This is a genomic window from Ruegeria sp. CDSA221 (assembly GCF_059611825.1).
Genome location: NZ_JBXWPK010000003.1, coordinates 172459 through 228636 on the forward strand (window position 1 = coordinate 172459; position 56178 = coordinate 228636).

At 58.4% G+C, this 56178-nt stretch carries 57 protein-coding genes (2 of these 57 cut by a window edge); 32 read left to right on the forward strand and 25 right to left on the reverse strand.

Annotation, left to right across the window (positions count from 1 at the left end):
• The 3 genes from AC2FJ5_RS05740 to phhA all read right to left on the reverse strand — a co-directional run.
• Positions 1-464: the beginning of a lysine--tRNA ligase gene (locus AC2FJ5_RS05740; RefSeq protein ID WP_496691746.1), read on the reverse strand. The gene continues 1111 nt to the left of window position 1, outside the view; 464 of the gene's 1575 nt are visible here — the first part of the coding sequence; it begins with the start codon at positions 462-464; its stop codon lies beyond the left edge, outside the window.
• A 122-nt stretch (positions 465-586) separates the two neighbouring features.
• Positions 587-940, reverse strand: coding sequence for a 4a-hydroxytetrahydrobiopterin dehydratase (locus tag AC2FJ5_RS05745; RefSeq protein WP_496750051.1), 354 nt, complete (start codon positions 938-940; stop codon positions 587-589).
• 7 nt (positions 941-947) lie between these two features.
• Positions 948-1748 carry a phenylalanine 4-monooxygenase gene (gene phhA, locus AC2FJ5_RS05750; protein ID WP_496792757.1) on the reverse strand — a complete coding sequence of 267 codons (801 nt, stop codon included), beginning with the start codon at positions 1746-1748 and terminating at the stop codon, positions 948-950.
• A 106-nt stretch (positions 1749-1854) separates the two neighbouring features.
• On the opposite strand from phhA, the gene AC2FJ5_RS05755 reads away from it, so the two are divergent.
• Positions 1855-2322: an Lrp/AsnC family transcriptional regulator gene (locus AC2FJ5_RS05755; RefSeq protein WP_496691748.1), complete on the forward strand. Its 468-nt coding sequence runs from the start codon at positions 1855-1857 to the stop codon at positions 2320-2322.
• A gap of 81 nt (positions 2323-2403) precedes the next feature.
• Positions 2404-2826 (forward strand): tellurite resistance TerB family protein, encoded by a 423-nt coding sequence (locus AC2FJ5_RS05760; RefSeq protein WP_142635642.1) that lies wholly within the window; start codon positions 2404-2406, stop codon positions 2824-2826.
• A 2-nt stretch (positions 2827-2828) separates the two neighbouring features.
• Here the strand turns inward: AC2FJ5_RS05760 and dacB are convergent, their stop codons facing one another.
• The 4 genes from dacB to AC2FJ5_RS05780 all read right to left on the reverse strand — a co-directional run bounded on the left by dacB (position 2829) and on the right by AC2FJ5_RS05780 (position 6140).
• Complete coding sequence (dacB, locus tag AC2FJ5_RS05765) at positions 2829-4310, reverse strand: D-alanyl-D-alanine carboxypeptidase/D-alanyl-D-alanine endopeptidase (RefSeq protein WP_496792759.1); 1482 nt, start codon at positions 4308-4310, stop codon at positions 2829-2831.
• Between the two features lie 66 nt (positions 4311-4376).
• Positions 4377-4997: a nicotinate-nucleotide adenylyltransferase gene (locus AC2FJ5_RS05770; RefSeq protein WP_496700825.1), complete on the reverse strand. Its 621-nt coding sequence runs from the start codon at positions 4995-4997 to the stop codon at positions 4377-4379.
• A gap of 32 nt (positions 4998-5029) precedes the next feature.
• Entirely contained in the window at positions 5030-5500 is a 471-nt protein-coding gene (locus AC2FJ5_RS05775) for an MOSC domain-containing protein (protein WP_496700827.1), read from the reverse strand.
• A gap of 109 nt (positions 5501-5609) precedes the next feature.
• Entirely contained in the window at positions 5610-6140 is a 531-nt protein-coding gene (locus AC2FJ5_RS05780) for a YcnI family copper-binding membrane protein (protein ID WP_496700828.1), read from the reverse strand.
• Positions 6141-6733: 593 nt separating this feature from the next.
• Here AC2FJ5_RS05780 and ettA point away from each other — a divergent pair.
• From ettA to AC2FJ5_RS05805, 5 genes are all read left to right on the forward strand, one after another.
• The gene (ettA, locus tag AC2FJ5_RS05785; protein WP_496691753.1) at positions 6734-8389 is read left to right on the forward strand and encodes an energy-dependent translational throttle protein EttA; all 1656 of its coding nucleotides are present in this window, start codon (positions 6734-6736) and stop codon (positions 8387-8389) included.
• On the forward strand, positions 8386-8589 hold the full coding sequence (locus tag AC2FJ5_RS05790; protein ID WP_496792760.1) for a hypothetical protein: 204 nt from the start codon (positions 8386-8388) through the stop codon (positions 8587-8589). The genes ettA and AC2FJ5_RS05790 overlap by 4 nt, the downstream gene beginning before the upstream one ends.
• Positions 8590-8598: 9 nt before the next feature.
• Positions 8599-9132: a hypothetical protein gene (locus AC2FJ5_RS05795; RefSeq protein ID WP_496792761.1), complete on the forward strand. Its 534-nt coding sequence runs from the start codon at positions 8599-8601 to the stop codon at positions 9130-9132.
• Between the two features lie 311 nt (positions 9133-9443).
• Positions 9444-9650 carry a cold-shock protein gene (locus AC2FJ5_RS05800; RefSeq protein WP_496792762.1) on the forward strand — a complete coding sequence of 69 codons (207 nt, stop codon included), beginning with the start codon at positions 9444-9446 and terminating at the stop codon, positions 9648-9650.
• Between the two features lie 179 nt (positions 9651-9829).
• On the forward strand, positions 9830-10387 hold the full coding sequence (locus tag AC2FJ5_RS05805; RefSeq protein ID WP_142635628.1) for a L,D-transpeptidase: 558 nt from the start codon (positions 9830-9832) through the stop codon (positions 10385-10387).
• On the opposite strand, the gene AC2FJ5_RS05810 is transcribed toward AC2FJ5_RS05805, so the two are convergent.
• Positions 10388-11047, reverse strand: a complete 660-nt coding sequence (locus AC2FJ5_RS05810; RefSeq protein WP_496792764.1) for an arylesterase — start codon at positions 11045-11047, stop codon at positions 10388-10390.
• Between the two features lie 26 nt (positions 11048-11073).
• Here AC2FJ5_RS05810 and AC2FJ5_RS05815 point away from each other — a divergent pair, with 26 nt between their 5' ends.
• Together AC2FJ5_RS05815 and AC2FJ5_RS05820 are read left to right on the forward strand one after the other, a co-directional pair.
• Positions 11074-11769: an ABC transporter ATP-binding protein gene (locus tag AC2FJ5_RS05815; RefSeq protein WP_496792765.1), complete on the forward strand. Its 696-nt coding sequence runs from the start codon at positions 11074-11076 to the stop codon at positions 11767-11769.
• On the forward strand, positions 11766-14294 hold the full coding sequence (locus AC2FJ5_RS05820) for an ABC transporter permease (protein ID WP_496792766.1): 2529 nt from the start codon (positions 11766-11768) through the stop codon (positions 14292-14294). The genes AC2FJ5_RS05815 and AC2FJ5_RS05820 overlap by 4 nt, the downstream gene beginning before the upstream one ends.
• Positions 14295-14296: 2 nt before the next feature.
• Here the strand turns inward: AC2FJ5_RS05820 and AC2FJ5_RS05825 are convergent, their stop codons facing one another.
• Complete coding sequence (locus tag AC2FJ5_RS05825) at positions 14297-14743, reverse strand: RrF2 family transcriptional regulator (protein WP_496676481.1); 447 nt, start codon at positions 14741-14743, stop codon at positions 14297-14299.
• 93 nt (positions 14744-14836) lie between these two features.
• Here AC2FJ5_RS05825 and AC2FJ5_RS05830 point away from each other — a divergent pair, with 93 nt between their 5' ends.
• Positions 14837-15406, forward strand: coding sequence for a gamma-glutamylcyclotransferase family protein (locus tag AC2FJ5_RS05830; RefSeq protein WP_496709174.1), 570 nt, complete (start codon positions 14837-14839; stop codon positions 15404-15406).
• Positions 15407-15458: 52 nt separating this feature from the next.
• Here AC2FJ5_RS05830 and gltX read toward each other — a convergent pair whose 3' ends face one another.
• Entirely contained in the window at positions 15459-16784 is a 1326-nt protein-coding gene (gene gltX / locus AC2FJ5_RS05835) for a glutamate--tRNA ligase (RefSeq protein WP_496792767.1), read from the reverse strand.
• A 140-nt stretch (positions 16785-16924) separates the two neighbouring features.
• Between gltX and AC2FJ5_RS05840 the strand changes: the two genes are divergently transcribed.
• Complete coding sequence (locus AC2FJ5_RS05840; RefSeq protein ID WP_496792769.1) at positions 16925-17857, forward strand: MBL fold metallo-hydrolase; 933 nt, start codon at positions 16925-16927, stop codon at positions 17855-17857.
• 3 nt (positions 17858-17860) lie between these two features.
• Here the strand turns inward: AC2FJ5_RS05840 and AC2FJ5_RS05845 are convergent, their stop codons facing one another.
• The 3 genes from AC2FJ5_RS05845 to AC2FJ5_RS05855 form a co-directional block, all read right to left on the reverse strand.
• Positions 17861-19189 carry an NAD(P)/FAD-dependent oxidoreductase gene (locus tag AC2FJ5_RS05845; RefSeq protein WP_496792770.1) on the reverse strand — a complete coding sequence of 443 codons (1329 nt, stop codon included), beginning with the start codon at positions 19187-19189 and terminating at the stop codon, positions 17861-17863.
• 154 nt (positions 19190-19343) lie between these two features.
• Positions 19344-19595, reverse strand: coding sequence for a hypothetical protein (locus AC2FJ5_RS05850; protein ID WP_496691760.1), 252 nt, complete (start codon positions 19593-19595; stop codon positions 19344-19346).
• A gap of 288 nt (positions 19596-19883) precedes the next feature.
• Positions 19884-21542 (reverse strand): NAD+ synthase, encoded by a 1659-nt coding sequence (locus AC2FJ5_RS05855; RefSeq protein WP_496792771.1) that lies wholly within the window; start codon positions 21540-21542, stop codon positions 19884-19886.
• Positions 21543-21688: 146 nt separating this feature from the next.
• Between AC2FJ5_RS05855 and AC2FJ5_RS05860 the strand changes: the two genes are divergently transcribed.
• Positions 21689-23158: an MORN repeat-containing protein gene (locus AC2FJ5_RS05860; RefSeq protein WP_496792773.1), complete on the forward strand. Its 1470-nt coding sequence runs from the start codon at positions 21689-21691 to the stop codon at positions 23156-23158.
• A 6-nt stretch (positions 23159-23164) separates the two neighbouring features.
• Here AC2FJ5_RS05860 and AC2FJ5_RS05865 read toward each other — a convergent pair whose 3' ends face one another.
• The gene (locus AC2FJ5_RS05865) at positions 23165-23830 is read right to left on the reverse strand and encodes an SDR family NAD(P)-dependent oxidoreductase (protein ID WP_496792774.1); all 666 of its coding nucleotides are present in this window, start codon (positions 23828-23830) and stop codon (positions 23165-23167) included.
• Between the two features lie 283 nt (positions 23831-24113).
• On the opposite strand from AC2FJ5_RS05865, the gene AC2FJ5_RS05870 reads away from it, so the two are divergent.
• Positions 24114-25685 (forward strand): 2-isopropylmalate synthase, encoded by a 1572-nt coding sequence (locus tag AC2FJ5_RS05870; protein ID WP_496792775.1) that lies wholly within the window; start codon positions 24114-24116, stop codon positions 25683-25685.
• Positions 25686-25866: 181 nt separating this feature from the next.
• On the opposite strand, the gene rlmJ is transcribed toward AC2FJ5_RS05870, so the two are convergent.
• Entirely contained in the window at positions 25867-26652 is a 786-nt protein-coding gene (rlmJ, locus tag AC2FJ5_RS05875; protein ID WP_496700847.1) for a 23S rRNA (adenine(2030)-N(6))-methyltransferase RlmJ, read from the reverse strand.
• A 154-nt stretch (positions 26653-26806) separates the two neighbouring features.
• Between rlmJ and AC2FJ5_RS05880 the strand changes: the two genes are divergently transcribed.
• From AC2FJ5_RS05880 to AC2FJ5_RS05905, 6 genes are read left to right on the forward strand one after another with little or no spacing between them, the layout of a single operon-like run.
• Positions 26807-27853, forward strand: a complete 1047-nt coding sequence (locus AC2FJ5_RS05880) for a rod shape-determining protein (protein WP_142635599.1) — start codon at positions 26807-26809, stop codon at positions 27851-27853.
• Positions 27854-27908: 55 nt separating this feature from the next.
• The gene (gene mreC, locus AC2FJ5_RS05885) at positions 27909-28811 is read left to right on the forward strand and encodes a rod shape-determining protein MreC (RefSeq protein ID WP_496792777.1); all 903 of its coding nucleotides are present in this window, start codon (positions 27909-27911) and stop codon (positions 28809-28811) included.
• A complete protein-coding gene (locus AC2FJ5_RS05890; RefSeq protein WP_496676512.1) occupies positions 28804-29337 on the forward strand; it encodes a rod shape-determining protein MreD in 534 nt (177 codons plus the stop codon). The genes mreC and AC2FJ5_RS05890 overlap by 8 nt, the downstream gene beginning before the upstream one ends.
• Positions 29337-31286 carry a penicillin-binding protein 2 gene (mrdA, locus tag AC2FJ5_RS05895; RefSeq protein WP_496701714.1) on the forward strand — a complete coding sequence of 650 codons (1950 nt, stop codon included), beginning with the start codon at positions 29337-29339 and terminating at the stop codon, positions 31284-31286. The genes AC2FJ5_RS05890 and mrdA overlap by 1 nt, the downstream gene beginning before the upstream one ends.
• Entirely contained in the window at positions 31283-32422 is a 1140-nt protein-coding gene (rodA, locus tag AC2FJ5_RS05900; RefSeq protein ID WP_281995378.1) for a rod shape-determining protein RodA, read from the forward strand. The genes mrdA and rodA overlap by 4 nt, the downstream gene beginning before the upstream one ends.
• 15 nt (positions 32423-32437) lie before the next feature.
• On the forward strand, positions 32438-33370 hold the full coding sequence (locus AC2FJ5_RS05905) for a 2-hydroxyacid dehydrogenase (protein ID WP_496792778.1): 933 nt from the start codon (positions 32438-32440) through the stop codon (positions 33368-33370).
• On the opposite strand, the gene AC2FJ5_RS05910 is transcribed toward AC2FJ5_RS05905, so the two are convergent.
• The 6 genes from AC2FJ5_RS05910 to AC2FJ5_RS05935 form a co-directional block, all read right to left on the reverse strand.
• Positions 33367-35382, reverse strand: coding sequence for a M3 family metallopeptidase (locus AC2FJ5_RS05910; protein WP_496792779.1), 2016 nt, complete (start codon positions 35380-35382; stop codon positions 33367-33369). The two genes, AC2FJ5_RS05905 and AC2FJ5_RS05910, sit on opposite strands and share 4 nt — an antisense overlap.
• Before the next feature lie 58 nt (positions 35383-35440).
• Positions 35441-36484, reverse strand: a complete 1044-nt coding sequence (locus AC2FJ5_RS05915) for a HesA/MoeB/ThiF family protein (RefSeq protein ID WP_271948361.1) — start codon at positions 36482-36484, stop codon at positions 35441-35443.
• The gene (gene dut, locus AC2FJ5_RS05920; RefSeq protein WP_271948363.1) at positions 36484-36939 is read right to left on the reverse strand and encodes a dUTP diphosphatase; all 456 of its coding nucleotides are present in this window, start codon (positions 36937-36939) and stop codon (positions 36484-36486) included. Before dut ends, AC2FJ5_RS05915 begins: the two co-directional genes overlap by 1 nt.
• 15 nt (positions 36940-36954) lie before the next feature.
• A complete protein-coding gene (gene coaBC / locus AC2FJ5_RS05925; RefSeq protein WP_496792781.1) occupies positions 36955-38151 on the reverse strand; it encodes a bifunctional phosphopantothenoylcysteine decarboxylase/phosphopantothenate--cysteine ligase CoaBC in 1197 nt (398 codons plus the stop codon).
• A 63-nt stretch (positions 38152-38214) separates the two neighbouring features.
• Positions 38215-39030, reverse strand: coding sequence for a ChaN family lipoprotein (locus AC2FJ5_RS05930; protein WP_281995197.1), 816 nt, complete (start codon positions 39028-39030; stop codon positions 38215-38217).
• Positions 39027-39905 carry an RNA polymerase factor sigma-32 gene (locus AC2FJ5_RS05935; RefSeq protein WP_496792782.1) on the reverse strand — a complete coding sequence of 293 codons (879 nt, stop codon included), beginning with the start codon at positions 39903-39905 and terminating at the stop codon, positions 39027-39029. Before AC2FJ5_RS05935 ends, AC2FJ5_RS05930 begins: the two co-directional genes overlap by 4 nt.
• A gap of 100 nt (positions 39906-40005) precedes the next feature.
• On the opposite strand from AC2FJ5_RS05935, the gene cobU reads away from it, so the two are divergent.
• From cobU to AC2FJ5_RS05955, 4 genes are read left to right on the forward strand one after another with little or no spacing between them, the layout of a single operon-like run.
• The gene (gene cobU, locus AC2FJ5_RS05940; RefSeq protein ID WP_496701724.1) at positions 40006-40527 is read left to right on the forward strand and encodes a bifunctional adenosylcobinamide kinase/adenosylcobinamide-phosphate guanylyltransferase; all 522 of its coding nucleotides are present in this window, start codon (positions 40006-40008) and stop codon (positions 40525-40527) included.
• Entirely contained in the window at positions 40524-41102 is a 579-nt protein-coding gene (locus AC2FJ5_RS05945; protein WP_496792783.1) for a histidine phosphatase family protein, read from the forward strand. The genes cobU and AC2FJ5_RS05945 overlap by 4 nt, the downstream gene beginning before the upstream one ends.
• A 58-nt stretch (positions 41103-41160) precedes the next feature.
• A complete protein-coding gene (locus tag AC2FJ5_RS05950; RefSeq protein WP_496792785.1) occupies positions 41161-42045 on the forward strand; it encodes a glutathione S-transferase N-terminal domain-containing protein in 885 nt (294 codons plus the stop codon).
• Positions 42046-42090: 45 nt separating this feature from the next.
• Positions 42091-43602, forward strand: coding sequence for a YifB family Mg chelatase-like AAA ATPase (locus tag AC2FJ5_RS05955; protein ID WP_496792786.1), 1512 nt, complete (start codon positions 42091-42093; stop codon positions 43600-43602).
• On the opposite strand, the gene gshB is transcribed toward AC2FJ5_RS05955, so the two are convergent.
• From gshB to rsmI, 3 genes are read right to left on the reverse strand one after another with little or no spacing between them, the layout of a single operon-like run.
• Positions 43599-44531, reverse strand: a complete 933-nt coding sequence (gshB, locus tag AC2FJ5_RS05960) for a glutathione synthase (RefSeq protein WP_281995201.1) — start codon at positions 44529-44531, stop codon at positions 43599-43601. The two genes, AC2FJ5_RS05955 and gshB, sit on opposite strands and share 4 nt — an antisense overlap.
• A gap of 60 nt (positions 44532-44591) precedes the next feature.
• Entirely contained in the window at positions 44592-44963 is a 372-nt protein-coding gene (locus AC2FJ5_RS05965; RefSeq protein WP_281995202.1) for a YraN family protein, read from the reverse strand.
• Position 44964: 1 nt separating this feature from the next.
• Positions 44965-45822, reverse strand: a complete 858-nt coding sequence (gene rsmI / locus AC2FJ5_RS05970; protein ID WP_496706237.1) for a 16S rRNA (cytidine(1402)-2'-O)-methyltransferase — start codon at positions 45820-45822, stop codon at positions 44965-44967.
• 87 nt (positions 45823-45909) lie between these two features.
• On the opposite strand from rsmI, the gene AC2FJ5_RS05975 reads away from it, so the two are divergent.
• Genes AC2FJ5_RS05975 through murJ form a run of 3 tightly spaced genes read left to right on the forward strand, consistent with a single transcriptional unit; the run spans position 45910 to position 51399 of the window.
• Positions 45910-47082 (forward strand): penicillin-binding protein activator, encoded by a 1173-nt coding sequence (locus tag AC2FJ5_RS05975; RefSeq protein ID WP_496706235.1) that lies wholly within the window; start codon positions 45910-45912, stop codon positions 47080-47082.
• Complete coding sequence (locus AC2FJ5_RS05980) at positions 47042-49861, forward strand: [protein-PII] uridylyltransferase (RefSeq protein WP_496792788.1); 2820 nt, start codon at positions 47042-47044, stop codon at positions 49859-49861. Before AC2FJ5_RS05975 ends, AC2FJ5_RS05980 begins: the two co-directional genes overlap by 41 nt.
• The gene (gene murJ / locus AC2FJ5_RS05985; protein WP_496792789.1) at positions 49858-51399 is read left to right on the forward strand and encodes a murein biosynthesis integral membrane protein MurJ; all 1542 of its coding nucleotides are present in this window, start codon (positions 49858-49860) and stop codon (positions 51397-51399) included. The genes AC2FJ5_RS05980 and murJ overlap by 4 nt, the downstream gene beginning before the upstream one ends.
• On the opposite strand, the gene AC2FJ5_RS05990 is transcribed toward murJ, so the two are convergent.
• Positions 51400-52086 (reverse strand): rhomboid family intramembrane serine protease, encoded by a 687-nt coding sequence (locus tag AC2FJ5_RS05990; protein ID WP_496792790.1) that lies wholly within the window; start codon positions 52084-52086, stop codon positions 51400-51402.
• Positions 52087-52172: 86 nt separating this feature from the next.
• Here AC2FJ5_RS05990 and trpS point away from each other — a divergent pair, with 86 nt between their 5' ends.
• The 6 genes from trpS to tsaB all read left to right on the forward strand — a co-directional run.
• Positions 52173-53201: a tryptophan--tRNA ligase gene (gene trpS / locus AC2FJ5_RS05995; RefSeq protein ID WP_496709185.1), complete on the forward strand. Its 1029-nt coding sequence runs from the start codon at positions 52173-52175 to the stop codon at positions 53199-53201.
• Positions 53202-53261: 60 nt separating this feature from the next.
• Positions 53262-54125, forward strand: a complete 864-nt coding sequence (locus tag AC2FJ5_RS06000; protein WP_496700865.1) for a branched-chain amino acid aminotransferase — start codon at positions 53262-53264, stop codon at positions 54123-54125.
• Between the two features lie 60 nt (positions 54126-54185).
• Positions 54186-54641, forward strand: a complete 456-nt coding sequence (locus AC2FJ5_RS06005; protein WP_142635548.1) for a universal stress protein — start codon at positions 54186-54188, stop codon at positions 54639-54641.
• 10 nt (positions 54642-54651) lie between these two features.
• On the forward strand, positions 54652-55245 hold the full coding sequence (locus AC2FJ5_RS06010; protein WP_496792791.1) for a 2-hydroxychromene-2-carboxylate isomerase: 594 nt from the start codon (positions 54652-54654) through the stop codon (positions 55243-55245).
• A gap of 69 nt (positions 55246-55314) precedes the next feature.
• A complete protein-coding gene (locus AC2FJ5_RS06015; RefSeq protein ID WP_496792793.1) occupies positions 55315-55878 on the forward strand; it encodes a NifU family protein in 564 nt (187 codons plus the stop codon).
• On the forward strand, positions 55868-56178 hold the 5' portion of the coding sequence (gene tsaB, locus AC2FJ5_RS06020; protein ID WP_496785940.1) for a tRNA (adenosine(37)-N6)-threonylcarbamoyltransferase complex dimerization subunit type 1 TsaB. It continues 277 nt past the right edge of the window; 311 of the gene's 588 nt are visible here — the first part of the coding sequence; its start codon is at positions 55868-55870; the stop codon falls past the right edge of the window. The genes AC2FJ5_RS06015 and tsaB overlap by 11 nt, the downstream gene beginning before the upstream one ends.

Sequence of the window (56178 nt, forward strand, 5' to 3'; positions counted from 1 at the left end):
TCGTCAAACTGACCCGAACGATAAAAGTCGCGCGCCGAATAGAAATCATACTCGAACCCAAAAGTGTCGAGGAACCGGCGTAACATTGCGTTGTTGTATTCGCCAAAGCTTGGGTATTCGCCGAACGGATCAGGGACCGAAGTCAGAGGACGCTGCAAATGCTCTTCAAGCGCTTCGGGATTCGGCACGTTGCCGGGAACTTTGCGCATACCGTCCAGATCGTCCGAGAAACAGATCAGCTTAGTCGGAATATCCGACAGCGCCTCAAACGCACGCTTGACCATGGTGGTCCGCGCCACCTCGCCAAATGTCCCGATATGCGGCAAGCCGGACGGGCCATAGCCCGTCTCGAACAACACATACCCCTTGTCCGGGGCCCCTTTCTGATAGCGTTTGAGCAACCGGCGCGCCTCTTCAAAAGGCCAGGCCTTGGACGACATCGCGGTTTCACGCAGTTCAGACATTTTCTTTAAGCTCCATCGGGAAAACAGCGTCGGCTTTCGTTTGCCGCCGACCGACCCCTCCTATTGTGCCGGTGCAGCATGAGTCAATAAAGCACGCTGTTTTTCCTAACGGGAAGCTGACATCAGGCGACCAACTGATCCAACTTGGCCGCCCAGATGAAATCATTCTCGCTGAGGCCACTGATTTCGTGTGTCGTCAGTAGAACGTCCACATATCCCCAACCAAAGCGGATATCGGGATGATGCCCTTGCTGATCGGCCAGCCAGGCGCAAAGGTTCGCCAGATAGGTCGCCTTGGCAAAGCCTTTGAATTTGAAATGACGGCTGAGAGTTTTTGCATCCGCATCCAGCGACCAATCGGAGGTCAACTGGGCCAGATGCGCGCTTGCCGCATCACGGTTCAAAGCTGGAATGCCGCCGGAACAAGGGGCACAGGTCCGATCCGATAGGGTGCGGGTTTGTTCTGATGTGGTCATGTCCAGCTTACTCCGCCGCTGTTGCCTTTTCGGGAAACTTATTCGGCAACAGGCCCAGTGATTGCGCCTTATGCACATCCGCCAGCAAATCCCGATCGGCGGCAGCAAAAAGTTCCTCGGGGTCGTCCAGCACGAAATAGCCCATCTGGTGCATATCAATCCGGTAGGGCGTGCGCAGGATCGTCAGAACGTCAAAGGGATCGCGGTCGGGTATTTCGCTTTCCACCGCGTAGACAAGTTCGGTCGGGGATGAGGCAAGCCCCGATCCCAGCGCCTTGATCACCCCATCCTGACGCCGCAGGCCAAATTCGATCGAGAACCAATACAGCCGGATCAGCCAGGCATAGTCTTTTTCACCGGCCTGCACCCCCGCCAATCCGATAGCGTGGCTGAAGGCGGCAAATCGCGGATCGCTCAGCAGTGGGGTATGGCCGAAAATCTCATGAAAGATGTCAGGCTCTTCGATGTAATCGAAATCCTCGCGGGACCGGATGAACGAGGCCGCCGGGAAAACCCGGTTGGCCAACATGCCAAAGAAGGTCTTGAACCCGATCAGCGCGGGTACAGGCTGCACTTTCCAGCCTGTCATATCCAGAAGCCTCTCAGAAATATCAGCGCATGATGGAACACGGGTTTTCGGAAGCTCCAGCCGGTCCAGCCCCGCAAGATAATCACGCGCCATATAGCGCTGCACGTTCTCTTGCTGAGCGGCATAAAGATCAGCCCAGACAGCATCCTCTTCGTCGGTATATGTGATGTGACCATTGGCATTGGCCACCTTGGCGACGTATTTTGTCGACTTTGGCATGGAAGCTCCTCCTGAAAATAGCATAGCCAGCCATCGTGAAAAATTTCATTTGAATGTTTTTCATAATCATACAATATGAACGAAACATTTCACTAACGCTGAGAATATGACGCATATACTTCAAAACGCGGATATCGCCATCCTGCAAGAGCTTCAAACCGATGGCCGCCTGTCTATGCAAGAGCTCGCGGATCGTACCGGCCTGTCTGCCTCGCAATGTTGGCGGCGGGTTCGCGATCTCGAAGCTGCCGGGGTTGTGGCAGGCTATACCGCTCGTGTGCCCGCCAAATCCGTTGGCCTGAACGCAATAGCCTATGTTCATGTTGCGCTGCGCGATCATCAGGAAGACAGCATCACTTCGTTTTTGCGGCTGGTTGAGACCGAGGCTCAGATTGTCGAGTGCGCCTCAATCACCGGGGATCATGACTTCATTCTGAAAGTCTATTCGAAAACACCCGAAGATCTTGAGGCGTTCATCATGCAAAGGCTGTTGAAATCGGGGTTAGTCCGCGACACTCGCAGCAATTTTGTACTGCGGCAGACGAAAACACGTGGCCCTTTGCCCATTCTTTGATCTATCGCTCCAAAATCCGTTGAACCTATTCCCTGCCCCACCTATCGTGCGGGATCAGAACAGTTCAATCAGGACACCCCTATGACCAACCAAGTGCCACACCCGATGTCTCCTCAAGATTGCCTCGTGGCGATTATGGTTGCGATCTCTGCATCAGATGAGACCATCCGCACCGCCGAGCTGGTCAAAATCGAGGGCGCGGTCAACATGCTGCCTGTCTTTGCAGAATATGACATCGACCGGATGTATCGCGTTTCCCAGATCGTCTTCGATCTGTTTGAACAAGAAGATGGTCTGGATGCCCTGTTTGGACTGATCCGCGACAACCTGCCCGAACGCCTGAACGAAACCTCCTATGCGCTTGCATGTGATGTTGCGGCTGCAGATGGTACGCTGGCAGAATCCGAATTGCGGCTGCTCGAAGAAATCCGTTACGAGTTGGACATCGACCGTTTGCATGCCGCTGCCATCGAGCGCGGCGCGCGGGCACGGCACACGACCTGACGTCAACTGCTGCCGGCCAGCTTCCCCCACCTTTCGATCAGTGCGCGCTGCAATTTGCGCGACCTGTTATTCCAGCTCCGCCCGCCTTCGGGCCGTTCACGATACGCTCGGGGGATCGTTGCGCGATGCTCTATGTCAGCCGTGAATATCGCAAAGGCCAGCTCTGCCCCATCCGGTGAGGTTATGAACCCGCCTAGGCCCGAGACAAAGTTCAGGGTTCCGGTTTTCGCATTCACTCTGATTGGATGATCCTTGACCGGCCGCCCCTGACTGTCGGCAAGGGTAAATTTCTTCAGCAAAGGCCGGAGGTCTCCGGCTTTCTGCGCCGCCAGCAGCGCGACCACCAAATCCTCGGGCGCTACGCGTGAATCGCCCCCAAGCCCTGAATGATCGACCATCGCAACCCCGGTCACACCATAGGTCTCTGTGGCCCATCTGTTCATCTCGGCGGCTGACTCCGCCAAAGTCTGCGGTCGCGTACCGCGCGCCCTCGAGGCAGCGAGCCCTACCATCTCGGCAGTGAGGTTGGTCGAGTATTTCAGCATGCCCTGCAATATGCTCTCGAGCGGGTCGCTTTGATGAATGACCAAAGGGGTTCCATTCGGCATCTGCCGCGTGACCTGCGTCCGCCCCAGCACAATTCCGTTGGATCGGGCCAATGTTCTGAAAACGTCACCTGCATAAAGCGCGGGCTTGCGGACAGGCAGCCACCGCGCCCCATCGCTACCTAACGCGCCTTTGGCAACAGTCCACCGGTCCTGACGGGCGCTGGGTTCGTAGGTATAGATCGGCAGGTTGCGGCCCTCGACCTTCATGGACGCCACTTCCACTGCAGGGGTATAGCGCGTGCTTCGGGCATCCATGGTCACGTCATAGCTGGCGCCCTGCTTTTTCCACTCGAAATGCACGCGATTGAAATTCAGAGAAATGCCGCTGATCGCAGGGCTGTACCCCAAATGATCTGGCTGCCCCGGATCAATGCTGAACACGTAAGGCAACGCGCCATCATAAACTTTGAACGCGCCGCGAACCTCGGTGATTCCGGCCTCGCGCAAGTTTGCCGCCATCGTGGCCAGCGCATCCGTATCCAGCAATGGATCACCACCGCCAACAAGAACAAGATCGCCGTTCAATATGCCGTTTTCTATTGGCCCCTCGGCGACCAATGCAGTCTCAAACCTGTAATCGGCACCCAGCACATTCAGCGCATAGAGCGCGGTCAGAGCCTTGCCAACGCTCGCCGGAGGAAGGCTCCGGTCGCCACCATAGGTCTCAAGCACTACGCCTGTATTGGCGTCCGCTACGGCAAAGGCGACCTCGCCGCGCAGGTTCGCGGCATCGACCAAGCGCTCAACACCTACGATCGGCTCATTACGAAGCTGAGGCCTCAGTGACGTCAGCGGTGCCTCAGCCATAACGGCTACAGGCATCAGGGCCGCGCCCAGCCCAGCAATAAATCCTCGTCGCGAATAACGATCAATCATGGGTCAATTAAAATCCCAGAGATCACAGGCAAACAACCTGAGATCCGAATTATGGGCCCACAGGGGCTATTCAGGCAACACCTTGTTGCCCCAATCCCCCTGAATGCGCAACTGGGTCGAACTGACATCCAGCATCGGCACATTCACAAAACACCACGCCGGGGCCTGTGCCCGGCCGAGTAAATGCCGCGCCTGCCCGTCAATCCGGTAGTCGGCATAGCGACGCGCCGCAGGGGACATACGTGCAGAGATGCGGTCTCCGGGACGGGCAACAACGCCAACCGGTACGGTTTCGATAATCGACTGCCAATCCTGCCACTTATGGAATTGCGCCAGGTTATCCGCGCCCATCAGCCAGACAAACCTGACCTGCGGATAAAGCTTTTTCAGGGCTGCGACAGTATTTGCCGTGGCGCGCGTGCCGGTCTGGGCCTCGATATCCGTCACCTCGACACGTGGATGCTGCATCACAGCTTGCGCTGCCTTCACCCGCCGCGCCAATGGCGCAGGCCCGTGCTCTTTCAACGGATTGCCCGGAGAGACCAGCCACCACACCCGATCCAGCCCAAAGGCCTTCATTGCCTCGAGTGTCACATGCACATGGCCCTTATGCGGCGGATCAAATGACCCCCCGAACAACCCCACGACCTGCCCGGGCCGCACATATGGAATGTCACTGCGTTGCATCCCTTGCTGATGTTCAGAACTGAAGGGCGTTGTCAATCAATCGGCTGTACCGCATCACCAAGCCGCACCCGCCCGGGCCGAACAACCTCGGCACACCACCCGCCATGCCCACGCACGGCAGAATAGCCCCCCTTGCTCAGCGCCTCCTCCATCCGGCTGCAAGGGGCGCAGATGACTGTGAACCGCAAAACAGCCTCCCCCACCTGAACCTCGCGCTCTTTTAGGGCCGCCAGATTGATCCCCGACACCACCAAATTGCGCCGCAGTATTTCAGGCGCAACCGGCCCCTGCCCCAGATAAGACCCAATCGCCGCTAAATGCTCCTGCTGGATCAGCGTCACGGCCCGTTTGCCTGCACGGCTTCGGTCGCCATCGAGACCGTCGGCCGAAATCATCGCAGTTTCAACCAACTGCAACTCATCTCGTCGTGCAGGCCGCAATCCGATCCATTCGACACAACCCGACTGCGCCCAGTCGGAAATCAAGGCCTTCAAATCCGCCATTGCCAGTCTTCCCGCTTTATCCCTGTCCGAGCTACAGGCACCGATCGCGCCATACAAGAGCGGCAGTACCAACGCCTGCCGCTCTTAAGATCAGATCAACATTCCGGGGTCAGTGCGAATGCTTACCCTCCGGTTGCAGATACAAGCCCGGCGCGGGATGATCCAAGTCATGCGGATCCTGACCTTCGGCCGGAATTTCCACCCAATTGTGGCTGCCGTTGGCACATTCCTGAATGGTCGGGAAAAACAGCATCTGCTCTGCCGCAAGCGATCCATCCAGCTTGGCCCGGAATACAAACTCATCGTAATGATCATTCGACAATTCGCCGGTCCAGATAATCTCTTGCACACCCGATGTCAGGGTCGTGCCATAGTAGTCGTAGCTGTTGGCATAATCACCCGCGACGGTTTCGAGCTTCCAGCCGGGTTTGGGCATCGGCTTGACCGAAATCACACCTTCGGGGATGGCGATGCGCAGCTTTAGCGTTGCCTCGCCCTCGCAGCCATGGCCGACCCGCATCACCCCCTTGTAGAAGCTGCCCACCTGAGCTTCCTGCTGCTCCAGAGTTGCGTGCGCTTGCGCAGTCGTCCCTATTGCAGCCACGATCATCGCAGCCGATGTAAGTTTCACCAGTTTCATAAGGTATTTCCTTGTTTGACGTTCTGTTTCGTCCGGGGTCAACCCGGATTGAAGCTTCACACCATCCAAGGGGGTCCACGCGCAAAATATGCCGTTGTTGCGCCACGTGGCACCAACTCCACCCGAACTGGAATAAGAAGCGGCACACCCTCAGGGCACAAGGACGCAAGCACGAGAGGGCCACATAAGGTGACACCACTTTCAGCTAAGGTGCAAACCGGGCACCTGCTTTGATCGCCGTTCGGTTGACCGGTTCCACAAATGTCACCGGGGGCAAAGCCAAGCAGAATCGGTTCGGAATCTGCAGATACGGGACGGGTCAGATGCAGACTTGCCAAAATGACAAAGCCCAACGCTGCGAGCAGCGCCAATCCCGTTTTAAGTCGATCCAGCGTCGTCACTCTGGCTTGCCAATTCATATTTATCTTCCGCGACCGCTTAGTACCCCAGCCAGCTCAACGCAACGCCTTTTGAAAACAGCGCGTCGTATCAGGCAATCAAAATCAAACCCGCGATGCGATCCTGATTGCCCCTGCGCCCACGTTTCGCTATCACACCGCCCAACCCAATTTCCCCGACCCAGAGGACACACCATGGCCGCCTATCAATATGTCTACCACATGCAGGGTGTCTCCAAGACCTATCCCGGTGGCAAGAAGTGCTTTGAAAACATCCACCTGAGCTTCCTGCCCGGCGTGAAAATCGGTGTCGTCGGCGTCAACGGTGCTGGTAAATCGACGCTGATGAAGATCATGGCCGGTCTCGACAAAGACTTCACGGGTGAGGCATGGGCGGCCGAAGGTGCCAAGGTCGGTTATCTGCCGCAGGAGCCGAAACTGGACGAAACCCTCAGCGTGCGCGAAAACGTCATGCTGGGCGTAGCCGAGAAAAAGGCGATCCTCGACCGCTATAACGAATTGGCGATGAACTACTCAGACGAAACCGCGGATGAGATGGCCAAGCTGCAGGACGAGATCGACAGCCAGAACCTTTGGGATCTCGACAGCCAGATCGACGTCAGCATGGAGGCCCTGCGCTGCCCGCCGGATGATGCCAATATCGCCAACCTCTCAGGCGGTGAAAAACGCCGCGTCGCGCTGTGCAAATTGCTGCTCGAAGCGCCCGACATGCTGCTGCTCGACGAGCCGACCAACCACCTGGATGCCGAAACAATCGCCTGGCTGCAACAGCACCTGATAGACTACAAGGGCACCATCCTGATCGTCACTCACGACCGGTATTTCCTCGACAGTATCACCGGCTGGATCCTCGAACTCGACCGGGGTCGTGGTCTGCCGTATGAGGGCAACTATTCCGCCTGGCTGGAACAAAAGGCCAAACGGCTGGAGCAGGAAGCCCGCGAGGACAAGTCTAAGCAAAAGACTCTGCAGCGCGAGTTGGACTGGATGCGCCAAGGCCAGAAGGCCCGTCAGGCCAAATCCAAAGCCCGGATCAACGCCTATAACGATCTGGCGGAACAGTCCGAGCGCGAAAAGCTGACCCGCGCACAGATCGTCATCCCCAACGGCCAGCGCCTTGGCGGTAAGGTGATCGAGGTCGAAGGCCTGTCCAAACACATGGGCGATAAGCAACTGATCGAGAACCTCGACTTTACCCTGCCCCCCGGCGGAATTGTCGGCGTCATCGGGCCCAACGGCGCCGGTAAATCGACCCTGTTCAAGATGCTTACTAGTCAAGAGCAACCCGACGCAGGCACCATCACGCTTGGCGATACGGTTGAACTGTCCTATGTCGACCAATCCCGCGATGACCTGAAGGACAACGACACCGTGTGGGAAGCGATCACCGGCGGCGCCGAGATCATTCAGTTGGGCGATGCGCAGGTCAATTCCCGCGCCTATTGCTCCTCCTTCAACTTCAAGGGCGGCGACCAGCAGAAAAAGGTCTCTCTGCTGTCAGGGGGCGAGCGCAACCGAGTCCACATGGCCCGCCTACTGAAAGAGGGCGGCAACGTCCTGCTGCTCGATGAACCGACCAACGATTTGGACGTCGAAACCCTGCGCGCGCTGGAAGACGCGCTGGTCGATTTCGCCGGCTGCGCCGTGGTCATCAGCCACGACCGCTTCTTCCTCGACCGGATCTGCACGCATATCCTGGCGTTTGAGGGTGATGCCCATGTCGAATGGTTCGAGGGCAACTTCGAGGATTACGAAGAGGACAAGAAACGCCGTCTGGGACCAGACGCGCTGGAGCCGAAGCGGTTGAAGCATAAGAAGTTTGCGCGATGAGACGGAAGCTCAAAAGACGGTTGGAAAAATGGCAACGTAGCGCGCTGAAAATCAGCGCGCCGCTGCGCAAGCGCATCCGGCAAATGTACAAGACAGATTACTGTGTGATCGTCGCAAGCAATGGCCGGTCGGGCAGCACCATGACCTACCATGCGCTGCGCGATGCACTGGAAAGGCTGGACCCAAACCTCTCGGGTTAGGCCAGTTTCGTGTCTCGGTTGGACGACGCCACCTTCCAGGCGCCGTTTCTTTACAAGACGCATGATTTTCCGCAGGTTTTGTCAAACTGGTCAAAAGATACCCGAGTCGTCTTTTGCTTTGGCTCGACAAAGGACTCTACCTTTTCAGTCTACACAGCGATGGAAGGCTATGGCCCTGAGTGGATAAAAAAGCACTTCTACAATCTGCATGCGACGGGCACATATGACGAGTTTTTCGAACGGGATGTGCTGCAACAGGCACGGCAGATCAAGGAATGGGTCACTTATGACGACATCCCGGTATTGTGCGTTCACTACGATGCGTTGTGGGAATATCAGGACGAAATCTCTGAATTTACCGGATTGAAATTTGTACCGGCTCCGCGGCGTGAACGGGCTGAAAAAGATATTCCGGAAGATCTGCGAAAGGCCGCGAGCCAAATCTACGATCCGATTGACGAAGTGATTTCCCAGCTTCCCAGATGTTTTGTGGCCTCGCCAGAAATGAACGAGATCGTGGGCAAATTGCCGCTCGCAAAGTGATCCTCGGACGGTCTGGCGCGTGACGTTCTTCCGGGCGTTCGTGGATCCAAAAAATTCAGTCTAACCACATACATTGTATAGATTGTTTCAGGATATTCTGATGCGTAGATTCTGATGCCTGGCGCTAGTTTCAGCCGTTCAGGATTGCAAATCCGGCTTGTCACATCTCGTCTGAACTGGCATACTCAGAGTGCTACCGTTTTTCTATTTCGACCCACTGTCTCCTTCTACGGCGTTCAGTCTATCGATACAGACGACGACGCCAGGCTGTCGCAACTCCGTGGGCAGCACCAGATAAGGAGAACACGGATATGCCTTCAGGCACCGTAAAATGGTTCAACACCACCAAAGGCTACGGCTTTATTGCACCCGAAGATGGCGGCAAAGACATCTTCGTTCACATCTCGGCCGTCGAACGCTCGGGCCTGACCGGTCTGGCCGACAACCAGAAAGTCACGTACGAGCTGCGCTCGGGTCGTGACGGTCGCGAAAGCGCCGACGACATCCATCTGGCGTAAGCCGCTGTAAGGGCAGGGTTTTCCTCTGCCCTTTTCTATTTGTGCCTGAGCGACCACCTGTAAAAGTGTGTCCCGGCGATTACATCACAATTCAGTTACTCTTCCCCGACGATTGACCGGATCGGATATCATCCGGACACTATGGTCATGATTTTTCTGTTGTATTGAAGAGAGCTGATATGTTGACACGCCGTACATTCCTGACTGCAACAGCAGCAGCAAGCCTTGTTTCGACCGCCGCGTCGGCAAAGAAAGCCGTCGAATACGACCCCACTCCTCAATTTGTTCGAATCAAAAAGCAATTCCTGCCAGGCCAGCTTCTGGTGGTTCCACGCTCGTTCTATCTGTACTTCGTAACAGAACCTCGCAAGGCAATCCGTTACGGGTGCGGGGTGGGCAAAGCCGGGCTGGAGTTCACCGGAACAGCAACCATAGACGTCAAAAAGGAGTGGCCCACCTGGCGCCCCACCAATGAAATGATCGAGCGTGAGCCAATTACATATGCTCGTTTCAAGGATAACGACTATGTGCAGCCTGGCGGTGACGGCAATCCGTTAGGTGCACGGGCGCTTTATCTGTTCCAGAACGGCGTTGACACTTATTTCCGAATTCACGGGACCACTCAGCCGCAGACCATAGGCCGTGCGGCCTCGAACGGATGTATACGCATGCTGAACACGCATGTCATCGACCTGTACCAGCGGGTGCCGATTGGAACAGTTGTGACGGTCGTCTGATCAATCTTCCGCTGATTTCACAAGTTCCAAAACCTTTGGTCCAAGGTCGTCAACGATGAGGGCCACACCACTGGCGTTGGGATGGATGCCATCTGCCTGCATGTGTTCCCGTACTTCTTCGGGGTTTCCTGCCGCAGTCAAACCTGTGAAAAAACTTGGCGCATATCCAGTCTGATATCGATCCGCCAGATCGGGGTAGATCGCATCAAATGCGGCTTTGTAATCTGGGCCGTAATTCCCCGGCGCCTGCATCCCGACTAACAACACGGCGACCTCAGCGCCATCTGCTGCTTTCAGGATCGTCTCAAGATTTGCGCGTGCAACTGCCGGATCAAGCCCTCGCAACAGATCGTTCCCGCCCAATGCGACGATCATCCCATCCACGTCGGGCGTCAGTGTCCAGTCCACACGTGCCGCCCCTCCGGCGGTGGTGTCCCCGGAAACACCCGCATTGATCAGGCGCACATCCGCTCCGTGATCTTTCAACCAACGATCCAGCTGCGGAACAAATCCGTCTTGCTCGGGCAGGCCGTACCCTTGAGTCAAAGAATCCCCGAGAGCGGCAATCACTACGGTTTCTGCTGTGGCCGCAAAGCCGCAACACGTGATAAGCACCGGCATCAAAGCCTTGCGCAACATCTCAACTGCTCCATATCCCATTTGATTACCTCGGTTCGGACCAACCCATGATCGCAACTGCTCTATCGCTTGAAAATGCCGCTTTATCGCTGGATGGCAATGCCGGTCAGGTAGATATCCTGCACGACATCACGCTTTCCGTACACAAGGGCGAGACACTGGGTCTGATTGGGCCGTCCGGGTCAGGAAAATCGTCGTTACTAATGCTGATGGGCGGGCTGGAACAGGCGACGGGCGGCCAGGTAACCGCACTCGGGCAAAGTCTGACCCGCATGAACGAAGACGAGCTCGCGCGGTTCCGACGCAACAGCATGGGCGTTGTATTTCAGAATTTCCACCTGATCCCCACGATGACTGCCCTTGAGAACGTGGCCACACCGCTGGAGTTGGCCGGCCACAAAGATGCCTTTCAACGGGCCGAAGCCGAATTGGAGTCCGTAGGGCTGACGCATCGACGCGACCATTATCCGGCGCAGCTCTCCGGTGGAGAGCAGCAGCGCGTCGCGCTCGCCCGTGCCTCTGCCCCGCGACCACAGATCCTGCTGGCGGATGAGCCTACCGGCAATCTGGACGAAACAAACGGAGCCGCCATCATTGATCTGCTGCTTGGCCTGCGCGACAGGCATGGTGCTACTTTGGTTCTGGTGACCCATAGCCACAGCCTTGCGCGCAGATGTGACCGTGTTGTCCGGCTGCGCGATGGAAGGATTGCCGATGACACAAGGCAAGAGGCTGCCGAATGAGCCTGCGGATGGCCGGGCGGCTGGCGCGGCGGGAACTGCGCGGAGGTCTGCGCGGTTTTCGGGTGTTTCTGGCTTGTCTTGCACTTGGGGTCGCTGCCATTGCCGCTGTGGGTTCGGTCCGCCACGCCATCCAAACCGGACTGACGCAAGAAGGCGCGGCTCTGCTGGGCGGGGATGCACAGCTGGAATTCACCTATCGCTTTGCGGATGAGGCTGAGCGTGCATGGATGAACGACGCGGCCTTAGCCATCTCCGAAGTCGTCGATTTTCGGTCAATGGCAGTCGCGCAGCAGAATAGTGACCCACAGCGGGCGCTTACGCAGGTCAAATCCGTTGACGACTCCTATCCATTGTTGGGCAAGCCAATACTAGAGCCTCAGATGCCCCTGCGTGACGCCTTTATAGGCCAGCAAGGGGCGCCCGGTGCCGTAATGGCTCCTGCTCTGATCGACCGGCTTCAGCTATCGGTTGGGGATCGGTTTTCACTTGGAACTCAGGAATTTGTCCTGATGGCAGCCCTGATCCACGAACCGGACGGGGCGGCAGACGGGTTTGGATTGGGTCCGCGCACCCTGATCCGCACACAGGACTTGCTGAATTCCGGATTATTGGCACCGGGTACTCTGTTTTCCACCAAATACCGTCTGGATCTGCCGCCGGGGTCTGATCTTACAGCTCTTTCGGCGCAGGCAAGCGAAGCCCTTGAAGGCAGCGGAATGCGGTGGACCGATGCACGGAACGGTGCCCCCGGCATTTCAGAATTTGTTGCCCGGCTCAGCGCTTTTCTGGTTCTGGTTGGACTATCCGGGCTGGCTGTTGGCGGCATCGGCGTATCTGCAGCGGTGCGCGCCTATCTGGCGCAAAAGACTGAAACCATTGCTACCTTGCGTACTTTGGGTGCCGATCGGGCGACCGTGTTTCAGACTTATCTGATCCAGATCGGTATTCTCTCTGGCATCGGCATTTTTCTGGGCATCATATTGGGTGGATCGGTGCCTCTGCTGCTTGCGCCGCTGATCGAAACTCGCCTGCCTGTGCCCGCAGTGTTCTCGTTCTATCCGCAGCCTCTGGCTGAAGCCGCGCTTTACGGCGTGCTCACCGCCTTCTTATTCACACTCTGGCCCCTTGCCCGTACTGAAGAAGTCCGCGCAGCGACCCTGTTTCGCGATGCGCTGTCTTCGGCGCGCTTCCTGCCCCGTGCAAAATACATCCTAGCGACAGGCATCGGGCTTGCGGCGCTGATCGGCGCAGCTGCCTTTTTCAGCGGATCGGCGCGCCTGACCCTTTGGACCAGCGGCGGGTTGGCCGGAGCGTTGGTTCTGCTTTCGGTGGCGGCGCTGGCAATCCGCAAACTGGCACGCTTGATCACAAAACCCGCCCGAGGGAATCCGCCCCTGCGATGGGCCCTGTCAGCCATTTCCGACCCACGCGAAGGAGCCGCATCGGTTGTCCTGTCGCTGGGGCTGGGCCTGTCGGTTCTGGCCGCAGTCGGGCAGATCGACGGCACGCTGCGAAACGCGATTTCAGGAAACCTGCCCGATGTCGCCCCTTCTTATTTCTTCGTCGATATCCAGAAAGAGCAGATGCCTGGCTTTACCGAACGGCTGGAAAACGACCCTGCCGTAAGCCGGATCCAAAGCGCGCCCATGCTGCGCGGGATCATCACGCAGATTAACGGGCAGCCCGCGATTGAGGTCGCCGGGGACCACTGGGTACTGGAAGGCGACCGCGGGGTCACCTATTCCGACGCCCCGCCCTCGAACGCACGGGTCACCGCCGGGGAATGGTGGTCCGAAGACTATTCCGGAACGCCTCAGGTCAGCTTTGCCGCTGAAGAGGCCGAAGAGATGGGCCTGAAGCTGGGTGACCAACTGACCATCAACATATTGGGGCGCGACATCACCGCAGAGCTCACCTCGTTGCGCGAGGTGGATTTCTCGACCGCCGGGATGGGTTTCATCATGTCCATGAATCCGTCGGCCTTGGCCGGCGCACCGCATAGCTTCATTGCCACCGTCTATGCCGAAGAGCAGGCCGAAGCCGCGATCCTTCGTGATCTGGCGGGTAAATTCCCCAATATCACCGCAATCCGTGTCCGCGATGCGATTGACCGGGTCTCGGGTCTGCTGGCCGGGTTGGCCGCTGCGACGTCTTATGGGGCTGGTGTATCGCTGCTAACCGGCTTTCTGGTTCTGATCGGCGCCGCGGCAGCGGGTGAACCAGCCCGGCGGTACGAGGCCGCAGTCCTGAAAACCATCGGCGCCGACCGGCGGCGCATATTGATCAGCTTTGCCCTTCGGGCTGTTCTGCTGGGGTCTGCCGCTGGAATTGTAGCCCTGATGGTGGGCATCCTCGGCGGCTGGGCGGTTGCGACATATATTTTCGACACCAGCTTTGACGTCATCTGGCCATCTGCCATCGGCATCGTATTGGCCGGGATCATCGTCACGCTAGGCGCGGGGCTGATCTTTGCCTTGAAACCCCTTGCCGTTCGCCCGGCGCGCATCTTGCGCGCCAGCGACTGAGTTTATCGGACGCAGGCGACGGGCTGCAAAATCGACAGCAGATTTGCATTGTCACACACCAGCGAATCCAGCGTGATTTCGTCCAGCGAGGCATAAAAAACCTCGGCCGCGTCCCGCAGCGCAAGGCGCAGCCGGCAGGCGTTGGTGAGCGGGCATGTATTGTCGGCATCCGCAAAGCACTCGGCAATCGGCAAGTCGCCCTCGATATGTCGAAAAACCGAACCGATCCGTATCTGATCAGCAGATCTAGCGAGTACCATACCACCATTGCGACCGCGATGAGTGCTCAGATAATCTAACTGGCTGAGTTGGTTGATCACCTGTGCCAAGTGGTTTTCCGAGATATTGCAGGTCTTTGCGATCTCGGATTTGGTCACCAACCTGTCTGGATTTGCTGCACAATACATCAGTAGGCGCACAGCAATATTTGTCCGCTTGGTTATCCGCATGTTTGCCTCCCTAAGTTCAACATGCTGCCTTATTGCATGTTGGGCAAAAAAGCGGTTTGACATACATCAATTCCCAGTCAGAAGTGATCCCGCATGGCAGACCCCTATTTCTTTGGCTACGGCAGCCTCGTGAACCTCGCGACCCACGATTTCCCCGACCCGCATCCCGCGCAGTTGAAGGGATGGCGGCGGGCCTGGCGGCATACCGATTTGCGCCCGGTCGCTTTCCTGACTGCTGTTCCGGATCCCACTTCTGAAATCGACGGCATGATTGCCCATGTCCCGGGCAATGACTGGGACGCGCTGGATCAACGTGAGTGGGCCTACGACCGCGTTCCAGCGACTAAGGCCGTCACCCATTCTCTGCCACACGAGGTTGAGATCGCTGTTTATGCCGTACCTGATGACCGTCAATCCGCGACCAGCTGGCGCCACCCCCTGTTGATGAGCTATATCGACGTCGTTGTGCAAGGCTATTTGCGTGCGTTCGGGTCCGAGGGCGCCGATCGCTTTTTTGCCACCACTGATGGCTGGGACGCCCCGATCCTGAATGACCGGGCAGAGCCGCGGTATCCACGCCACCAGGCATTGAAACCGGATGAGACTTGTTTTGTGGATGATCGGCTGAAGCGAATAGCAGCCCAGATCGTAAAGACCTTATAGAAAAAAGGCGCGGCCAGCAGACCACGCCTTATCACAATCTAAGGCGCTAAGATCAGCCGCGCGCGCGGATCACCTGCAGAAGGGGCAACAGGGTGGCCATCTCGGGGCCGCGTTCCATTCCTGTCAGTGCCTTGCGCAAAGGCATGAACAGACTCTTGCCCTTGCGGCCTGTCGCGTCTTTCACCGCGCTGGTCCACTGCCCCCAGGTCGCGCCGTCGAACGGGCCTTCTGGCAACAACGCCACGGCCTCGGTGATGAACTCTCGGTCTTCATCGGCAATCAGTGGTTCGGCGCCGTTAAGGCACAGCTCCCACCACCCTCTCAGGTCTGCCAGAGTGATGATGTTCTCGCGGGCCATGGCCCAGAACGGTTCGGCCAATTCGGCCGGTACGCCCGCATCTGCCACAGAATCCGCAACGTCGGCCAATGACAAAGATTGCAGGTGTTTTGCCGTCAACGGAAACAGGTCCTGAACGTCAAACTTGGTCGGTGCGGCACCAAAACGACCAATGTCAAATCCATCGATCAGCTCGGCCATCTCTGTCCGCAACTCAACCGGGTCGGATGAGCCCAGACGCGCCATCAAGCTGAGCAATGCTAACGGCTGTACGCCCTGCTCGCGCAGATCACGCAGAGCCAGCGTGCCCAGTCGCTTAGACAGCGCCTCGCCCTGGGGGCCGGTCAGCAGCGAATGATGTGCAAAACGCGGGCAAGTACCGCCCAGCGCTTGGATGATCTGAATCTGCGTCGCGGTATTGGTCACATGGTCCGAGCCACGCACCACATCGGTCACACCCATTTCGGTATCATCGACCACCGACGCAATCGTGTACAGAACTTGACCGTCGCCCCGGATCAGAACCGGGTCAGAGACCGAGGCCGCATCAATCGAGATATCGCCCAGAATGCCGTCGGTCCACTCGATCCGCTCATGATCCAGCCTAAAGCGCCAGACACCGTTGCCACGTTCTGCCCGCAGCGCGTCTTTCTCGGCGTCGTTAAGGTGCAATGCTGCGCGGTCATAGACCGGCGGCTTGCCCATGTTCAGTTGTTTCTTGCGCTTGAGGTCCAGCTCGGTCGGGGTTTCGAAGGCTTCATAGAACCGGCCCATCTCGCGCAGCTTGTCGGCTGCCTCGGCATAGCGGTCCAGACGCTCGGACTGTCGTTCGACCCGGTCCCAATGCAGGCCCAGCCACTCGAGGTCCTGCTTGATGGCATCGACATATTCTTCCTTCGATCGCTCGGGGTCTGTGTCGTCGATACGCAGGATGAACGTGCCGCCAGCCTTGCGGGCAATCAGGTAGTTCATCAGCGCTGTGCGCAGGTTGCCCACATGGATGTAACCGGTGGGTGACGGGGCGAAACGGGTGGTTGTCATAGGAGTCTCCTGTTGGCGCGGCTCTTCTCACAGGATGGGCAAATTGTCCAGCCACCGCACCGGTTCACGCCAACGTCAGGTGGCAATCCTCGGGCGATACCCTATCTTCAAAGTGCTGGCACACACAGGGAGATCTCAAAATGACCGTTACACTGACTCGTAGGGCCGCACTGGGCGCGGCGGCAGCATTGCCTTTTGCATCAGCTGCTACCCCCATCCTGGCTGCAGCAAGCGATACCAAAGCGAATTCAACCATCGCGAAATCGTTCCAGTTGGGCGATTTCACCGTAACAACTCTGCTGGATGGCAGCCTGCCGCGCGATGGCGCCAAAGAGATTTTCGGCGGCGGTGCCACGGATGAGGAATTTGCAAACGTATCGGCCCAGAATTTTATTCCTGCCGATAAAGCCCAGTTCTTTTTCACACCAACGCTGGTCAATACCGGGTCTGAACTTGTGCTGTTTGATACTGGCCTTGGGCAAGGCGGCATTCAGGCGGCACTGGCAGATGCAGGCGTGAGCCCGGATCAAATCGACGTCGTCGTCATCACCCATATGCACCCTGACCATATTGGCGGCATGACCACAAATGACGCGCCGACTTTCCCGAATGCGCGCTATGTCACCGCATCATCCGAGTATGACTTTTGGGCCGCGCAGGATTCCGGCGATCGGGTCGGCGATCTGGTCGCCGCCAAAGTGACCCCAATGGCCGAAAAGATGACCTTTGTCGGCGATGGCGGCGAGGTTCTGTCCGGAATAACCGCCGTTTCAGCGCATGGGCATACCCCCGGACACACGGTCTTTCATCTGGAAAGCAACGGTCAACGTCTGGTGCTGACGGCCGATCTGGCCAATCACTATGTCTGGTCCTTCGCCCAACCCGAGTGGGAGGTGAAATTCGACATGGACAAAGCCGCAGCCGCCGCTTCTCGTCGTAATGTGTTGGGGATGCTGGCAGCAGACAAAATCCCGATGATCGGATATCACATGCCCTTCCCCGCAGCCGGTTACGTCGAGACGCGCGGCGATGGGTTCCGGTTTGTCCCGGTCAGCTATCAGATGATGGGTTAACGTTTAAAACCCTGGGTCCGGCCGAATTTTCGACCCGTCCGTAAAGCGGGACAGGCGGAAGTCGGCCGGATCAACACAAGGGTCACTGGCCGAGACCAAATCGGCCATCAGCCGCCCGGCACCGGGCCCGATCCCAAATCCATGACCCGAAAACCCTGTCGAGATGAACAGGCCCGGCTTGTGGTCGACGGGTGAAATGATCGGGATCGCATCCGGGGTGACATCAATCATACCCGCCCAGCTTTGAACGATTTCAGCCTGTTTTAGCGCGGGAATGCCCTTGGTTGCGCTTTTCCAAGCTTGCCGCAATGCCCGGCGCGACGGTTCGGGATCCAGAACGCGGCAATGTTCGAACGGAGTCACATCCGTGGGCAACCAGCTCCGGTCCTGCCCCGCCTCTTCGGCCCACCGCTTGGACAACCGAAACCGCAGCGACCGCCACTCCTGGCGAAACGCAGGAAGAAATTGCCACGCCAGACGAAGGCTATCCGGCACGATATCAACGGTGTTTTCGTGCCCGGACGCAATCGTATACCCTCCGTCGTCCCGCTTGCGTATTGCAAAATCGTCCGACCACAAGGCGGCCTCAGGGCCGGAAACCGGAGAGGTTCGGAATACGGTGTTCAGCACCTTCAGTTGTGGAAAATCAACTCCGGCATTCCCTGCAAACAAGCGCGACCACGCTCCGCCCGCCAGTACGACATTGCCGCAGGCCACGCGACCGCGTTCTGTGAAGACACCGACGACACGGTCCGCCTCTGTATCCAGACTGCGCACTGCACAGTTGGTCATCAACAGGGCCCCCCGGTCACGCGCAGCTTCGGCGATTGCGGGTGCAGCCCATTGCGGTTCCGCTCTACCGTCTTGCGGCATAAACAATGCGCAATCCAACCCCGTCCGATGGTCTGGCATTAGTTCCGCCAACAGAGCCCCGGACACCATCCTTGCCCCAGTATTCAACCCCTCCACATGGCGAAGCCAGCGTTCAAGATTGCCCTGTTCCCGCTTGCCAGAGGCGCCGAACAGGATACCGGCCTGTGTGAAACCTGTCTTGCGCCCGGTGCGTTGATCGAGCTGCGCCCAGATACGCTGTGATTCCTGCATCAGCGGGATTTCCCGAGGATCGCGCATACCCAAACGCACCCATCCCCAGTTCCGCGAACTCTGCTCGGAGGCAATTTGCCCCTTTTCGCACAGAAGGACAGACATTCCCCGCTCTGACAGTTCGAGGGCAGTTGAAGCCCCAATAATTCCTCCACCAATGACAACAACATCAACGGCTTTTGGCAGCTTTAGATCGGGTTCAACAGCATTAGGCTTGGGGCCAGGCATCAACCGCTCATAATTCATTGCACGGACCGCAATGAAGGCGCGGGATCAGGACAGACGCAACAGAAGAAACTTCGCTTCAATGACTATTGCGCAGGCCTGTGACCATTCGGCCAACGTGGCAAGCCAGCGCATCTAATTCAGGATTTTGAAAACTTCAGGCCGCGCCGCACAATTCAGCCAGTTTCTGACGCAAAGAAGTAGCGATACCGCCTTCCGGCACCTCGGCTTCTGTTTCCAGAAACTGCGCGCCGGGGCCCACCGTCGTGGATTCCTCTTTGGGCACCTCTTCATTCAACAAATTGGCAATGGCAGCATCTACCTTTGCCTCATCCAGAGACCGACCTTCGGATTGCATAGACCGCCATTTTGGCGGTGAATGAAGCGGTTTATCGTATTCATCGTACATAATGGCACCAAATCGTTAACTCAGACATCCAATTTCGGACGCGTCGCTAAAGACCGAAGGGAAAGCTCATAAACACCTATTTCCCACAATGCGTCGCATCCGCCCCACATGGGGCAACAATCAAGCTAAAATGTGGCAAAAAAAAGACCGGGTATCAAGTGGAGCTCGGATACGCCCAAGAGAATCTAAGCCACTGCACTCAAAAATAAAAACAGTTCCAGAAGCAAGCGGTTATTGCCCATAAAATGGAAACAGTTTTCGCGTCAAAATGGTGATTCCTGTAAGGCGTCAGGTCCTGTCGCGCCAACGATTCACGATAGGATACCTGCGATCCAGCCAGAATGCCCGCTTGGTCAAACGTGTCCCCGGGGCGGACTGAAACCGTTTATATTCGCTGATATAGACCAAATGTTCGATCCTGCGCGCAACGGCTTCTTCGAACCCGGCGGCCACGCAATCCGCGATCGACCCATCCTGATCAACCAATATATCCAGAATGGCGTCCAGAACCGGATAATCCGGCAGGCTGTCACTGTCCTTCTGGTCTTCGCGCAACTCGGCACTAGGAGGTTTGTCGATGACCGAGGGTCGGATGACCTCGCCCTCGGGGCCTTTCATCCAGCCGCGATGATTGGCATTGCGCCAGCGGCAAGTCTCGAACACGCGGGTTTTGTACAGGTCTTTGATTGGATTATAACCACCGTTCATATCCCCATAGATCGTGGCATATCCAACGGCGACTTCGGATTTGTTGCCTGTGGTCAGCAGCATCTCGCCGAACTTGTTCGACAGGGCCATCAGCAACAGCCCCCGCAGGCGGGACTGGATGTTTTCTTCGGTCAGATCTTCGTCTCGCCCGGCAAACAATGGGGCAAGCGTATCCGTGATCGCCGCGCGCCCCTGTGCAATAGGGACGAAATCATAGTGAACACCCAACGACTTAGCCACCGCTTCGGCATCATCCAAAGAATCCTGGCTGGTATATTCCGACGGCAACATCACGCAGCGAACATTTTCAGCGCCAATCGCATCCACCGCTATTGCCGCGACAAGGGCTGAATCAACGCCACCAGACAGACCCAGAACACCCTTTTTGAACCCGGTTTTGGCCATGTAATCACGCAGAGACTGGACCATCGCGCGATAGTCCTGCTCCCACGCATCTGGCTGCGGCACAATCTCGTCCGGAATTATGCGCCAACCTGCATCGCCGCGTTCAAGATCCACATGCGCTATCGCTTCGTCGAACACAGGCATTCGGAATGCCAGTTCTCCGCCTGGATTCAACCCGAAGGTCGCCCCGTCAAAGACCTGATCGTCCTGCCCTCCGACCATGTTCAGGTAAATCAGCGGCAATCCGGTCTCAACCACGCGCGCCACCATATGGTTCAGGCGCACATCATATTTGTTTCGGAAATAAGGCGAGCCGTTGGGGATCAGCAGAAACTCGGCTCCTGTCTCCTCCAGCGTCTCGGCAACATCCGGATGCCAGCTGTCCTCGCAGATTGGGCTGCCGATCCGAGAGTTGCCAATCGAATAGGGACCGCCCAGCGGGCCGGAATCATACAGGCGCACTTCGTCAAAGACTGTCTCATTCGGCAGGTGATGTTTCAGCACTTTACTGCTGATCCTGCCGTTCTTGAGGATGAGATAGGCGTTATACAGCCGGTCATCTTCGAACCACGGCCCACCGATCGCAATCGCAGGTCCATCGGCGCAACGTTCCGCAAGCGCCTCAACAGCTTTCATTGCGGCTTTGTAGAACGCGGGCTTGATCACAAGGTCCTGCGTATTATAGCCGGTGATGAACATCTCGGGGAAAGCAACAAGTTGGGCACCAGCCTCGCGCGCCTGCTCCCACGCAGAAAAAGCCTTGGCCGCATTGCCTTCCAAATCCCCGACAATGGGATTGAGTTGCGCCAGAGTGATACGGAAACGGTCGGCCATACTGCCCTCTTGCCCTCGTCTGTCCTATTGCCATTTACCAGATCGCACCGCGAGTGAAAGACCAATAAGGCAAAAGCCGTTGCCCTGCCTGCGTCGGTATCCTAGTTTTGCGCAAAAGCACGATGCTCGCGCAGACAGGACCAAACATGAACGTTTTTCGCACTTCAATCGCCGCAGTTGCATTGACCCTGTCAGCGCTGACCGCCTTCGCGCAGAACGATCAGGTAGTCGTGGCCGATGACGAAGTGGGCGGCGTATACGAAGGCACGTTCCTAAATGGCCTGCGGCACGGAACCGGCACCTACCAGTTGCCAGATGGTTTCGAATACGAAGGCGAATGGATCGAAGGCGAAATTCAGGGTCAGGGTATCGCGCGCTATGCTAACGGGTCGATCTATCAGGGCGCCTTTGCCAACGGTCAACCCGAAGGGTTCGGAACGATCATCTATGCTGATGGTGGCAGCTATGAAGGGGAATGGGCCGATGGCTCGTTCAACGGCCAAGGAGTCGCCGTCTATGCCAACGGAGCGAAATACGAAGGTGGGTTCAAGAATGCCCGGCACCACGGCAAAGGCACTCTGACCGACCCGACCGGAGAGGTGTACGAGGGCGACTGGGTCGACGGGGTCAAGCAGGGCAATGGCAAGATAACCTCAGCCAAAGGCAACGTGTATGAGGGCGATATCAAAGACGGCAAGCGTCATGGCACAGGTAGCCTGACGCGGCCGGAAGGTATGAGTTATACGGGTGACTGGTCCGAAAATCGCATGACCGGAAAAGGCCGTCTACTGCAAGCCAATGGCGATTTGTATGAAGGCGACTTCTTTGATGGGCGCCGACAAGGCAAGGGCAAGGCAACCTATGCCAGTGGCGCCATTTACGAAGGTGACTATCACGATGATCGCCGCCACGGCAAAGGCCGTTTTTTGGGCACGGACGGGTTTGACTATACTGGTGAATGGAAAGACGGCCAGATTGAGGGCCTCGGAGAGCTGACCTATCCTGACGGTTCGACCTATGTCGGTGATTTCAGTGCAGACCTGCCCCATGGCAAAGGAATGCACACCTATCCTGATGGCCTGATTTACGACGGCGACTGGATCGCCGGCGTCTTCGAGGGTCAGGGCAAGGCCACTTACCCGAACGGCGCCATCTACGATGGGCAGTTCAAGAACGGTCTGAACCACGGCACCGGTGTTCTGACATTTGCAAACGGGTACAAATATGAAGGCGATTGGGTCGACGGTGCGCGCCAGGGCGAGGGCACAGCCAGCTTCCCGGACGGAACGACCTACAAGGGCGATTTCAAAGATGGGCAGCGCCACGGGCAAGGATCGATAACCACACCGCGCGGCTTCACCTACACAGGCGGTTGGGTCGAGGGGAAGATCAGCGGCACCGGAACCGCTACCTATGCGACTGGTGACGTGTACGAAGGTGGGTTTTTGGACAACAAACGCCACGGTGACGGCACGATGCGCTATGCTGACGGCAAAGAAGAAACCGGCGTCTGGGAAAACGGTGTTCTGCCGGGTGAAAACACCAGCGAGCCGCAGGAGAGTGCTCCGGCAGACGACAGCGCGACAACGGCAACCAGCCCTGCCTCTGACGGTTAGCGGGTCTCACCACGGCACAGGTTTTCCAGCCCAGTCGAAGAACCCGCCAGTGTCTGCGGGCACAAGCGCCCTGGCGACGTTCAGCAGGTTTCGCGCGGCTTCATCCGATTCAACGGTCGGGTGTCGCCCGACATATTTGCGCGTGAATTCTGTACGCACTGTGCCCGGATGCAGGGCCACACAGATCGCCTGTTTGTGGGTGCGGGCCAGCTCAATCGCGGATGTGCGCACAATCTGGTTGGCCGCAGCTTTTGAGGCCCGATAGCTGATCCATCCACCCAGCTGATTATCTCCGATTGATCCGACGCGGGCGGACAACACCGCCACGACAGATCGCCTGCCCCGTGGTAGCAGCCGCGCAGCGTGTGACAGCACAAGGGCCGGACCAACCGCATTCAGGGCAAACTGGTCCATCATTGCCTGCGCTGAAATTGATCTGATGGACTTCTCCGGCTGTGCACCATTGATTTCCAAAGCACCCGTCGCAATGAAGATCATGTCAAACGGGCATTGCAATGCTTCCAGAGCCGGGCCGACAGCTTCCACATTCGTGAGGTCGAAACCATCTGCAGAACGCGACAAGGTGGTTACGTCTACGGATTGCATGGTCAACAGCCTTTGCAGCGCGGCACCGATACCACCCGAGGCACCTATGATGAGAGCTTTCTCCATTCCGGATCAACTAGCGGTCTTCATTCGGCAATCAACCGTCACGGTTCGTGCAGGTTTTGACGTCTGCATGAAATTCCTACTTTTCATTCCCCGCATGCGCTGTATAAGCTCAACCCCATGATCAACCGCGCAGATATCCTTGTTGCCGACACCGCCCCCTGCGGTGCGTCTCTGCGTGGCCTACTGATCCTAATCCGCCTCTGAGCGTGCCACCCGGCGCGCCCGCTCAGAGGAGGACGCCCGCGCGCCATAGGCTTTAGGACAGAAGAAGAAAGAGAATCCCATGACCAATGTGACCGACCAAGACCGCGTCTTGATCTTTGACACCACTTTGCGCGACGGCGAGCAGAGCCCCGGCGCGACCATGACCCATGCCGAAAAGCTGGAAATCGCGGAACTGCTGGACGAGATGGGTGTCGACATCATCGAGGCCGGTTTCCCGATCGCATCAGAAGGCGACTTCAAAGCCGTCAGCGAGATTGCCGAGCGATCGCAAAACAGCCGCATCTGCGGGTTGGCCCGTGCGAATTTCGCTGATATCGACCGCTGCTGGGAGGCGATCAAACACGCTGGCAAGAACCGCATCCACACTTTCATCGGCACTTCTCCACTGCACCGTGCCATTCCGAACCTGACCATGGACGAGATGGCCGACAAGATCCACGAAACCGTCAGCCACGCCCGCAACCTGTGCGAAAATGTACAGTGGTCGCCGATGGATGCGACCCGGACCGAGTGGGATTATCTGTGCCGTGTGATCGAGATCGCGATCAAGGCCGGTGCCACAACGATCAACATCCCCGACACTGTCGGTTACACGGCACCTGTCGAATCCGCTGACCTGATCAAGCGCCTGATCGAAACGGTTCCGGGCGCGGATGAGGTGGTGTTTGCCACCCATTGCCACAACGATCTTGGCATGGCGACGGCGAACTCACTGGCGGCTGTCGCTGGTGGTGCGCGTCAAATCGAATGCACCATCAATGGCCTTGGCGAGCGTGCGGGCAATACTGCGCTGGAAGAAGTTGTGATGGCGCTGCGCACCCGCAATGACATCATGCCGTGGCATACCGGCATCGACACCACCAAGATCATGCATATTTCGCGCCGGGTTGCGACGGTTGCGGGCTTCCCGGTTCAGTTCAACAAAGCCATCGTCGGCAAGAATGCCTTTGCGCATGAAAGCGGGATCCATCAGGACGGCATGCTGAAGAACCGAGAGAATTTCGAGATCATGCGCCCTGAAGATATCGGCCTGTCGGGCACCTCTCTGCCGCTTGGCAAACACTCGGGCCGGGCTGCGTTGCGCGACAAGCTGGAAACGCTCGGTTATGAGGTCGGTGACAATCAGCTCAAGGACATCTTCGTGCGGTTCAAGGATCTGGCCGACCGCAAGAAAGAGGTTTTTGACGACGACCTGATCGCGTTGATGAGCCAGGATGATGAGGCCGACGATCGCCTGCAGTTGGTTTCGATGAAAGTCACCTGCGGCACCGGCGGTCAGGCGGAATCGACGGTCGAGCTGGAAGTGGATGGCAAGGACATTGTCGCGACCGAACATGGCGACGGTCCAGTCGATGCCACCTTCAAAGCCGTTCGCCGAATCTATCCCAACACCGCCCGCCTGCAACTGTATCAGGTCCATGCTGTGACCGAGGGTACTGATGCGCAGGCAACCGTATCGGTTCGGCTGGAAGAGGACGGCATGATCGCCACCGGTCAGTCAGCGAATACCGATACGGTCGTGGCATCCGCCAAGGCCTATATCCACGCACTGAACCGCCTGATCATGCGCCGTGAAAAGGCCGGGCCAGGTGCAGACACGCGTGAAATCAGCTATAAGGACCTGACCTGACCGCCAGATGAAACTCCCAAGGGCTCCCGCACCCGCGGGTGCCCGGCTACACCGGACGCCCTTGCGGCTTTGGGCCCGGCAGCGCGCATGCGGCGCGCTGCCGGGCCCAACACGTTTGACGGCATCTTTAGATGCTGGCAGATGAGGCGGGAGAACCTTGTGGTCCGAAATCAGACTGGCGTCACAGCCCTTTGAACAGCTCTGACAGACGGTCCATTTCATCTTGGATGCCAAAGGGCGCGTTCAGCAGGAACATCCCTGATCCGACCATTCGGTGACCTTCCCGCGCAGGTGCAAACCGGACTTCATGACGGATCGCCTTGGGAAAACCCTGCGCCTTCAACGCGGCAACCATCGGGGCCTGACGTTGATCGGACAGGATCGGATACCACAGCGCGATGACGCCCACATTCCATTTACGGTGCAGTTTTGAGATCACGCCCGGTAGCCGGTCATAATCCGCCTTCACCTCATAGCTGGGATCAATCAACAGCATCCCGCGCCGCGGCGTTGGTGGCAGCAAAGACTGCGCCAGCTCATACCCGTCCTGTTTGTACTCCTTTGCCCCAAAGGGGGACATGGTCATCGACAATGCCGCGTATTCCTGCGGGTGCAGCTCTGCGAAATGCAGACTGTCCTGATCCCTCAGCAGGTTGGCCGCGATCAGCGGTGAACCGGCATAGCTGTTTTCTCCGTGCCGTTCATGGACCTTGGCCAACGCCAGAGACAAAGGATGATCAGATGGAAACCACCCTTCGCGCTGCGCTCGCTTGATACCTACGGCTGCCTCGCCTGTGCGCACGGCTTCTGCTGCGTCTAGCTGGTACAGGCCACGCCCGGAATGGGTTTCCAGATAGGTTATCGGCTTATCTTTTCGCGTCAGATAGTCCAGTACCCATGCCAAAAGAGCGTGCTTTTGAACATCAGCCAGATTCCCGGCGTGGTAAATGTGTTGATAAGAGAGCATGTTGCCTTCTAAAGTCCCTCTCAATAAGGCGGAAAGGTGCTGAGTTACGCGGAATCAGCCCTTTTACCGGGCGAGATGGCACCCTATAAGACATCCGTCCCGGAACCGTCGAGTCGCGGGCAGTAGAAATTCTGACGAACGGGATCAGTGCAACATGGGCATCTTTGGCAATCTGGGCGGCTTGTTCTCAGCGGACATGGCGATCGACCTTGGAACAGCAAATACGCTTGTTTATGTCAAAGGGCGCGGTGTGATCCTGTCGGAACCTTCAGTTGTGGCTTACCACGTCAAGGATGGGGTTAAGAAAGTCCTCGCCGTCGGTGAGGATGCCAAGCTGATGCTGGGCCGAACCCCTGGTTCGATCGAAGCGATCCGCCCCATGCGCGAAGGCGTGATTGCGGATTTCGACACCGCTGAAGAAATGATCAAGCACTTTATTCGTAAGGTGCATAAACGCTCCACATTCTCAAAGCCCAAAATCATTGTCTGCGTCCCCCATGGTGCTACGCCTGTTGAAAAACGGGCCATTCGCCAATCGGTTATGTCCGCAGGCGCTCGCCGGGCGGGCCTGATCGCCGAACCCATCGCTGCGGCTATTGGTGCAGGAATGCCCATCACTGACCCGACCGGCAACATGGTCGTGGATATCGGCGGCGGCACCACCGAGGTTGCCGTTCTGTCGCTGGGCGACATTGTCTATGCCCGTTCGGTCCGCGTTGGCGGAGACCGAATGGATGAGGCGATTATCTCATACTTGCGCCGCCAGCAGAACCTGTTGGTGGGTGAATCCACCGCCGAACGGATCAAGACCACCATCGGAACCGCCCGTATGCCTGATGACGGACGTGGCCAGTCGATGCATATCCGTGGCCGCGATCTGTTGAATGGCGTACCCAAAGAAATCGAGATCAGCCAGGCGCAGGTCGCCGAGGCCCTGTCGGAACCGGTTCAGGCAATCTGCGAAGCCGTTATGACCGCACTTGAAACTACGCCGCCTGATCTGGCCGCAGATATCGTGGACCGCGGCGTCATGCTGACCGGTGGCGGTGCTTTGTTGGGCGATTTGGATCTGGCACTGCGGGAACAGACAGGTCTGGCCGTATCGATTGCTGATGAAAGCCTGAACTGTGTGGCTTTGGGCACCGGCAAGGCACTGGAATACGAAAAACAGCTGCGCCACGCGATTGACTACGAAAGCTAAGGCGCGCACGCTCTAAAGGGTACATTCGGGCGCGAGCAGCACGGGAAGGAGTCCTGTGGCAAAGGACCGATCACAGCGCGATGAATACACCACCCCGCTCCGCCGTCTGCTGCTGGGGATCGTGGTTCTGTGCCTTCTGGGCATCTTTCTGGTCTGGCGCATTGACAGCCCTCGCGTCGAACGGTTTCGGGCGCAGGTTGTCGACAACGTGGTGCCCTCGATGGATTGGGCGCTGGTTCCGGTTACCGCTGCGGTCAATCTGGCACGGGATTTTCAGAGCTATCAACGCCTGAGCGAGCAGAACCAGGAATTGCGCAGCGAGTTGCGTCTGATGCGCGCCTGGAAAGAGGCCGCACTGCAACTTGAGCAGGAAAATGCCCGGCTTCTGGATCTAAACAATGTGCGTCTCGATCCGCGCCTGACCTACATTACCGGGGTCGTCATGGCCGATAGCGGTTCTCCGTTCCGGCAGTCGGTTCTGTTGAACGTGGGCGAGCGTGACGGAATCATGGATGGATGGGCCACCATGGACGGGATTGGCGTTGTCGGTCGTATCTCGGGTGTTGGTCCAGATACCGCACGGGTGATCCTGATGACCGACGCATCCAGCGCGATACCTGCCACGATTCAACCGTCGGGGCAGACCGCTCTGATTGCCGGGGACAACACCGCCGCGCCTGTGGTTGAGTTTCTGGAGAACCGCGAACTGGTGCGCCCGGGCGACAGGGTTGTGACTTCGGGGGATGGCGGCGTTTTTCCTGGCGGCCTGCTGATCGGTCAGATTACCGCTGATCCGGGTGGCCGCCTGCGGGTGCGGCTGTCTGCAGATTTTGAACGGCTCAAATTTCTAAGAGTGCTGCGCTATCAGTCTGCGCCACTTATTCAGGACCCCGGAGGAATTGTCGGCCCACGCCAACCCGAAGCGGCACTGACACCGACGGAGACCGGCGATGGATAGTGCCGCATCCAATCTGTGGCTCAAACGTGGCCTGTATCTGCTGATGGCGCTGCTGGTCTTGTTCCTGCACCTGCTGCCACTGGACACGCAGCCGGATCGCTGGCCGTTTCCGGATTTCCTGATTGCGTTGACCTTTGCCTGGGTTCTGCGGCGCCCCGAATATGTGCCAACCCTGCTGGTCGCCCTGATCATGCTGGCAGCCGACCTTCTGTTTCAACGTCCCCCCGGCTTGCTGGCCGCGCTTGTTGTGTTGGGTACTGCCTATCTTCGGTCCGCAACTCCCGGGTTGCGCGACGCGGGCTTTTTGGGCGAATGGACCACCGTTGCCGTCGTGATCACAGCTGTTTTTTTCCTGAATCGCGTCATTCTTGCTATTCTGTCCGTGCAACAAGCGGCATTGGGGATGGTCGTGGTGCAAGTGGTTCTGACAATCGGGATCTACCCATTGATCGTTCTGCTCAGTCAGAACGGTTTTGGTGTGCGTCGTGTCGCACCTTCTGACCCTGGCCTGTCGGGAGGGCGGTAATGAAACAACGCAAACCCAAGTCACAGGGCCTCGCCTATAAACGTTTGCCACGCCGTGCGCTGATCCTTGGAGGCCTGCAAGCCGCTTTTATCGGAGGTCTGGCCGCCCGGATGCGGTTTATGCAGGTAGATCAGGCTGACGAATACCGCCTGTTGGCCGAGGAAAACCGGATTAACATCCGCCTTATCCCGCCCACACGTGGTCGAATATACGATCGCAACGGGCAGATCATCGGGCAAAACTCTCCGTCCTACCGTATCGTCATGGTGCGCGAAGATGCGGGAGATGTTGAAGCCGTCATCTCCAAGCTTTCTGAACTGATCCCACTGACCGAGGATGAGATCGAACGCGCCATGACCGAAATGCGCAGATCGGCCCCGTTCCTGCCGGTCACTCTGGCCGATCAAGTCACGTGGGAAGATATCTCGAAAGTTGCCGTCAACGCCCCCGCCCTGCCTGGTGTCACACCCGAGGTCGGGATGACCCGGCAATATCCCAGATATGAGGATTTCGCGCATATCGTCGGCTATGTCGGACCGGTCAGCGATTACGACCTCAGTCAGATAGAAGATCCGGAACCCGTTCTGCGCATTCCCCGTTTTCAGATCGGCAAGGTCGGGCTTGAGGCCAAACAGGAAATCAGCCTGCGCGGCAAAGCAGGCGCCAAACGCGTCGAAGTGAACGCCACCGGCCGCGTGATGCGTGAACTTGACCGTCAAGAAGGTTTGGCCGGGGCCGATTTGCAACTGTCGGTCGATGCCGATCTTCAACAATACGCTCAGGCCCGTTTGGCTGGTGAAAGCGCCGCAGCAGTGGTGATCGACTGTGAGACCGGTGATATCCGCGCCATCAGTTCCGCACCCAGCTTTGATCCCAACCTTTTTGTGCGCGGAATCTCGGTTGCCGATTACCGGGCTCTGACACAAGACAACTATCGCCCGTTGGCCAACAAGACAGTACAGGGCACTTATCCACCCGGCTCGACCTTTAAGATGATCACCGCAATGGCCGCGCTTGAGGCTGGGGTCATCGGTCCTGGAAACACTGTTTACTGCCCCGGCCACTTGAAAGTCGGCAGTCGCCGGTTCCATTGTTGGAAACGCGGCGGGCATGGTACAGTTGATCTTGGTCTGTCTCTGAAACGCAGCTGCGATGTGTATTATTACGAAGTTGCCCTGCGCACAGGCATCGACAATATCTCCGACATGGCTCGTATCTTTGGGCTGGGCGTGAAACACGATATCCCGATGTCCGCAGTGGCTGCAGGGCTTGCCCCCAATCAGGCTTGGAAAGAGCGTGTCCACGGCGAAGAATGGCTGGTAGGTGACACTGCCAATGCCTCAATCGGTCAGGGCTTTATGCTGGCCTCACCGCTGCAACTAGCCGTCATGACAGCCCGGATTGCAACTGGGCGTGCGGTCTCGCCACGCCTTGTGCGTTCGGTCAATGGGGTTGAACAACCCTCGGGCGCGGGGGAACCGCTCGCGGTCAATCGGACTAATCTGGAATATGTCCGCAAGGCAATGTTTTCGGTCTCGAACGACCGGCGCGGCACCGCTTATCGCAGCCGTATCATCTCGGATGAGTTCCGTATGGCGGGCAAGACCGGCACCAGCCAAGTCCGCAATATCACCAAGGCAGAACGTGCGGCTGGCGTTATCCGCAACGAAGACCTGCCGTGGGAACGCCGTGACCACGCGCTGTTCGTCAGCTTTGCCCCCTATGACAACCCGAAATACGCCGTAGCCGTCGTGGTGGAACATGGCGGCGGGGGGTCGAAGGCCGCGGCACCGGTTGCACGAGATATCATGCTGCAGGCGCTGTACAACGGTACGCCACCACTCGAAGCCTATCCGGCCGCCGATCGTGAGCGTATCAAGGAACAGCAAAAACGGCTGGAGGGCGACCGCCGCCCCAAAGCGCGTCCGCCCCAGAAGGACCGCGCATGAGCTATCTTGAATATGCCGTCAAATCCACGCCATCGGGGTTCCGCAAGTTCCTGTATATGAACTGGCCCCTGACCCTGCTGCTGATCAGCGTGGCCAGCGCAGGGTTCCTGATGCTGTACTCGGTGGCGGGCGGATCATGGACCCCTTGGGCCGAACCCCAGATGGAACGCTTTGGGTTGGGCCTAACCGCGATGTTCATTGTGGCACTGGTTCCGATCTGGTTCTGGCGAAACATGTCGGTTCTGGCTTATCTGGCCTCGATCGCTCTGCTTGTGGTGGTCGAGCTGTTCGGAACAGTTGGCATGGGCGCGCAACGCTGGATCGACCTGGGGTTCATGCGCCTGCAGCCATCAGAGGTGATGAAAGTAGCACTGGTGATGGTGCTTGCGGCCTATTACGACTGGCTCCCATCGCACAAAACGTCACGCCCCCTTTGGGTTCTGATCCCTGTCATCCTGATCCTGATCCCCACCTTCATGGTGTTGCGCCAGCCGGATCTCGGCACCTCGATCCTGCTGCTGGCGGCGGGGGGAGGCTTAATGTTTCTGGCCGGCGTTCACTGGGCCTATTTCGCTGCGGTTATCGCCGCGGGTGTCGGTCTGATCGCCACGGTCTTCAACAGCCGCGGAACCGAGTGGCAGTTGCTCAAGGATTACCAGTTCCGCCGCATCGACACCTTCCTTGATCCCTCCACCGATCCGCTGGGCGCGGGGTATCACATCACCCAATCCAAGATCGCGCTGGGGTCCGGAGGCTGGAACGGGCGCGGGTTCATGCAGGGCACACAATCGCGCCTGAACTTCCTGCCCGAGAAACACACAGATTTCATCTTTACGACGCTGGCCGAAGAATTCGGATTTGTCGGCGGCATCACCCTGCTGGTTCTCTATGGGCTGATCCTGATCTTTTGCCTGGTTACGGCCCTGACAACCAAGGACAGGTTCTCCTCTTTGGTCACGCTGGGTATCGCACTGAACTTCTTCCTATTCTTTGCCGTGAACATGTCGATGGTCATGGGCTTGGCCCCAGTCGTAGGAGTTCCCCTGCCGATGGTCAGCTATGGCGGTTCGGCCATGCTGGTTTTGATGGCAGCTTTCGGCATCGTCCAAAGTGCCCATATTCACCGCCCCCGCTGATCCGAAAGGCCCGTTATGACTGCAAACATCCTGTTCTCGGCACGCCCCGAACTATGGCCCGTGTATCAACCCTTGATGACACAGTACCTGACTAATGCCGGGGTCGCGTTTCAGCTAGGCACCACGTTTGAACCAGATCAGGTGGATTACGTCGTCTATGCGCCCAATAGCGGCTTACGGGATTTTGCACCTTACACCCGCCTCAAGGCCGTGCTCAGCCTATGGGCTGGGATCGAAAGCATCGTCGAGAATGACACTCTGACTGTGCCGCTGGCGCGAATGGTGGACCACGGGTTGACGCAGGGGATGACCGAATGGGTCGTCGGTCACGTGCTGCGCTATCATCTGGGTATGGACCGACACATCACGGTTCAGGATGGGGTTTGGGCCCCAGATCCACCACCGCTGGCCTCGGACAGAACCGTCTGCATCCTGGGCCTTGGCGCATTGGGAGAGGCCGCAGCCCTCGCGCTGTCTGTACTGAATTTCAACGTTACCGGCTGGAGCCGCTCGGCCAAGGCCATCCCCGGAGTCACCTGCTTTCACGGTGAGGATGGGTTGCGTGCGGCACTGACACAGGCCGAGATCGCGGTTCTATTGCTGCCCGATACGCCTGCCACGGAAAACACACTGAACGGCGAAACCCTGTCCCTGATGCCCAAGGGTGCGCATATCATCAACCCGGGCCGAGGGCCGCTGATCGACGATCAAGCCTTGCTGGCAGCTCTGGATACGGGCCAGATCGGTCACGCAACGCTGGATGTTTTCCGGGTCGAGCCGCTGCCTGCGAGCCACCCGTATTGGACGCATCCAAACGTCACGGTGACGCCTCACATTGCCTCTGAAACCCGCCCCGTTACATCGGCGCAGGTGATCTGTGAAAATATTCGCAGAGGTGAGGCGGGCGAGCCTTTCCTGCACCTCGTTGACCGCGAATTGGGATATTAGGCTGCGATAAGGCCGCGCCCCTTCAGCAGGGCCTCAACCCCCGGCAAACGACCGCGGAAGGCCAGATACAGGTCTTCGGCTTCGCGGGAACCGCCAGTGGACAGGATATTTTCCTCCAGCGCTTTTGCGCGTTCGGAATCAAAGGCGCCCCCCGCCTCTTCGAACGCGGCGAAGGCGTCTGCATCCATGACCTCGGACCACATATAGCTGTAATAGCCTGCGCTATAGCCGTCACCGGCAAACACATGCGCAAAATGCGGCGTGGCATGGCGCATCCGGATTGCCGCGGGCATTCCCAGATCCGCCAGAACTTCTGCCTGTCTCGCCATCGGATCGTCGGGCACAGCGCCCTCATGAAAGGCCAGATCAACCAGCGCCGAGGCCACATATTCTACAGTCTGGAACCCCTGATCGAAATTGGCGGCCTTGAGCACTTTCTTTAGCATCTCCTGCGGCATCGGTGCGCCGGTTTCGGCATGGGTAGCGAATTCGGCCAGAACCTCAGGGACTTCAAGCCAGTGTTCGTATAGCTGGCTGGGCAGCTCGACAAAGTCGCGCGCAACGGAGGTGCCCGAGATGCTTTCATAGGTCACGTTCGACAGCATCTGGTGCAACGCATGGCCGAATTCATGGAACAAAGTCCGAGCGTCGTCATAAGACAGCAGCGCCGGATCACCCTTGGCGAAATTACAAACGTTGATCACGACCGGAGCCTGCACCTTGGGAAACTTTGCCTGCCCGCGCATCGCGCTGCACCAAGCGCCTGACCGTTTGGAGCCGCGTGCAAAGTAATCCCCGATGAACACCGCGATATGTTGCCCGTTCCGTGTCACCTCCCAGGCCCGGCAGTCTGGATGGTACAGCGGTATGTCCAACTGCTTGAATTCCAGCCCGAACAAACGGTTCGCGCAGGCAAAAGAGGCCTCGATCATGCGATCCAACTGCAGGTACGGTTTCAGCGCAGCCTCATCCAGATCGTGTTCAGCCTTGCGACGTTTCTCGGCGTAGTAACGCCAGTCCCACGCCTCCAAAGGCCCATTCACCCCATCATTCTGCATCATCTGCGTCAGGATTTCAGCATCAGCATTGGCACGCGTTTTGGCAGGCTCCCAAACCTGCATCAGCAGATCACGGACGCGGTCGGGCGTGCGGGCCATTTCGGTTTCCAGTTTGAAATCGGCAAAACTTTCATAGCCCAGCAACTTTGCACGTTCCTGACGCAACTGCAGAATTTCGGCGGCAATTTCCCGGTTGTCAGTCTCGCCGCCATTTGCCCCCCGGGCAGTCCATGCACGATAGGCTTTCTGGCGCAAATCCCGGCGCGGTGAAAACTGCAAAAACGGTACGATCAGTGACCGGGACAGGGTGACAACCGGTCCTTTTGCACCCTTTTCCTCACCCGCTGCCCGGGCAGAATTGACCACAAAATCAGGAAGCCCCTGTAGGTCATCTTCGGACAATTCCATGAACCAATCGCGCTCATCGGCAAGAAGGTTCTGGGTGAAGGACGTCCCCAGCGAGGCAAGCCGCGCTTTGATCTCTTGCATCCGCGTGTCTTCGTTTCCCTCAAGCGCCGCACCAGCGCGCACAAACCCGCGATGCGACAGCATCAGAACGCGTGCCTGCTCATCCGTCAGGCCCAGTTCATCCTTGCGCGCCCACAGATTGGCAACCCGCTGAAACAACGCCTTGTTGGACGAAATCCCCGAGAAATGCGCGGCCAGCTTGGGTGAAAATTCGCGCTGCAACTCCTCACGCAAGGGATTGCTGTCTGCGCCCGCGACCGTGAAGAATACCGACAGAACCTTGTCCATCATCTCTCCTGCAGCTTCAAGCGCTTCGACCGTGTTGGCAAAAGTCGGGGCCTCCGGGTTAGAGGCAATCGCGCCAATCTCAGCGTTATGGGCCTGCATGGCCGCGTCCAGGGCCGGGGCGAAATCCGTGTCGGATATCGTGTCGAACGGTGCAATTTCGAACGCGCTGGTCCAGGCGGACAGAATCGGGTTGGTCATTGAAGTCTCCTTTGTCCCCTACCTAAGAACGACGGCGCGTTCGATCCAGAGCAGGGGGTTATCCTTTGCCACAAACGGGGCAATCTGCACGGCGAGGCAGTGTAATCTTGCGGCTTTCGCCATAGAGAGCGTCGTAAATCAGCATCTCACCCCTCAGTGCCAGACCCGCCCCGGTGATCACCTTGATCGCCTCAACAGCCATCATCGAACCGACGACGCCAGGCAAGGGGCCGATCACCCCAGCCTCGGCGCAGGACGGGGCCAGACCTGGAGCCGGAGCCTCGGGGAAAATGCACTGATAACAAGGCGCATCGTTGGCCGGGTCGAAAACGCTGAGCTGGCCTTCCCATTGCGACAGAGCCCCCGAAATCAGCGGCTTGCCCAACGCGACCGCCGTGCGATTGGCCAAATAGCGCGTGTCGAAATTATCAGTTCCGTCCAGGATGACGTCAAAATCGGAAAATAGCTCGGTGGCGACCTCTTCGGTCAGTCGGCGGTGATAGGGCAGAACAACCACATTCGGGTTTTGCGCCAGCATGGCCTGCTGGGCCGAAAAAACCTTGGGCATACCGATATCCGCATCCAGGTGGATCACCTGACGCTGAAGATTGGCGTTCTCAACCTCATCATCATCAATCACCCCGATCGTGCCGACCCCGGCCGCAGCCAGATACTGCAAAGCGGGCGCCCCAAGCCCCCCAGCGCCGATCACAAGCACGCGGGCCTGCTTCATCTTTTTCTGCCCTGGCCCACCAATTTCGCGCAACACGATATGGCGGGCATAGCGGTCAAGCTCGGTCTCGGAGAATTTGTCTGAGGGCATGGCTGGCTCCTTGTTCGAGGCCGGCGCCGCGCGTTTTCGCAGCGCTTTCAGTCCCCTTCCATAGATCAGAACCAGAACCCCCGTACCAACCAAAATCAACCAGGTCGCAGCAGAACCACCCGTGGCCTGACGCAGGGGGTTGCCAAGGGGCAAAACCAGCTGTGCCGAGATTACCCCCAGCAACAACACCCCAACCGAAATCATCCGTGCATTGCGTGACACGCCAGCCAGATAGCCGAGCCCCCAAAGCGCTGCGGCGATGATCAGGACAAGTAACATCAGCCGCGCCCGGTCGAACCGAACCCGCCTGCACCGCGGTCAGTATCGCTGAGTGTATCCGTGGCCTCGAATGACGCCTGCACCACCGGGGCGACGACCAGTTGGGCGATACGTTCCCCATGGGTGATTTCAAAGCTCTCCTGCCCAGCGTTCAACAGGATCACCCCCAGAGGGCCGCGATAGTCGCTGTCGATCGTACCCGGCGTATTGGGCAGCGTGATCCCGTATTTCAGCGCAAGGCCCGAGCGGGGCCGGACCTGCACCTCATACCCTTTTGGGATTTCAATCCGCAGTCCGGTGGGAACCAGAGCCCGCTGACCGGGCAGCAACGTGATCGGCGTCTTGTCCGGGAAGTTTGCACGCACATCCGCGCCTGCCGCTCCGGTGGTTTCATAAGATGGCAAGGGCACCGAAGGGTCGGCCCCGTCCTCACGGATCACACGAATTGCTACCATCGGATATCCTCTTGTCTAACCGGCCAACGCGTCGGAAATCTTGCGTGCCAGTTTTTCGGCCACTGCGTCTTTGCCCATGCGTGGCCATTCCTCGGCCCCATCGTCGGAAATCAGGATCACCGCGTTTTCGGCCCCTCCCATTATCCCGGTCGCAGGGCTGACATCATTGGCAACGATCCAGTCGCACTCTTTGCGCTCGCGTTTGGCGGTCGCATGTTCGATCACATTGTCCGTTTCCGCGGCAAAGCCAACAACTAGCGCGGGGCGTCCATCGTCAAGCTTGGCGACCCGCTTCAGAATGTCCGGGTTTTCAGCAAAATCCAGCGCCGGAAGACCGTCGCGTGTCTTTTTCAGCTTGCGGTCCGACGCGCTGGCCACCCGCCAATCCGCCACGGCGGCGGCAAATACCCCGGCATCGACAGGCAAGGCTGAATCCACCGCGTCTGACATCTGCTGGGCTGTTTCAACCCGCACAACCTCGACCCGATCGGGTGCGGGAACCTCAGCAGGTCCGGTTACAAACACAACCTCTGCACCCAACGCAGACAGAGCACGTGCAATCGCTGTGCCCTGCGCCCCTGATGAGCGGTTCGCGATATAGCGCACTGGGTCAATCGGCTCGTGCGTGGGACCCGAGGTCACAAGAATGCGTTTACCGCTGAGCGGTCCGCTGCCCAGCGATGCCTCAATCGCGGCGACGATCTCAAGCGGTTCCGACATGCGGCCCGGACCATATTCGCCACAGGCCATGTCGCCTTCGTTCGGCCCGACAAAACGAATGCCGTCCGCCTGCAACTGTTCAAAATTGCGCTGCGTCGCCGGGTGATCCCACATGCGGACATTCATCGCAGGCGCACACAGAACCGGTGTGTCCGTCGCCATCAATAGGGTCGAGGCCAGATCATTCGCCAACCCTCCCGCCATTTTGCCCATTAAATCCGCAGTCGCCGGAGCGACCACGACAAGATCCGCAGAGCGGGACAACTGGATATGCCCCATCTCGGCCTCATCGGTCAGATCGAACAGATCGCGATAGGCCTTCTCGCCGGCCAGCGCGGCAACAGACAGAGGTGTCACGAATTCTTCTGCTGCGCGGGTCAGGACCGGCGTAACGGCGGCGCCGCGTTCCTTCAGTCGCCGGATCAGATCCAGTGACTTATAGGCAGCAATACCGCCACCAATGATCAGCAGAATCCGTTTCGATGCCAGCATGTTGTGCCCTTCCCGTCTCGGTCGGCCCCGACATTAGGCAAGCGCGCCCGACAGTTCCAGCGGTTAATTCTGCGGTTGAAAGGCCAGGCAGGGGTCTTCTCGGTCCGCGGTCGGGCTGTCGATGACTGCATCATAGTCCCCTTGGATCGTACCGTCTTCAGACTGACCCAGGACATACACTTTAAGACCCGGACGCAGACGCGACAGGAATGTCGGAATACCGCGGTCCTTTCGCGCGTGGCCATTTCCGGTGATAACTGCAACCGGGCCACCGGTTTCGTCAACGGCACGCAATATGGCCCGTGCCAGCACCGCATCGCGCAACCTTTGGATCGCAACCAGCTGCGGCAGAGCGCTTTCAGGCAGCGCATCGCAATGCGCCGCCATCTGGTCAGCCTCGCGCGCCGCCTGTTCCGCCTTTGACAGAGGAACGGTCAACCCAAATCGCGCTGCGTCAGCGCCCAGCGCAGTTGCAGCGCCACGTTCCATCGCTGTACGCGCTGCCTTACGCGGGACCATTGCGCCATAGACCGGCGCATCCGTGGCCTGAAAGATCGGGTAATACAGGCTGAGAGGGGGCCAGCCGGATTCCGCCCAACGCAGGATGCGTGACAGTTCTTCGGGATCGGACGCCGCTTTTTGCGCCAGGCGCTGTGCGCCTTCCTCGGTGACCATTTCCCAGACCACGGCGGAGGGGTCGATCAATGTAATCGCCTGTTCCTGAACCAGATGATGGCGAGGATTGTCATGGGTTTCGCCCAACAAAACAACGTCTGCCATTCGCATCGCGGCCGTAACATCGTCAGGGATCAGGTCATCGGCATGACCGGACCCAGCCATAACCATCAGCGTACACATCAGAATCGCAATCTGTTTCATGCGATGAAGTGTTGCACCTCGCGCGATTGAGCTTCAAGGTTCTTACGCATTTTTACAAAAGCCGCGGCTTCAAGCTGACGCACCCTCTCTTTCGACAGGCCCAGTTCCTGACCCAGGCTTTCCAGTGTGCGCACCGGTTCACGCAGCTTGCGTTCGCGCACTATGAAGCGCTCTCGGTCGTTGAGGGCTTGCATCGCCATCACCAGCCATTCGCGCAACTGTTCGGTGTCGTGCTTGTTTTCAACGGTTTCAGCGGCCTGTTCCCGGTCATCCTCTAACGCGTCGATCCATTCGCGCCCGTCTTCATCCGTGGATTGCACAGCGTTCAACGAGAAATCCGACCCTGCCAGCCGGCCTTGCATCATCTCAACGTCGCGCAACGGAACACCGATCTCGGCTGCTATCATCTGGTGCAACTGGTGACGGTCCAGCGCCATCCCATCAGTGGCCGCTTCGCGTTCAAGCCGGGCCTGGACGCGACGCATGTTGAAAAACAGGGATTTCTGGGCAGAGGTGGACCCGGTCCGAACCATTGACCAGTTTCGCATTACATAGTCCTGGATACTCGCCTTGATCCACCAGACGGCGTAGGTCGAGAACCGAACCCCGCGATCCGGGTCAAATTTCTCAGCGGCCTTCATCAGACCCAATCCGGCCTCTTGGATCAGATCATTCATCGGCGCGCCGTAACGTTTGAACTTGGCCGCCATCGAAATTGCCAACCGCATATAGGCCGTGATCAACCGGTGCAGCGCCTTTTCATCGCGCTGGTCACGCCAGGCATAGGCCAGCTTCAACTCGGTTTCTGCATCCAGTAACTCGGCCTTCATCGCCCTGCGCGACATCGAGAAATCGTTTGCGCTGTCCAGTGCCATGGAAATCTCCCTTTTTCGCTGGCGCGGCCCGGGCTTGCCTTGCCGACCCATGGTCGATACGCAGAACAACACCAGGTGGATCACTTAAAAGGTAATGATCGTGGGTTCGGATTTAACCTTTGTGCTGGGCGGAGCAGCCTCAGGCAAGTCGGCATTCGCCGAGCAACTTGTTGTTTCATCAAGTAAAAGCCGCGTTTATCTGGCCACATCACAAGTGTTTGATGATGAGATGCGCGATAAGGTTAAGCGCCATGTTTCACAGCGCGGCAGCGGTTGGGAAACGATCGAGACCCCCCTGGACCTTGGCGCACCCCTGGCCGAGCTGACCCAGGATCAGATCTGTCTGATAGATTGTGCCACCATGTGGCTAACCAATCACCTGCTGGCGGAACACGACCTGCAGCAGGCCCAGACAGCACTGCTTGATGCGTTACGAGACTGTCCTGCCCCGGTCGTCATCGTCTCGAACGAGGTTGGCCACGGGATCGTCCCGGGCAACGCCCTGTCTCGCCAATTCCGCGAGGCGCAAGGCCGCCTGAACATCGCGCTCGCCGCGCAGGCTGATCTGGTGGTTCAGGTCACTGCCGGGCTTCCTGTGGTATTGAAAGGGCAACTGCCATGACGCGTCTGCATCTAGTCAGGCATGGTCCGACCCATGCCAAAACCATGGTCGGCTGGTCCGATCTGCCTGCTGACCTAAGCGACCACGCCGCCATTGGTCGGCTACAAAGCTACCTGCCGGCCAACGGGTTGTTGATCTCATCCGACCTGTGCCGTGCCGCTGACACGGCTTCGGCGGTACAGGGCACCCGGCACCGCCTGCCCCACCACCCCGACCTGCGTGAGATCAATTTTGGCAGTTGGGAATTGCGCGGGTTCGAGGAAATCGAGGCCGAAGACCCCGAACTAACCTTCGCCTACTGGGAAAATCCCGGTGAAGTTCGCCCGCCAAACGGCGAAAGCTGGAATGAAGTCCGAGCCCGCGTCAACGCGGTTATTGACAGGTTGATTGGCGATCACACCGGCCAGGACCTGATCATTGTTGCCCATTTCGGCGTCATCCTGACACAGGTCCAGCGTGCCATGGATGTGGACGCGCAAGAGGCTTTCGGCCACCGGATCGACAATCTTTCCGTGACGGAGATCACCCATCACGGCGACCATTGGTCGGTCGGTCGGATCAATCACTGCCCGTGATCGTACCGCGCACAAATCTCTGTTTTACGGATTGAATAGCCTGAGCCATCCTAGGCCCATGACCTATGATTTGTTTATCGGAGACCGCCTGTTTTCCAGTTGGTCCTTGCGTGGCTGGTTGATGCTGGAAAAGTTCGACCTGCCCTATCGAAACCACATGATCGGCCTGTATTCAGGCACCATGGCCGAGGAGATGAAACCCCTGTCCCCGGCACGTCTGGTGCCCGCCTTGCGCCTGCCAGACGGAACCGTGGTTGGCGAAAGCCTCGCCATGGCCGAGACCTTGGCAGAGCGCCACCCCGAGGCCGGATTGTGGCCCAGCGACGCCGCCGCCCGCGCCACTGCGCGCTGGCTTTGCACCGAGATGGTCGCCGGGTTCTCAGCTCTGCGCGGGGAATGCGCGATGCAGCTCCTGCACTGCTGGAAGGGGTTCGAACCCGCGGACGAAACGCTTGCCGACCTGCGCCGGATCGAAACCCTTTGGGATCATGCGCGCCAAGTGTCTGGGGCGAACACCGGCCCTTTGTTCGGTACATATTCTTTGGTGGATGTGTTTTACACGCCCGTTGCCGCGCGGATCATCGGTTATGGGCTGCCTGTTTCGGACGCCAACCGGGACTATTGCCTGACCCTCCTGTCGGATCCGGTTGTCAGGCAGTGGCGTGCGATGGGTCTGACAGTCCAGTACGACCCTTTCCCGTATTCGCTGGACCTTCAATCGGATCCCTGGCCAATCGGCGGGGCATTGTCTGCTGTGGCCGCCCAGAGCGGCCCCTCGGTCAACCAGACCTGCCCCTATTCCGGAGAGCCCGTCACAGATTTTCTGGACCTGGACGGTCAGCGCTGGGGATTCTGCAATCGGTTCTGCCGCGACAAAACCCTCGCCGATCCGGAGGCATGGCCGAAATTCACTCAGATGGTCAGCGCCGTTAACGATTCCTAAACCGGCGGCGTGCCAGTAACGACCTGTTAACCAAGCAGGTCGTTCATGGTCGCTCGTTCTCATACAGTCGCCTTTCAAGGTGTCGACGCCCGCCCGGTCGAGGTGCAATGCGCGGTTTCACCGGGGTTGCCTGCCTTTTCCATCGTCGGCCTGCCGGACAAAGCAGTTTCAGAGGCCCGCGATCGCGTCCGAAGCGCGCTAAGCTCGATGGCCATTGCCCTGCCGTCAAAGCGTATCACCATCAACCTATCCCCCGCTGACCTGCCCAAAGAAGGCAGCCATTTCGACCTGCCCATTGCGGTGGCTCTGCTGTCAGCCCTGGAAATCATTCCCAAGGACGCGGCTGAAGGGGCCGTTTCACTTGGGGAATTGTCACTGGACGGGTCTCTTGTGCCTGTTGTCGGGGCGCTTCCTGCCGCGATGACCGCCGCGGCCGAGGACCGAACCCTGCTGTGCCCTCGGGCCTCCAGCGCCGAGGCGGCTTGGGTTGACGCTACTCAGGTGATCGGCGCTGAATCTTTGGGCGATGTTGTCCGCCACTTCTCGGGCCAAGCCCCTTTGCCCGCTGCCCTGCCCGGCGAGGTCAACCTTTCCCCCAGCACCCGCGACCTGCGCGATGTCAAAGGGCAGGAGCGGGCGAAACGCGCGTTGGAGATTGCCGCCGCAGGGCGGCACCACCTGATGATGATCGGCACGCCAGGGTCCGGGAAATCCATGCTGGCCGCGCGCCTGCCGGGGATATTGCCGCCGCTGACACCGACCGAGGCGCTTGAAACATCGATGATCCAATCCCTGTGCGGCCTGCTTGACGAAGGCGGCATCAGCCGCACCAGACCGTTTCGCGAGCCGCATCATACGGCATCGATGGCGGCCATTGTTGGTGGAGGGAAAGGAGCCAAACCAGGAGAAATCTCATTGGCCCATAACGGGGTTTTGTTCATGGATGAATTTCCCGAATTCCCACGAACCGTTCTGGAAACCCTGCGCCAACCCATCGAAACAGGAGAGGTCATGATTGCACGTGCCAATGCGCATGTGAAATACCCCTGCCGCTTTATGCTGGTTGCCGCCGCCAACCCCTGCAAATGCGGCTACTTGACAGATCCGGCGCGGGCCTGCTCGCGTGCGCCGGTCTGCGGCGAGGATTATCTGGGGCGCATTTCAGGCCCGCTGATAGATCGGTTCGACCTGAGGATCGAGGTGCCTCCGGTCGGGTTCACCGACCTTGACCTACCTCCATCCGGGGACAGTTCGGCCACGGTTGCCGCGCGTGTCGAGCAGGCGCGTGCGGTTCAAGCGCAAAGATACACTGGAACGTCCGCGCGCCAGAATGCGGATGTTGAGGGCAATGTGCTGGAAGAAATCGCCGCGCCGGATGCCGAAGGAAAAGAGCTGCTGTTGAAAGCGGCTGAGAAATTTGGTTTGTCGGCGCGCGCCTTTCACCGCATCTTGCGGGTCGCGCGGACCATCGCCGATCTGGACGGCGCATCAGATGTCCGAAGACCCCATGTGGCCGAGGCGCTGAGCTTTCGCATCAGCGCCAATATTGCATCTTAAAGCCTGGCTTCGATGGCCTGCCAAATCTTTTCTGCGATGTTCACGCCATCAAACCGTTCCAATTCCTGAATTCCGGTTGGCGAAGTCACGTTAATCTCGGTCAGGTAATCGCCGATTACATCGATACCAACAAAAACCTGCCCTTTTTCCTTCAACAAAGGTCCAATGGCTGCGCAAATCTCAAGATCGCGATCCGTCAGACCAACCTTTTCGGGCCGTCCCCCCACATGCATGTTGGATCGTGTTTCACCTTTGGCGGGAACACGGTTGATTGCACCCACAGCCTGACCGTCCACCAGAATGACCCGTTTGTCGCCATTGCTAACATCGGGCAGGAATTTCTGAACGATCAGAGGTTCGCGCGAAAACCCGGTGAACAATTCGTGCAAAGATGTCAGGTTCCGGTCGTTGCCATCCAACCGGAACACCCCCGCACCGCCATTTCCATAAAGCGGTTTCAGGATAATATCGCCGTGCTTTTCTTTGAACGCCTTAATCGTCTGCAGATCGCGGGCGATGGTTGTCGGTGGCGTCAGATCAGGGAAATCCAGCACCAGGAGTTTTTCGGGATAGTTCCGAACCCAGAATGGATCATTTACCACCAGCGCCTGTCCCTTAAGGCGGTCCAGCAGGTGGGTAGAAGTGATATAGTGCATGTCAAACGGGGGATCCTGACGCAGCCAGACCACGTCGAACTCGGCCAGATCAACCTCGCGCTCGGGCCCCAATTCTGCCGGGTTTCCGGCCACGCGCTGCACCGTCATATCGTGGCCGCGGGCCGTGATCCGGCCCTCCTGATAAGCCAGTTTGTCAGGGCTGTAGAAGAACAGCGTATGCCCGCGCGCCTGTGCCTCTTCGGCCAGACGGAATGAGCTGTCGGCATTGATATCCACGGCCCCGATCGGGTCCATCTGAAAGGCAATTTTCATGGCGTGTCCCTCAGTTTCACGCCAGATACATGGCCCAGCCAGGCCGGGGGTTCAATGGGGTCAGACCTGATCAAAGGCGTTTTCGATGATTTGCACCGCGCCGAATGCATCCACCAAAGCCGCATCAAACCGAACATTTGTCAGCTGGCCGTTGGGTTCCCCTTCCAGAAATTGGGCGGCCGAGGCACAGATACGGTCCATCTGGCGCCGTTTGATCCGGGCAGCAGCCATCTCAAAGCTTGTGCTTTTCTTGACCTCGACGAAAACCAATCCGTCACCGTTGCGGACGATCAGATCAATCTCGCCCCCTGCCCCGCGCCAACGGCGATGTGCTATGGAATATCCCCGCCGCTCGTAATCTGCCGCAACCTGCTGTTCCGCCGCCTGACCCGCATGATAAGAAACCGAACTTCGGACAGTGCGTGAGGTCATCTTACCCTTTCCCGAGTTTCAGCGCCTTCTGATAGATCGGTCGACGCGGCAGTTTATACATCTGCGACACCAAATCCGCCGCATCGCGTACTGAATGAGTTTCCAGGGCGCGTATCAAAGCCTCTTCTATGTCTGAATCGTTAACAGTTTCCGAAGCCCCACGGTCTACCAGCAGAACAATTTCGCCTTTGACCGTCTGACTCGCCAATTCTTCTGCCAGCTCTGCCAGCGACCCGCGCCGAACTTCTTCGAATTTCTTGGTTAATTCGCGGCACATCGCGGCCTGCCTGTTTTCCCCTAGAACCTCGGCCAGATCCGACAGACAGGACGCCACACGTTTCGGAGATTCATAAAATACCAACGTTCCAGGCACATCTCGCAGCGTCTCGATCCGCGTCCGGCGCGCGCCTGAGGCATTGGGCAAAAACCCCGCAAAGAAAAAGGCATCCGTCGGCAAACCGGCCAGCGTCAGCGCCATCAGCGCGGCGGACGGCCCCGGCGCGCAGGTGACAGTGTGCCCCGCCTCGGCCGCCTGTCGTCCCAGATCGTATCCCGGGTCCGCGATCAACGGCATCCCGGCCTCGGACGCATAAGCCACTGATTTCCCCTCTTTCAGCGCATCCAGGATTTTGCCGCGGGCGCCTGCACCGCTGTGATCGTGATAGGCAAGAATGCGGCGCCCCTCGAGAGGAACGCCGTGAATCTCCATCAACCGGCGCAGGCTGCGCGTGTCTTCGGCGGCAATCATGTCCACCGACGCCAACACGTCTAGCGCCCTGAGCGTAATGTCGCGCGCCGCCCCGATCGGAGTGGCAACAAAATACAGGCCCGTGCCCAATTTGACTTTTTGAAAATTCAAAGCTGGACCCTCACAGCGTGACGTCTATTATCGCGGCGCAAATAATGGCAGCATCCCAAGCCGCCGGATCAGGGAGTTTTCATTTAGATGTTTACCGTTTGCAAGCCCGTTCGCAAGTTGGCGCGTGCAGCCGCCGTCTTGGCCACCGCGACCATTCTGGCGGCGTGTGACGTCAGCAGTATCGGCGGAGGCCCGTCGATCAACACCTCAAAACCTGTACCGGTTGCTTTGCTGGTTCCGGCCGGATCTGGAAATTCCGGGGATGCTGAACTGGCGCGTAGCCTTGAAAACGCAGCCCGCCTGGCGATGTCCGATCTGCAGAATGTACAGATTGATTTGCGGGTCTACGACACCCGGGGCAATTCGGGTACCGCCGCAACAGTCGCGCAGCAAGCCGTGGCAGACGGTGCAAAGATAATCATCGGTCCGGTCTACGCCCAGGCGGCAAACTCAGCTGGTCTTGCGGTACTGAACAACAAGGTCAACCTGCTGTCGTTTTCGAACAATACCAGCATCGCAGGCGGCAATGTCTTCGTGCTTGGCCCCACTTTTGGAAACACCGCCAACCGGTTGGTCAACTATGCCGGTTCGCGCGGCAAGACCGGAACGGTCATCGTGCATAGCAACGATGCCGCCGGGCGGCTTGGACAATCGGCTATTGCAACCGCACTGAGCAACAGCCGAGTGGGTAATGCAGGCACGGTCGGCTATGACCGCTCTCAGCAGGGGGTCATCAACTCGGTGCCGACAATCAAGGCTACTGTGGCGTCCTCGGGGGCGGATTCGATCTTTCTGACTTCGACCACTGCAGGGGCGTTGCCGCTGTATTCCCAGCTTCTACCAGAAGCGGGCGTCTCCCCGGCAACCACGCAATATATGGGCCTGACTCGCTGGGACATCCCGGCCCAGACACTGGAACTGCCAGGCGTTCAGGGTGGCTGGTTCGCATTGCCGGACCCATCCAAGGCACAGGCTTATCGTCAGCGGTACAACAACACATATGGCGAGGCACCACATCCGATCAGTGGCCTAGCCTATGATGGCATAGCCGCGATTGCTGCCTTGGTCAGCCAGGGCAAATCCGACGCTCTGACCGCATCTGCCCTAACTCAGAACGCCGGTTTTCAGGGCGTTGGCGGTATCTTCCGTCTGCGACCCAACGGTACGAATGAACGTGGTCTGGCCATTGCCACGATCCAGAACAAACAGGTGGTTGTGATTGACCCTGCCCCACAAAGCTTCTCTGGCGCCGGATTCTGATCGGCAGGCTCTGACACTCATCCCAAGGGGTGACCTGATTTGCCAGCCCGAAGAAATCTTTGACAGCGCAGCCGTTATGGCACAGCTGTCAGAGGCCTTCGACAAGACATCTGATAACGCCGAAAGGCGCGGCGAAACCGTGCGGATTTTGCGCAACGTCCAGAAATCCGGTCGTCAGGCAATCGCGGATGCCTTTGTCCGCGATCCATTTGACGCGCGGCGGCTGACCCATTCCTATACCTACCTGACCGACGGGCTGGTCTGCACCGCGATGCAAGTGGCCAGTCGCGAGCTTCACCCGCTGGCCACGCCGACACAGGGTGAAAAAATGGCCGTGCTGGCAGTGGGCGGCTATGGGCGCGGGGAAATGGCCCCGTCCTCGGATGTCGATCTGCTGTTTCTGACCCCCTACAAAATCACTGCCTGGGCAGAGAGTGTGATCGAGTCCATGTTGTATATCCTGTGGGATCTGCGGCTGAAGGTCGGGCATTCTTCGCGCACCATCAAGGATTGCCTGCGCCTGGGATCCGAGGATTTCACCATTCGCACCGCGATGTTGGAACAGCGCTATTTGGCTGGCGACGCCGATCTGGCAAATGAGTTGGAAACGCGCCTGAAAGACGATCTGTTCAAAGGCACTGAGCGCCAGTTCATCGAGGCCAAGCTGCAGGAACGCGACGCGCGCCATCTGAAACAGGGCGAGCGGTATATGGTCGAGCCCAACGTAAAAGAGGGCAAAGGCGGATTGCGCGACCTGCAATCGCTCTACTGGATTGCCAAATATATCTACGGCGTTCAGGACGTGGCCGAGTTGGTACCGCTGGGTCTGTTCACCCCCGAGGAATTCAGCACTTTTGTGGAAGCCGAAGATTTCCTGTGGGCCGTTCGCTCGCATTTGCATCTGGTGACCGGGCGCGCAACCGAACAACTGTCCTTTGACATGCAGGTCGAGGTTGCTTCCCGTATGGGATACGAAGACCGGGCCGGTCGTCGGGCGGTCGAAGTGTTTATGCAGCGCTATTTCCGCGAGGCCACGAAGGTTGGCGAGCTGACGCGCATCTTCCTGACCAAACTCGAGGCGACGCATATGAAAGGCGCGCCTCTGCTAGAGCGTATTTTCCGCCGCCGCCCCAGGATCAAAGCCGGATATAAAGTCGTCCATGGACGTCTGGATGTAGCCGACCCGAACAAGTTTCTGGCGGACAAGCTGAACCTTCTGCGCCTGTTCGAGGAAGGTCTGCGCACCGGCATGCTGATCCACCCGGACGCGATGCGGCTGGTCAGCGCCAACCTGAACCTGATTGATGACGACATGCGCGAAGACAAAGAGGCGCGGCGCATCTTTCTCGACCTGATGTTGAAACACGGCAACCCGGAACGCGCCCTGCGCCGCATGAACGAACTGGGGGTGCTGTCGGCCTTTCTGCCCGAGTTCGAACACATCGTGGCGATGATGCAATTCAACATGTACCACAGCTATACGGTCGATGAGCACACCATTAAGTGCATCGTCAACCTGGCCCAGATCGAACGCGGAGAGTTGGGGGAATCCCTGCCGCTGGCCTCGTCGATCCTGAAAGGCGGGGTCAATCGCAAGGTTCTGTATGTCGCCCTGCTGATCCATGACATTGCCAAGGGGCGGCCCGAGGATCATTCGATTTTGGGCGCGCAGATGGCCCGCAAGATCGCACCTCGACTGGGTTTGAACAAATCGGATTCGGAAACCGTGGAATGGCTGGTGCGATATCATCTATTAATGTCAGACATGGCGCAGAAACGCGATATTTCCGACCCGCGCACGGTACGCGATTTTGCCAAAGCCGTGAAGACGGTCAAACGGCTGGACCTGCTGACCGTGTTGACCGTCTGCGACATTCGCGGCGTTGGGCCCAATACCTGGAACAACTGGAAAGCAACCCTGCTGCGGGCGCTGCATGCTGAAACCAAGCGCGCGCTTGAGACCGGGATGGAAGACCTCAACCGCGCCAATCGCGGTGCCGGTGCCAAAAAGGCGTTGCGGGCCGAGCTGGCAGGCTGGACCAAAGCCGCCCTCAAGACCGAAACAGGGCGGCACTATGACCCCTATTGGCAGGGCTTAAACCTGTCGACCCATATAGAATTTGCCGAGATGCTGAAAGAGCTGGATCGCAGCGGTGACGCGGGCGCGATGGAAATCCGTCTGCACCCGGACGAAGACCGCGACGCGACGCGGGCCTGTTTTGCCATGGGTGATCATCCCGGCATCTTTGCCCGTATCGCAGGTGCTTTGGCCTTGGTCGGGGCCAATGTGGTTGATGCGCGCAGTTACACCACCAAAGATGGCTATGTCACCGATGCGTTCTGGATTCAGGACGCTGATGGCCACCCGTTCGAGGCCAGCCGCCTGCCGCGCCTGACACAGATGATCCACAAGACCCTCAAGGGCGAGGTGGTCGCGCGGGATGCTCTTAAATCACGCGACAAGATCAAGAAGCGCGAGCGGGCCTTCAACGTCCCGACCCATATCATCTTCGACAATGACGGGTCCGAGATTTACACGATCATCGAGGTCGACACCCGGGACCGTCCCGGCCTGCTTTACGATCTGGCGCGGACGCTGGCTGCGGCGAATGTCTATGTCGCCAATGCGGTGATCGCGACCTATGGCGAACAGGTGGTGGATACCTTCTACGTCAAGGATATGTTCGGGTTGAAATACCACTCGGAAGGCAAACAGCGCGGGCTTGAAACCAAGCTGCGCAAGGCCATCTCCGAAGGCGCCGAGCGCGCGGTCTCATGAAGCAGATCCGGCTGTTTTCAGGCCTGTTCACTGTCGGGTTCTGGACCCTGGCCAGCCGTATTCTGGGCTTTCTGCGGGAAATCCTGCTGACCGCCTACATCGGGCCCGGGCCAGTAATGGATGCATTCGTCGCCGCCTTTCGCCTGCCCAACATGTTCCGCCGCTTCTTTGCCGAAGGTGCGTTTAACGCAGCCTTTGTGCCGATGTTTTCCAAACGGCTGGAAGGCGGGGAAAACGCGCAAGGCTTTGCACAGGACGCGTTCAACCTGCTGGCCGTGGCGGTGCTGGCGCTGGTCGGGCTGGCGATGGTTTTCATGCCTGGTCTGGTCTGGCTGACGGCTGAGGGCTTTTACGGTGACGACCGCTTCGACCTTGCCGTTGATTATGGATATGTGGTCTTTCCCTACATCTTTTTCATGTCGCTTGCGGCGTTGTTCTCGGGCGTGCTGAACGCAACCGGCCGTTTCGCAGCTGCAGCTGCCGCCCCGATTTTACTGAACATCTTTGCCTGCACAGCACTGATCGCCGGCGCTATATCAGGCGGAGAGGTCATCCGTTGGCTGATCGCCGTCATCCCCATCGCTGGAGTTGCGCAGCTAGCGCTGGTCTGGGTTGCAACCGAACGTGCGGGCATCCGTATCCGCCCGGGCCTGCCGAAACTCAGCCCTGAAATGCGCAACATGGTCCGCATTGCGGTTCCGGCCGCCTTGGCCATGGGAGTTACACAGGTCAATCTGGTGGTGGGCCAGCTGGTTGCTTCGAAAACCGAAAAGGCCGTCAGCTGGTTGTTTGCAGCGGATCGCTTGTACCAGTTGCCATTGGGCGTCGTGGGCATCGCCGTCGGCATCGTCCTGTTACCCGATCTATCTCGCCGCCTGCGCGCTGGGGACAAATCGGGCGCCCGCGATGCGTTTTCTCGCGCAGGTGAGTTTACGTTGCTGTTGACCATCCCGTCGACCGTTGCCTTTGTCCTCATCCCCACCCAGCTGGTCTCGGTTCTGTTCGAGCGCGGACAGTTCACCCCCGAAGACACCGCCGCCACCGCACTTGCCGTGGCGATCTATGGCATCGGCCTGCCCGCGTTCATGCTGCAGAAATTGTTGCAGCCTTTGTATTTCGCGCGAGAAGATACACGCTCGCCCTTTCACTATGCAGTGTTTGCGATGGTCGTGAACGCTGCACTGGCTTTCGGGCTGTATCCGTTGGTGGGATGGTTCGCACCGGCGATTGCCGCCTCGGTGGCCGGATGGGCGATGGTTGGACTGCTGGCCTTGGGCGCGCGAAAAATGGGGAAAGAAGCGCAGTTTGACGACCGGTTCAAGAACAGGGCATGGCGGATCATTGCGGCGTCCCTGGGGATGGGAGCTGTCCTGTATGCCGCTATTGAGCTGTTTGGGTGGGCCTTTGCCCTGGAAGGCTGGCGTTACCTGGCACTGCTCGGCTTGATCATCGTTGCTGCAGTTACGTATTTCCTGCTCGGCCACCTGATTGGTGCATTCAAACTTTCCGAGTTCAGAAAGGCTCTGCGTCGATCCTGATCAGTCGCGCCGAATACGCCTGACGATCCGCGCCCACCCACCCGGAGCAACCAGGAACGACAGGGCAAAACCAGTGGCAAAACCGCCCAGATCAGCCACCCAGTCCAGCGTTCCGCCAAACAGCAGGCCGAACAACAACTGAATGCCCATCAAAACGGCGATCAGGCTGAAGGCGCGGGATTGGTTTGCGCCCACCAGCGACAGCTTGCGCCATAATATCCACGTAAACGCTCCGATCAGCCCATAGACCGGAGGGAACCCACCCACCAGCGGAAAGCGCGGATCTAGCAACAGTGCATAAGCCAGCGCACCACCCACGCCAGACAGAACGAAGATCACCAGCATCTGAACGCTGCCGAAAACCTCGGCCACCATTTTACCCATGGCCAGCACAAAGACGCAGACAAAGATGGCCTGCGTGAACGTGCCGGATACAAACGGATAAGTGACAAAGCGGATCAGATGCTCGAACGACCAACGCCCGTTTTCCATCATCCAGTCAAAGATATCTGCCGAAAACGAATAGTGCTGCAAAGCGTCCAGGCGCCAGCCTACAGCAGTTGGCCCTCCAATGATCCCGCGCGTACCTAGAGTAAATGCCAGTTCAACCCCCATGATGAACACACACAAAGCCACCACCACGGGCGGCAGAGGGTTCACGGCGGGTGTATAATGCTCACTGCTCATTGGGCGGGCCCTTCGCGGCTGTTGACGTCCCTTTGCCTCATGGGTAAGCGACGGGGGCTGATTTTTCCAGACGGGAGTTCCCTTCGATGACCGATTCCAAGTTCACGCCGCGCGTGTTTTCCGGCATCCAGCCTTCGGGAAACCTGCACCTAGGCAACTATCTGGGTGCGCTCAAGCGCTTTGTGGATATGCAGGGTGAGGATTACGAGACCATCTATTGCATGGTCGACCTGCACGCGATCACCGTCTGGCAGGACCCCGCCAACCTACGGGAAAAGACCCGCGAGGTCTGTGCCGGCTTCATTGCGGCCGGCCTTAACCCTGAGAAATCGATCCTTTTCAATCAAAGCCAGGTGCCCGAGCACACCCAACTGGCCTGGATTTTCAACTGCATCGCCCGGATGGGCTGGATGCAGCGGATGACCCAGTTCAAGGACAAAGCGGGCAAGAATGCGCAGAACGCCTCGTTGGGGCTGCTTGCCTATCCTGCGCTGATGGCAGCGGATATTCTAACCTATCACGCCACTCATGTACCGGTTGGCGAGGACCAGAAACAGCACCTGGAACTGACCCGCGACATAGCGCTCAAGTTCAATCATGACTATGGCGTGGATTTCTTTCCTCTCACCGAACCGGTGATCGGAGGGCCCGCTCCACGTGTGATGAACCTGCGGGACGGGACGCGCAAAATGTCATCCTCCGACCCCTCTGACATGACCCGGATCAACATGACCGATGATGCCGAGACGATCGCCAAGAAAATCCGAAAGGCCAAGACCGACCCGGACGCTCTGCCTTCGGAAGTCGATGGCTTGGACAACCGCCCCGAGGCCCGCAATCTGGTGAATATCTACGCCGCCCTCAGCGATCAGACGGCGGATCAGGTTCTGGCCGACGTTGGCGGCAAGCAATTTGGCGAGTTCAAACCGATGCTGGCCGATCTGGCGGTTGCCAAACTGTCTCCGATCTCGACCGAAATGGCCCGCCTGATGGGTGAAGAGGCCGAGATTGATCGCATTCTGGCAAATGGTGCCGAAAAAGCGCGCGCGATTGCGGCCCCGATCCTGCAGCAGACCTACGACATCGTCGGCATGGTTGGTGCGAAACGGGGCTGATTGGCTCTGGACGTTGCCTTAACGCCTTCCTAGGTTTGCCGCAAAGCTTGGGAGGGCGTCATGGCAGTCGGCAAGAACATCCGCACCTATTTCAACGGGCAATGGCATGATGGGGATGCACCGATCATGCGCGCTGCGGATCATGGCGCATGGCTGGGATCATCCGTCTTTGACGGCGCGCGGTTCTTCAACGGGCTGACCCCGGACCTGAACGCCCATTGCGCCCGCGTGAACCGCTCTGCCGAGGCGCTGATGCTGACCTCCACCGTCACCACAGACCAGATGGTCGAGATCGTGCTGGAAGGGCTTGAGACCTATGCGCCCGACGCGGCCGTGTATATCCGCCCGATGTATTGGGGGATCGACGGAGATGCGACAGCGATCGTACCGCAGGAAAACAGCACCGGGTTTGCTGTCTGCCTGGAAGAGATTCCGATGGCGCCTGAGACCGCCTCGGCCACGCTGGGACTGACCCGATTCCGCCGTCCGGTACTGGAATCCTCGGTGGTGAATGCCAAGGCCGGGTGCCTGTATCCCAACAATGCACGGATGCTGAACGAGGTACGTGCGAACGGGTTTTCGAATGCTCTGGTGGCTGACGCATTGGGCAACGTAGCCGAAACCGCAACCGCCAATATCTTTATGGTCCGCGACGGCGAGGTCTTTACCCCCGTCCCCAACGGCACCTTCCTTGCTGGCATCACCCGTGCACGACATATCAAAAACCTGCGGGCCGACGGCGTGGCTGTGCATGAGGCGGTTCTGAGTTTCGAGGATTTCTACGGGGCCGACGAGGTATTCATGACTGGCAACATGAGCAAGATCACCCCGGTGACTGCGCTGGAGGACACCCGGTTTCAGGTCGGTCCCATCGCCCGGCGTGCACGCGACCTGTATTGGGACTGGGCCGCCAGTGGGCGTTAGGCTCTGGTTGCCAGCACGCACCTAGTCGGGCATGATCCCCGGAAATGAATGAGGACACCCATGCGCAAGTTCCTAGTGGTTCTGGATGACAGTCGCGAATGCCTGAATGCGATGCGATTCGCGGCTATGCGCGCGGCCCATACCGGCGGCGGCGTAACAATCCTGTCGGTAATCCCACCGGACGAATTCAACCATTGGATCGGTGTTGCCACCGTCATGCGTGAAGAAGCGCGCGAGCGTATCCATGCGCATTTTGAAGTTTTCGCAAAATGGATGCGCGACAAGCAAGACGTTGATCCTGAACTGGCCATCCGCGAAGGCGAGCCCGTTGCCCAGATCATCGAGCATGTGCAATCCGATCCTGATATCGGCGTTCTGGTTCTGGGTGCAGGCACCGACAAAAAGGGACCTGGCCCATTGGTGACTCAACTGACCAAAAACTCAGGCAGCCTGCCCATCCCAATCACTATTGTTCCCGGTGATCTAAGCAAAGAAAAGCTCGAAGCGATCACCTGAGGCCAGAGCGATGCAGCGCAGCATTCAATTTTGGTTCGAATTCGCCTCGACCTATTCCTATCTCAGCGCGATGCGTATCGAAGAGGTCGCCGCCCGCCATGGGGTGTCGGTCGAATGGCAGCCTTTTCTGCTGGGGCCGATCTTTGCAGCCCAAGGGTGGGATAATTCTCCGTTCAATCTGTACCCGGCAAAAGGCCGGTACATGTGGCGGGATATGGAACGCCTGACCGCCCAGCGCGGCTTGCCATTTGTCCGGCCCGATCCTTTTCCGCAGAACGGCTTGAAAGCGGCCAGGTTAACATTGGCGATTGAAGATCAGGGGCAAAAAGCTGCCTTTGTGCGCGCCGTCTATTCTGCCGAATTTGCCCAAAGGCAGAACATCGCGGATGAGGCTGTTTTGGCCGGATGCCTCAGCTCAGCCGGGCTTGCCGCTGATTTACTTTCCCAGACCCAGAATCCGGCGATCAAAGCAGCGCTTATCGCGCAGACAAAAACCGCTCAGGCCAAAGGGCTTTTTGGCGCGCCCAGCTTTCTGGTCGGGGACGAGCTGTTTTGGGGCGATGATCGGCTGGACGACGCGATAAGCTTAGCTGCGGAAATTTAGAATCGTTCCAATTCTTGACTTCCAGCTCGTGGACCCGCATATCAGAGACAACAGATACGGAGCCGCGCCATGTTCATCCAGACCGAATCCACACCGAACCCTGCAACCCTGAAATTCCTGCCCGGCCAGACCGTGCTGGAAGCGGGCACTGCAGATTTCCCATCGGCTGAGGCTGCGGAAAAGTCGCCGCTGGCCAACCGCATTTTCGCTGTGAGTGGCGTGACCGGGGTATTTTTCGGCAATGACTTCGTAACCGTGACCAAAGCGGACGACATCCAGTGGGACCACATCAAACCCGCCATTCTGGGCGCGGTGATGGAGCATTACCAGTCCGGCCAGCCGATCATGGGCGCGGATGCCAATGCGGGTTCGGGCCATGCTGAACACAGCGGTGAGGACGCCGAAGTGGTCAACCAGATCAAAGACCTGCTGGACAGCCGTGTGCGCCCGGCAGTCGCGCAGGACGGCGGCGACATCACGTTCCACGGCTTTGACCGCGGCGTTGTCTACCTGCACATGCAAGGGGCCTGCGCAGGCTGCCCATCCTCGACCCTGACGTTGAAGATGGGGATCGAAAACCTGCTGCGTCACTACATTCCCGAAGTGACCGAGGTGCGCCCTGTTGCCGTCTGAACCACTCATTCTGGCGTTTGACACATCGGCCGCGCATTGCGCGGCCGCTTTGTTGCGCGGTGACCGGATTGTGGCGTCTTGTGTCGAGCCCATGTCGCGGGGACAAGCCGAACGTCTGATGCCGCTGCTCGAAGAGGTGCTGTCATCAGAGCAATGCTCATGGCGCGACCTGTCGGCAATCGGCGTTGGAATTGGCCCAGGCAATTTCACCGGCATCCGCATCTCGGTCTCGGCCGCGCGGGGTCTGGCCTTAGGTCTGGGGATACCGGCCATCGGTGTGTCGGGCTTTGACGCGCTTGC

Coding starts and splice junctions, on each gene's coding strand:
- dut (WP_271948363.1), bottom strand. CDS start 36,939: ATGGTAGCAATTCGTGTGATCCGTGAGGACGGGGCCGACCCTTCGGTG.
- AC2FJ5_RS05790 (WP_496792760.1), top strand. CDS start 8,386: ATGAGACGGAAGCTCAAAAGACGGTTGGAAAAATGGCAACGTAGCGCG.
- AC2FJ5_RS05820 (WP_496792766.1), top strand. CDS start 11,766: ATGAGCCTGCGGATGGCCGGGCGGCTGGCGCGGCGGGAACTGCGCGGA.
- AC2FJ5_RS05775 (WP_496700827.1), bottom strand. CDS start 5,500: ATGGCGGATTTGAAGGCCTTGATTTCCGACTGGGCGCAGTCGGGTTGT.
- AC2FJ5_RS05950 (WP_496792785.1), top strand. CDS start 41,161: ATGACCTATGATTTGTTTATCGGAGACCGCCTGTTTTCCAGTTGGTCC.
- gltX (WP_496792767.1), bottom strand. CDS start 16,784: ATGACAACCACCCGTTTCGCCCCGTCACCCACCGGTTACATCCATGTG.
- AC2FJ5_RS05945 (WP_496792783.1), top strand. CDS start 40,524: ATGACGCGTCTGCATCTAGTCAGGCATGGTCCGACCCATGCCAAAACC.
- AC2FJ5_RS06000 (WP_496700865.1), top strand. CDS start 53,262: ATGGCAGTCGGCAAGAACATCCGCACCTATTTCAACGGGCAATGGCAT.
- AC2FJ5_RS05825 (WP_496676481.1), bottom strand. CDS start 14,743: ATGCGGATAACCAAGCGGACAAATATTGCTGTGCGCCTACTGATGTAT.
- AC2FJ5_RS05760 (WP_142635642.1), top strand. CDS start 2,404: ATGACCAACCAAGTGCCACACCCGATGTCTCCTCAAGATTGCCTCGTG.
- AC2FJ5_RS05805 (WP_142635628.1), top strand. CDS start 9,830: ATGTTGACACGCCGTACATTCCTGACTGCAACAGCAGCAGCAAGCCTT.
- AC2FJ5_RS05860 (WP_496792773.1), top strand. CDS start 21,689: ATGAACGTTTTTCGCACTTCAATCGCCGCAGTTGCATTGACCCTGTCA.
- AC2FJ5_RS05780 (WP_496700828.1), bottom strand. CDS start 6,140: ATGAAACTGGTGAAACTTACATCGGCTGCGATGATCGTGGCTGCAATA.
- AC2FJ5_RS05965 (WP_281995202.1), bottom strand. CDS start 44,963: ATGACCTCACGCACTGTCCGAAGTTCGGTTTCTTATCATGCGGGTCAG.
- AC2FJ5_RS05905 (WP_496792778.1), top strand. CDS start 32,438: ATGACTGCAAACATCCTGTTCTCGGCACGCCCCGAACTATGGCCCGTG.
- AC2FJ5_RS05880 (WP_142635599.1), top strand. CDS start 26,807: ATGGGCATCTTTGGCAATCTGGGCGGCTTGTTCTCAGCGGACATGGCG.
- AC2FJ5_RS06015 (WP_496792793.1), top strand. CDS start 55,315: ATGTTCATCCAGACCGAATCCACACCGAACCCTGCAACCCTGAAATTC.
- AC2FJ5_RS06010 (WP_496792791.1), top strand. CDS start 54,652: ATGCAGCGCAGCATTCAATTTTGGTTCGAATTCGCCTCGACCTATTCC.
- AC2FJ5_RS05890 (WP_496676512.1), top strand. CDS start 28,804: ATGGATAGTGCCGCATCCAATCTGTGGCTCAAACGTGGCCTGTATCTG.
- dacB (WP_496792759.1), bottom strand. CDS start 4,310: ATGATTGATCGTTATTCGCGACGAGGATTTATTGCTGGGCTGGGCGCG.
- AC2FJ5_RS05755 (WP_496691748.1), top strand. CDS start 1,855: ATGACGCATATACTTCAAAACGCGGATATCGCCATCCTGCAAGAGCTT.
- AC2FJ5_RS05810 (WP_496792764.1), bottom strand. CDS start 11,047: ATGGGATATGGAGCAGTTGAGATGTTGCGCAAGGCTTTGATGCCGGTG.
- AC2FJ5_RS05955 (WP_496792786.1), top strand. CDS start 42,091: ATGGTCGCTCGTTCTCATACAGTCGCCTTTCAAGGTGTCGACGCCCGC.
- gshB (WP_281995201.1), bottom strand. CDS start 44,531: ATGAAAATTGCCTTTCAGATGGACCCGATCGGGGCCGTGGATATCAAT.
- rlmJ (WP_496700847.1), bottom strand. CDS start 26,652: ATGCTCTCTTATCAACACATTTACCACGCCGGGAATCTGGCTGATGTT.
- AC2FJ5_RS05990 (WP_496792790.1), bottom strand. CDS start 52,086: ATGAGCAGTGAGCATTATACACCCGCCGTGAACCCTCTGCCGCCCGTG.
- AC2FJ5_RS05930 (WP_281995197.1), bottom strand. CDS start 39,030: ATGAAACAGATTGCGATTCTGATGTGTACGCTGATGGTTATGGCTGGG.
- AC2FJ5_RS05800 (WP_496792762.1), top strand. CDS start 9,444: ATGCCTTCAGGCACCGTAAAATGGTTCAACACCACCAAAGGCTACGGC.
- trpS (WP_496709185.1), top strand. CDS start 52,173: ATGACCGATTCCAAGTTCACGCCGCGCGTGTTTTCCGGCATCCAGCCT.
- AC2FJ5_RS05815 (WP_496792765.1), top strand. CDS start 11,074: ATGATCGCAACTGCTCTATCGCTTGAAAATGCCGCTTTATCGCTGGAT.
- AC2FJ5_RS05910 (WP_496792779.1), bottom strand. CDS start 35,382: ATGACCAACCCGATTCTGTCCGCCTGGACCAGCGCGTTCGAAATTGCA.
- AC2FJ5_RS05850 (WP_496691760.1), bottom strand. CDS start 19,595: ATGTACGATGAATACGATAAACCGCTTCATTCACCGCCAAAATGGCGG.
- AC2FJ5_RS05745 (WP_496750051.1), bottom strand. CDS start 940: ATGACCACATCAGAACAAACCCGCACCCTATCGGATCGGACCTGTGCC.
- ettA (WP_496691753.1), top strand. CDS start 6,734: ATGGCCGCCTATCAATATGTCTACCACATGCAGGGTGTCTCCAAGACC.
- coaBC (WP_496792781.1), bottom strand. CDS start 38,151: ATGCTGGCATCGAAACGGATTCTGCTGATCATTGGTGGCGGTATTGCT.
- AC2FJ5_RS05855 (WP_496792771.1), bottom strand. CDS start 21,542: ATGGCCGACCGTTTCCGTATCACTCTGGCGCAACTCAATCCCATTGTC.
- rodA (WP_281995378.1), top strand. CDS start 31,283: ATGAGCTATCTTGAATATGCCGTCAAATCCACGCCATCGGGGTTCCGC.
- AC2FJ5_RS05830 (WP_496709174.1), top strand. CDS start 14,837: ATGGCAGACCCCTATTTCTTTGGCTACGGCAGCCTCGTGAACCTCGCG.
- AC2FJ5_RS06005 (WP_142635548.1), top strand. CDS start 54,186: ATGCGCAAGTTCCTAGTGGTTCTGGATGACAGTCGCGAATGCCTGAAT.
- AC2FJ5_RS05845 (WP_496792770.1), bottom strand. CDS start 19,189: ATGCCTGGCCCCAAGCCTAATGCTGTTGAACCCGATCTAAAGCTGCCA.
- AC2FJ5_RS05840 (WP_496792769.1), top strand. CDS start 16,925: ATGACCGTTACACTGACTCGTAGGGCCGCACTGGGCGCGGCGGCAGCA.
- AC2FJ5_RS05865 (WP_496792774.1), bottom strand. CDS start 23,830: ATGGAGAAAGCTCTCATCATAGGTGCCTCGGGTGGTATCGGTGCCGCG.
- AC2FJ5_RS05770 (WP_496700825.1), bottom strand. CDS start 4,997: ATGCAACGCAGTGACATTCCATATGTGCGGCCCGGGCAGGTCGTGGGG.
- murJ (WP_496792789.1), top strand. CDS start 49,858: ATGAAGCAGATCCGGCTGTTTTCAGGCCTGTTCACTGTCGGGTTCTGG.
- AC2FJ5_RS05870 (WP_496792775.1), top strand. CDS start 24,114: ATGACCAATGTGACCGACCAAGACCGCGTCTTGATCTTTGACACCACT.
- AC2FJ5_RS05915 (WP_271948361.1), bottom strand. CDS start 36,484: ATGTTACTTGTCCTGATCATCGCCGCAGCGCTTTGGGGGCTCGGCTAT.
- mrdA (WP_496701714.1), top strand. CDS start 29,337: ATGAAACAACGCAAACCCAAGTCACAGGGCCTCGCCTATAAACGTTTG.
- AC2FJ5_RS05935 (WP_496792782.1), bottom strand. CDS start 39,905: ATGGCACTGGACAGCGCAAACGATTTCTCGATGTCGCGCAGGGCGATG.
- AC2FJ5_RS05975 (WP_496706235.1), top strand. CDS start 45,910: ATGTTTACCGTTTGCAAGCCCGTTCGCAAGTTGGCGCGTGCAGCCGCC.
- phhA (WP_496792757.1), bottom strand. CDS start 1,748: ATGCCAAAGTCGACAAAATACGTCGCCAAGGTGGCCAATGCCAATGGT.